Below are 56408 nucleotides of genomic sequence, written 5' to 3'. Positions count from 1 at the left end.
ACGGTCGTCTGCTTTCGGGTCGGGTGCCCTCAGGCGCACCGGGCAGGTTCAGCGGGCGGTCGAGGTCGAGGTCGAGGTCGCGGTCGCGCGGGGCTCGGCCCCGTCGGCGGGCAGGTCGTGCAGCCGACGCAGCGGCGACAGGAGCAGGGGGAGGGGGACGGCGAGGAAGCCGAGGGCGCAGACCCAGAGGGCGGTGCGCGGCCCGGCCGCGTCGGCGACGGCGCCGCCGAGCAGCGCGCCCAGCGGGAGCGTTCCCCAGACCAGGAAGCGCATGGTGGCGTTCATCCGGCCCAGCAGCTCCGGCGGGCAGAGCGCCTGACGCAGGCTCACCTGGGCGACGTTGTAGACCACGGCGCCGAACAGCACCACCGCCGAGCCCACGGCGAACAGCACCGGTGCCGCCGGACCGGCCGAGAGCGGCCAGAGCAGCGCGAACGGCGCGGCCAGCAGCGCGGACAGCCAGATCACCCGGGCCTGGCCGAACCGCGCGGCCAGCCGGCCGGCACAGAGCGCGCCGGCCAGCCCGCCGAGCGCCGAGACCGACAGCAGGACGCCGATCGCACCCGGCGACAGCTCCAACTCCCGGACCCAGAAGACGGTCTGCACGGCCATCAGGACCGCGGCGAAAAGGTTGGACAGCCCGGTCGCGGCCGCGATGGTGCGCAGCAGCGGGTGGCCGAGCACGAACCGCAGGCCCTCGGCGACCTGGGCCCGCAGCGAGCCCACAGCAGCGGGCCGCGGCTCCTCCTCCACGGCGCGGATCCGGCCCAGCAGCAGCGCCGAGGCCAGGTACCCGACGGCGTCGGCGACGATCGCCAGTGGTGCGCCGAGGAGTTGGACCAGCCCGCCGCCCAGGCCCGGGCCGACGATCTGCGCACTGGAGCGGACGGTCTCCAGCGCGCCGTTGCCGGCCACCAGCCGGTCGCGCGGCAGCAGGGAGGGCAGGTACGACTGGTGGGCCACGTCGAAGAAGACCGTCGCCACGCCGGTGACCAGCGCGACGGCGTAGAGCTGGGCCATCGTCAGCACGCCCGCCAGCGCGGCCGGTGGGATCGAGCCGACGGCGAGCAGGCGCACCAGGTCGGCCCGGACCAGCACCGGCAGCTTGCGCATCCGGTCCAGCCAGGCCCCGGCGGGCAGGCCCACCAGGACGAAGGCGGCGGTCTCGGCCGCGGTCAGCAGGCCGACCTGGAAGGCCGAGGCGTGCAACTCCAGCACCGCCGCCAACGGCAGCGCGACCAGGGTGACCTGACTGCCGGCCTGACTGGTGGCGGCGCCGAGCAGCAGGTGCCGGAAGTCGCGGTGGGCGAGCAGGCGGTCCTGGGACGGACGGGGTTCTTCGTTCACCCGAGTGACTGTCGGTCACGGATTCGAATCGGGGCAACCACCTCGATCATTTCCGGCCCCGGGCCGCCGACCGGTACCGGACACCCCCGCGGGGCCGTCCGGCCGGGCCGGTGGTGACCCGGTTCGTCTCACGATCCGGACGCTGCCCGTCCGGCACCAGCGGTGATCCCCGCCGCCGGCCGCCCAGGCGCGCCGTCCGGCGGAGCGTCCGATATCCGGGTCTTCATCTTCCGGTCACCGGACGGACCCTCAGAACATGGCCGGATCAGAGTGCCTGACCGTTCCCGGCCATCGGCACAGAGTGACGGAGGACTGCCCGTTCGGGCAGCTCGGAGGGGGCGAACGGTCCCCGACGGGGTTGCCGTGCCGGGCCGTTCGGCCTGCGGTCGGGTCGTGGTGGGCGGAGAGTGGGGGTATGGCTCTTCCGAACTACGGGGTCGCCATCGGAAGCCTGCACGACTTCTCCCGCGACCCGACCCACGACTTCGGCCAGTGGTACCACGGGCACCTCTTCCTCGAGACGCCCGTCGGCGTCTACCAGGCCGCCCTCGACGTGGACGCCCCCGGCAGCGTCGGCGTCAGCTACCGCGTGGTCGACGACCTGACCGGGGCGGACATCGCCGGCCTGCGCAACCGCCCCGACGGCTTCCACCACCTGGTCTCCTCGGCCACCTCCGGCGCCCTCGACTACGTCCGCAGCCCGCTGCTGCGCAACCGCCTCTGGTTCGAGTGGATCACCGCCGTCTCCGCCCGCCTCCACCACACCCTCGCTCCGCACCCGCCCGGCAGCCCGATGTTCGGCCCGGACCTCTCGGACTCGCTGGCCACCTCGGTGACCAAGCTGCGCCGTCGCATCCTCGGCCTCGGTGGCCTCGACCACTTCCGCCCCTACCTCCGCTTCTTCCCCTGGATCGCCAGCAACGGCGACAACGCGCTCGACGTCCTGCTGCCGCACCTGGAGGCCGCCGCCCGCATCTACGTCTTCGGTCAGGCCTTCACCACCGGCCTCGGCGTCCACGACGTCCACCTCAACCAGGGCGACCCGGTGGGCAGTCAGTGGTACCCGAGCAACGGGCCCTGGCAGGACGGCGCCGTCGTGTGCGAGCGGCCCGGCGGCCAGGTGGTCGTCTGGCAGATCAAGTTCAACACCCAGTCCCTGCACACCGACGCCTCCGGCCACCCGATCTGAGACGGCCCCGGGGCCGGTCGTCCAGCCGGTCGCCCGGTCGCCCGGTCGGCTGCCGCGCCGGCCGCCGCGCCGAAATTCCCGGCGGGGCGGCCGGCCTCCGTGTCAGAGTCCACGGATGGACGCGCGCTTCCTCGCCATCGAAGACCTGACCGGAGTCCCGCCCGTGGCCGTGGTGGTGGACGTCATGCGGGCCTTCACCACCGCCGCCTGGGCCCTGGGCCGCGGAGCCGAGCGGATCGTCCTGGCCGCCACCCTGGACGAGGCCCTGGAGCTGAAGGCCCGTCACCCCGACTGGCTCGCCCTCAAGGACGGCCCGGCCGCCCCCGGCTTCGACGCCGTCAACTCGCCCGGCCTGCTGCGCACGGCCGACCTCGGCGGGCGCACCGTCGTCCAGAAGACCACCGCCGGAACGGTCGGCGCCCTCGCCGTGCGCGACGCGCCGCTGGTGCTCTGCGCGAGCTTCGCGGTGGCCGGGGCCACGGCCGCCGTGCTGCGGGAGCACCGCGCCGAGCAGGTCACCTTCGTGGTCACGGGGGAGCGGGGGCGGGCGGAGGAGGACCTGGCCTGCGCCCAGTACGTCGCCGCGCTGGCCGACGGCGCCGCCGACGCCGAACCGTACCTGCTGCGCGCGGCCGGCTCCCTGGCGGCCGCCGAGCTGGCGCAGGGCGTCCGGGAGGGCGTCCACCCCGACGACGTGGCGCTCTGCCTGGAGCTGGACCGCTTCCCGTTCGCGCTGGTGGCCCGCCGGGAGGGTGCCTCGACGGTGCTGCGGGCGCACCCGGTCGAGGGCTGAGGGAAAACCACTTGCGTCCGCGGGCGGGCCCGCTGTTATGGTGATCGCGCTGTTGTGAGTCCGGAAGTTCCGAGGAGGTGTGTCCGAATGGTTGCCGCCGTGTCGCGGCGCGCTTCTTCGTGCGCGCCATACGCCTACTTCCGTTCCCAGCCCACCGGCTGACGACGCGTCACACCCTTCGACGCACCCCGGTGGGCCGACTCCTCAGGAGCCCCCGCAGTGCGCGAGCGTTTCGCCGACAGTGATTCCTTCTCCCGTATCCGCCCCAAGGGCGGCGCCCGGCGCGGCCGCCGGAACGAGCGGTTCGACGACGTCGAGCCCGAGTACTTCTTCCCCGAGTTCCCCGTCGAATCCGTCGACTCCTTCGACGAGGACGCCGAACCCACCACCCCTCCCGCCGGTGACGGCCCGCCGGAGGGCGACCGCTGGTCCACCTGGGACCAGTCCACCCCGACCGAGAAGGGCCCCGAGCCCCGCCCGGACTGGGTGGTGACCGAGCTCGCCGCCGTCGACACCGAGCTCGGCATCGTCAAGACCGGCAAGGAGGCCGACGTCTTCCTGCTGGAGCGCGCCGTCCCCGGCACCGGCCGCCGCACCCTGATGGCGGCGAAGCGCTACCGCGACGCCCAGCACCGGATGTTCCACCGGGACTCCGGCTACCTGGAGGGCCGCCAGCACAAGGAGTCCCGGATCAGCCGGGCCATGGCCAAGCGGACCTCCTTCGGCAAGGAGGCCATCGCCGGGCAGTGGGCGGCGGCCGAGTTCACCGCCCTGTGCCGCCTCTGGGAGGCCGGGGTCGCCGTGCCGTACCCGGTGCAGATCACCGGCACCGAGATCCTGATGGAGTTCGTCGGCGACGAGCACGGCGTGGCCGCGCGGCGGCTCGCCCAGTACGCCGCCGAGGAGGTGGACGTCCAGGACCTCTGGGACCAGCTCGGCCGCAGCCTCTCCGTGCTGGCCCGCCAGGGGTACGCCCACGGTGACCTCTCCGCGTACAACACCCTGGTCCACGAGGGCCGTCTGGTGATCATCGACGTCCCCCAGATCGTCGACGTCATCGCCAACCCGCGCGGACGCTCCTTCCTGGAGCGCGACGTGCGCAACATCGGCGCCTGGTTCGTCTCCCGAGGCCTCCCCGAAGCCTCGGTCGACGCCCTGGTGGAGGTGCTCGCCTTCGACGCCCGGCTCGACTGACGGCTCGGAGCACGGAGCACGGAGGCCGGGGGCGGCCGGGGTACTCCCCGGCCGCCCCCGGCCTCCTCCGCGTCAGCGCGGGCTCACCTGGTGAAGGCGGCGGTGGCGCTCAGCGAATCCGCACCGCCGGCCGGCTCGGCCCAGGTGTTGACGGTGCCGGTGAGGTGGTTGAGGTCGAGCTCCTTGAGGCGGCCGCCGCTGGTGGCGAAGACGTGCTCGACGCCGTTCGCGGTGGCGCTGGCGATCCGGGTGATGCCGGTGCCGGGCATGACGGTCCAGTTGGTCCAGCGCCCGGCGGCGAAGTCGCCGTCGGTCCGGGCCCAGGTGCCGTTCAGCCCGACCGCGCTGACGTGGACGGTGCGGCCGGAGGCGGAGGCGGCCACGTCCTGGGCGGTGACGGGGCTCGACCCGGCGGTGGTCCAGCCGCTCCACCTGCCCGCGCAGTAGTCGCCGTCCTTCTCCACCACCTGGTTGGTGGCGGCGTCGACGGCGAAGAGGTGGTTGACGCCGTCGGTGGTGGTGGCGCTGGCGACGCGCTTGAACGTGCCGCCGTGGTCGGTCCAGCCGGTCCACCGGCCGGCCTCGTAGTCGGCGTCGGCGTTGTAGAGGTGCCCGTCCTCGCCGACCACGACCAGGTGCAGAGCGTGGTTCAGCGCGGACGCGGAGACGGCGGCCGCGCGGACCGGGAGGGTGCTGCCGAAGGAGGGCTGGAACCAGCCGGACCACTGGCCGGTGGCGTAGTCGCCGTCCTGCTCGTAGACCTTGCCGTCGCGGATCGCGAAGATCCGGTTCACCGAGAAGGTGGCGGCGCTGGTGACCTCGGTGACGCCGTCGGCGCCCATGTCGTTCCAGGAGCTCCACCGTCCGGCCGCGAAGTCGCCCTCGGCGTTGCGCAGCCGGCCGTCGTTGAGGTCGACCAGACGCACCTTGTCCTCGGGGCGCGGCAGCGAGGTGGCGGTCCCGGTGAACCAGCGGGCGCTGAAGGCCTGGTCGAGCGGGGCGAAGAAGCGCTGGGCGAAGGCGGCGTAGCCGGCGTCGTTCGGGTGCAGGCCGTCGTTCATCTGGGACGGCGTCAGATCGGGGGCGGCCACGAAGCGGAAGTGCCGGCCGGCCTGCTGCTGGGCCGACTCCTCCTGCCCGAGGCGGCGGTTGAAGGTGTCGATGTTCCCGGTGATGCCCACGGGCATCGGGTTGTTCATGCCCGTGCTGGTGGGGATGAGGCCCTGCATGATGACGGTGACGCCGGGCTGCTCGGCGAAGATCCTGTTCACCAGGGCGACCGCGGCGTTGGCGGTGTCCGTGCCGTTGGCGCCCTGGTTGAGGTCGTTGATGCCGACGTGCAGCAGCACCACGTCCGGGCGGGCGGCGGCCAGCCAGCCGCCGGCGACGCCGTCGCTGATCTGGCCGACCCTGAACCCGGGGTGGCCCTCGTTCGCGGGGTCGTCCATCGCGCCGTTGCGCTGCGAGCCGAGGAAGTCGATCGCGAACCGGCCGCCGGCGGTGGCGAGGTCCTGGAGCGGGCCCCGGTAGCCGTTGCCGCTGCAGCTGCTGCGGCCGAAGGTGATCGAGTCGCCCAGCGGCAGCACCCGGACCACGGGCGCGTTCGCGGCGGCGCTCGGGGCGGCGGCACCCGCGGTGCCGCCCGCGGCGACGGCTGCGCTGCTGGTGGCGGGTGCGACGGCGGTGCACCCGAGGGCGACCGTCAGGACGGTGGCGGCGGTGAGTGCGCTCTGGCGGGGCATGTCATCTCCAAGTGCGGCACCGCTTCGCGGCGGTGCGGGTTCACGGTCGGTGGGGAGGCCTGCGGGTGTCGACGGTGCGTCAGCCGGTGAAGGCGGCGGTGGCGCTGAGCGAGTCGGCGCCGCCGGCGGCGGGGGCCCAGCCGCTCCAGGTGCCGGTGTTGTAGTCGCCGTCGATCTCCAGGAGGCGGTTGCCGTTGTCGGTGGCGAAGACGTGGTTGACGTTGCCGGCGGCGGCGCTGGTGATGCGCTTGAGGTTGCCGCCGGGCATCTTGAACCAGCCGTTCCACTGGCCGGTGGCGAAGTTGCCGTCGGTGTTGGACCAGCTGCCGTCGGGGGCGACGGCGCTCAGGTGCACCGTGAGGCCGGAGGCGGAGGCGGCGACGTCCCGGGCGGTGAAGGCGGCGGACCCGGCGGTGCTCCAGGAACTCCAGCTGCCGGTGGCGTAGTTGGCGTCCTTCTCCACCACCTGATCGGCGGTGTTGATGGCGAAGATGTGGTTGACGTTGTCGCTGGTGCTCGCGCTGGTGACGCGCTTGAAGCCGCCGCCGTGGTCGGTCCAGCCGTTCCAGCGGCCGGCGTTGTAGTCGGCGTCGGTGTTGTAGAGGTGTCCGTCGGTGCCGACGACCACCAGGTGGACGGTGTTGCCGAAGGAGGAGGCCGAGATCGCGGCGGCGGCGGTGGGCAGGGCGGCGGTGCCGGGCTGGAACCAGCCGGACCACTGGCCGGTCGCGTAGTTGCCGTCCTTCTCGAAGACCTGGCCGTTGCGGATGGCGAAGATGCGGTTGACGGACCCGGTGGCGGCGCTGGTGACCTCGGTGATCTCGGAGGCGCCCAGGTCGCTCCAGCCGGACCACCGGCCGGTGGAGTAGTTGCCCTCGGCGTTCTGCAGGGTGCCGCCCGGCTTCAGGTCCACCAGGCGCACCGTGTTGGCCGGTGCCGGGAACGGGTCCGCGCGGTCGGTGTCCAGGCCGGTGCCGGGCCAGCAGCTCCACGCGCGGTAGCCCTGGTCGGCGAGGATCTTCTCGGCTATCAGGATCTGCTGCGTCTTGGTGGCCTGGTCGGGGCGGGCCGCGTACTGGGTCCCGCCGTAGTACTGCCAGTTGTGCAGGTTGATCTGCAGACCGCCGTAGTAGCCGGCGGGGTTGACGGCGCTCCAGTTGTCGGTGCTCTCGCAGTGGGCCACCTTGTCCCAGGTGGCGACCGAGGCCGCCGAGGCCGTCCCCTGGCCGCCGGCCGTCACCACGGCCGCCAGGACGGAGGCGGCGGCGAGGGCGACGGTGAGGCGCATCGGACGGTTTTCGGACATGGGGGTTCCCCGTTCTGCGAGAGGTGGAGGGGCCGGTGCCGCGGCTCTCCGCGAGCGCCGTCCGGCCGGTGATCACCATCTTGGAGGCCCCCGGAGCCCGGCAGAAGACCGTCCGGATGGACGGAACTGGCCCCGGACGGATCCGTCCACCACCCCGGCGGAGCCCCTCTGACGGGAAGTCACCGCGCCGAAGGTGCAGCGGAACGGGCGGGCCACCGCGTCAGAGGGGTGGGGGACGCAAGCCCCCGATCGGATCGAGGGGGCGCGGGGATGGGTGCGGGCAGCGGTGAGGCCGGATTCGAGGAGTTCGTGGCGGCGCGGTATCCGGCGTTGCGGCGGACGGCCTACCTGCTGTGCGGGGACTGGCACGCGGCGGAGGACCTGGTGCAGGGAGCACTGGTGAAGCTGTACGCGCGCTGGCGACGCCTGCGGGAGCCGGACAAGGCCGGAGCGTACGCGCGCACCGTGATGGTGCGCGACCACATCGACGGGCTGCGGCGCCGGTCCAGCACGGAGCTGAGCCTCCCCGAACCGCCCGAGACCCAGGCCGCCCGAGTGCCGGACAGCGACCGGCAGTTGGCGCTGCGCGCGGCGCTGGCCGAGCTGCGCCCGCAGTACCGCGCGGTGCTGGTGCTCCGCTACTGGGAGGACCAGACCGTGGCCGAGACCGCCCGGGTGCTCGGACTGGCCGAGGGCACCGTGCGCTCGGACGCGCACCGCGCGCTGGGCAAGCTGCGCGAGGTGCTGGGCGATTCGGTCCTCGACCTGGTCGCGGACTGATCCGCCGACCGGGCCGCCGACGGGGCCGCCGACCGGGCAGCCGGGCGGGGCCGTCGGGCCGGGCCCAGGGGCGCCGCACCACCACGACCATGACGACCAGTGAGGAGAAGGACGATGACCGCAGCTGACCCCGGGCCGGAGCAGGAGGGCCGGCTGGCCACTGCCGTGTTCGGCGCCGTGCTGGACCACGAGGAGCCGCCGCTGCCCGCGGTGCTGGCGCCCGTGCGCGAGCGCGGCCGGCGGCTGCGCCGGGCCCGGCGGGCCCGGGCCGGGCTGCTCGGCGCGGCGTGCACGGCCGCCGCCGTGCTGCTGGTGGTGAACGTGACCGCGGCGGGGGGAGGCTCCGCCGGCCTCGGGCCGGGCACCGTCACGCCGGAGACGGCCACGGCCTCGCCGTCGCCCAGTGCCTCGCCGACCGGCCCCGGCCGGGCGATGACCATGGAGGAGGGCTTCCAGCGGCTCAGGGAGGCGGTGCGGGAGGCCGCGCCGCAGCGGCTCTCGGTGCTGCACCTCAGCCCGTCCGGCTTCACGGAGTTCATGCTGACCGAGCCCGGGAGCCCCTCCCCGCGACCGGGGTCGACCGCGGAGGCGGTCCGGCTGGGCATCCGGGGAGGTCAGCCGGTCGCCCCCGGCCAGTCACCGGAGTCGCCGTGCACCCGGACGGGGCCGCAGAAGGCCGCCACCTGCGTGCACCGGGTGCTGGGCGACGGCTCGACCGGCTGGATCTCCTCCTACGGCGGGGCCGACCCGCGCCTGGAGGCCACCTTCGCCTCGCCGGGCGGCACGGTCTTCGGGCTCTCCGTCATCAACCCGGCGGCGGCGGACCGGGCGGCGCTGAGCCTGGACGAGCTGGTGGACCTGGTCGGCCGCGCCCCCGTGTACACCGCGCTGCTCGCCACCCAGGAGACCTCCCCGGGCGGCCCGTCCCCCCAGCCCTCCGCCTTCCGCACCTCCACCCCGTCCTCGGGACGGCCGTCCTCCCCGTCCTCGGCGCCGGGCTCGGGTTCCGCTTCGCCCTCGGGCCTCGGGTGACGCGGAAGGGCCCCGCCGGACGGTGTCCGACGGGGCCCTGACGGGAGGTCAGCCGCGGTTGGCGGCCGGCTTGGTGGTGACCGAGACGTAGTCGACCCGCATCGGGTGGCCTGGCTCGGTGGCCGGGCCGACGGTGCCTCCGTACGCGGCGGGCAGGTTGCCGCCGACGGCCACGTTGAGGATCAGGAACAGCCCCTTGCCGACGGCCCTGTCCCAGCTGGCGCGGTCCATCCGGGAGGCCTCCACGCGGTGGAACTCGCGGCCGTCCAGGTACCAGCGGATCTGCTCCGCCCCGGCGGTCAGGTCGACCTCCACGGCGTAGGCGTGGAAGCCCGACCGGCAGCCGTCGCACGGGACCTCACCCGAACCGAGGCCCTTGGGCTCCTGGCAGGGGCCGCCGTCCAGGACGCCGCAGTGCATGGTGCCGAAGACCGCGTCCCGGCCGTTGACGTTCTCCATCACGTCCAGCTCGCCGATCGCGGGCCAGCCGGTGTAGCCGTTGCGCAGCTCGCCGCCGAGGGTCCAGAAGGCCGGCCAGTAACCGGCCGCGGCCGGGCCGGTGACGTCCGGCAGCGCGATCGAGGCCTCGATCCGCATCACCCCGCCGGGCTGGGGCTTGAGGTCGGCCCGGCGGGACTCGATCCGGCCCGAGGACCAGCTGCCGTCCGCCGCGCGGGTGGGGACGATCTCCAGGGCGCCCCTGCCGTCCAGGCGGACGTTGGCGGTGGAGTCGGTCATGGTCTCGACCTCGCCGGTGCCCCACTGCGGGGCCGGGCAGCCGGGGTAGCAGGTACCGAGGTCGTACTGCCAGTTGGCGGCCGAGGGGCGGCTCCCGGACGGCCCGTCGAAGTCGTCCCGCAGCAGCTGCGTCCAGCCGCCCGCCTGCGGGGTCCCGGCGGTGCCGCCGCGGGCCGGTACCAGCCCGGCCTCGGTGAGCAGCCGCTCCAGGCGCGGGGTGAGCACCACCGCCGCCACGTTGGTGATGTGCGCGTCGTCGCGGTAGAGCAGGATGCGCTCCAGCACCGCCGGGCAGGCCTTCCCGGTGCCGGGGCAGAGCACGGAGTTCACCGAGACGCTGTGCACCCCGGGCATCCGGCCCGCCGCGACGGCCTCGGCCAGCGGGTCCGCCCACTGGGCCTTGGCGCGGTCGAAGGCGCAGGCCGCCGGGTCCGCGGTGTGGCCGGAGACGCAGGCCGGCACGTCGGTGCCGGGGACGGGGGTGTCCTGGAGGTAGACCACCGGCACGCCGAGGGCGCGCAGCGGGGCGAGGGTCTTCTCCCAGCCCCGGAGCAGCAGTTCGGGGTCGTCGGTGTAGCGGTTGAGGGTGGAGACGGCGATCAGCCGGGGCTTGGGGCCCTTCGCGATGCGCTCCAGCGCTGCCGTCCGCCAGGTGTCGCACTCGTGGTAGGTGCGGCCCAACTGGGGGTTCACCACGGTGAGTTCGGGCAGCGGGCAGCCCTGCTTGACCAACTCCTCCAGCGCCCAGCCGCGTTCGGCGGCGATCGCCAGCATCGCGGAGAACCACTGCCCGGCGTGCGAGTCGCCCAGCAGCACCACCCGGTCGGGGCTGGTGGTGTTGCCGAACAGGCAGGCGGGGCTGCTGACCGCGGTCGGGGCCACCTCGCACTCGCCGTCGGGCGGGAAGTCCTGCCGGGCCTGCACCGGATCGGGCACCACCGGACCGCCCTTGGGGGCGCCGGCGGTCTGCACCAGCAGCGAGGTGCCGTCGGGGGAGCCCGGCGGCAGGCCGAGCAGGTCGACGGGCTTGGAGGGGCCGAGCAGGCGCAGCGTCCCGGTGCCGACCACCAGCGCCAGCACCACCGGGACGATGACCGCGGCGAGGCCCAGGGAGAGGCCGCGGCGCGGGAGTTCGGAGAGCGTGCGGTTGTGCCGCAGCGGCGTCTCGATCCAGCGCATGGCGGCCATCGCGGGCAGCGCGGCGGCGGCGGTGAGCGCCACCTTCACCGGCCAGGAGAGCGCGCCGAACTGCGCCTCCGCGAGGATCAGCACCGGCCAGTGCCAGAGGTAGAGGTTGTAGGAGAGCCGGCCGACGGCCCGGGGCGCACGGGTGCCCAGCAGGCGGTTGACGCCCTGGTCGGTGCCCGCGCCGGTCCGGTCGGGGGTGCCGGCCAGGATCACGGCGGCGGTGCCGAGGGTCGGCAGCAGGGCGGCGTAGCCGGGGTAGGGGGTCTTGGAGTCGAAGACCAGCACGGCCGCGACGATGGCGAACAGGCCAGCCCAGCCGCACAGTTGACGCAGCGTCCGGGTGGAGGGCAGCAGGTGCCACGGCAGCAGCGCGAGCAGTGCGCCCACGCCGAACTGCCAGGCCCGGGACGGGGTCGCGAGGTACGCCAGCGAGGCGGAGCCCTGGGTCCAGTACAGCGCGAGGAGGAAGGAGGCGGCGGTCAGCCCGGTGGCGATCACGGTGGTCACCGAGCGCACCGAGCGGCCGCGGCGGGCGGCCCGCCCTGCGAAGAACACCACGGCGGCCAGCAGCGGGCCCCAGAACAGGTAGAACTGCTCCTCCACCGCCAGCGACCAGAAGTGCAGCAGCGGGCTCTCGTCCCGCCCGGCCGCCAGGTAGTCGGTCTGCTGGGCGATGAAGCGCCAGTTCCCGATCGACAGCGCCGCCGCCAGGACGTCGTACTCGAGGTCGGTTCGGCGCAGCGGCACGGTGAGCCAGGCACCGGCCAGCGCGACCACGCCGAGCACCAGCGCGGCCGAGGGCAGCAGGCGGCGGGCCCGGCGGGCGAAGAACTCGCCGAGCCGGATCCGGCCGGTGGTGACGGCCTCGCGGACCAGCAGATGGGTGATCAGGTAGCCGGAGACGACGAAGAAGACGTCCACCCCGACGAAACCGCCGGCCAGGCCGGGCACCGAGGCGTGGAAGGCCAGCACGGCCAGCACGGCGAGCGCGCGCAGGCCCTCGATGTCGGCCCGGAAGCCGCTCGGCCGGCCGGGGGCGGTGGTGCGCGCGGGCGCGGGGCGCTGCGCGGGTATGACGTAGGAGGTGGGACGGAGGTCCGAATCGACGGACGAGGACATCGGTGTGACGACCTTTCAGCCCAGCCAGGGCAGCATGGGGCGGACCCAGCCGGAGGCGAGCAGAGCGACGAGGACGAGGGCGGCGGTGGCGGCGAGCGCCTCCGGCCAGCGGCGGGGCAGCATCGCCCGGCGGGCCCGGGTGGCGTTGCGGGACTCGACCGTCTCCGAGGCGCCCGGCACCAGTTCGATCAGCAGGTCGCGGATCAGCGGCAGGCTGATCTGGAACTGCACCAGCAGGTAGAGCCCGAGGCCCCAGGTGGGCGCGATGCCGTGCTCGGCCGCCGCGAGCGCCAGGCCCACGGCGGCGGCGCCGACCGAGCCGACCAGCCAGATCAGCGAGACCACGGTGACCTGCTGCGCCAGCTTGCCCGACTTGCTCTTGCCGGGGCCGGCCGTGCCGGTCGGCACCCAGGCGGCGCTGCGGCCGCGCAGGGTGTGCCAGAACGCGGCACCGGCGGCGACGCTCATCAGCACGTTGGCGCGGATCACCTCGACCCGCCAGCGGGTGCGGCTGATCCGGGGCAGCAGCACGTGCCAGAGCCAGAGCGGTGCGAGCAGCGGCAGCACGTGCCAGGGCCGGATCTCGTCCGGGTACCAGAACATCATCACCAGTGGCGGCAGCGGCGCGGCGAAGATGTTCACCACGGTGGTCAGGTAGCCGACCACGCCCTCGTAGAAGCACAGCCGCATCCGCCAGGGCGCGCCGATCCGCTTCAGCTCGGGGGTGGCGAGCAGGTGCAGGTTGCCCATCGCCCAGCGGTACTGCTGGTTGACGAAGGAGGCCAGGTTGTCCGGCGAGGTGCCCTTGGCGACCAGCACCGGGACGTAGAGGGTCTTGAAGCCCTGGGCGTACAGCGCCAGGCCGGTGAACAGGTCCTCGCTGTGGTCCAGCTTGGCGAAGCCGCCGGCGGCGTCGATCGCGGTGCGCCGGTAGACCGCGTTGCTGCCGCAGCAGATGGCCGCGTCACTGGCGTCCCGGGAGGGCTGGATCCACCGGAAGAACCACTCCTGGGCGGAGCCGGCGGCGCGCTGGATCCAGCCCATGGTCTCGTCGGTGTCGAAGCACTGCGGGCTCTGCACGATGCCGATGCCGGGATCGGCGAAGTACGGCACCAGGTGGCGCAGGAAGTCCGGCCGGGGCGCGAAGTCGGCGTCCAGGATGGCGACGAACTCGGCCGTGCTGAGCGTCAGCGCGTGGTTGAGGTTGCCCGCCTTCTTGAAGGCGCCGCGGTCCGGGCGGACCACGTACTCGTAGCCGTGCGCGGCGGCCAGCTCGGCCACCTCGGGCCGGTCGGCGTCGTCCAGCACCCAGACGGTGAGCGCCTTCGGCCACTCGACCCGGGCGACCGCGCGGTAGGCGTTGGCCAGCACGTCCAGCGGCTCACCGCAGGTCGGCAGGTAGAGGTCGACGGGGGGCAGCTCGGCCGGGTGCCAGGCGTTCACCAGCACCTCGTGCGACTGCCGGGTGAGGCGGCGCGAGCGCAGGCTGTTGAGCGAGGAGAGCGCCAGGGCGACCAGGTTCACCGCCAGCACCGCGAGGAAGGCCCAGAGGGCGGGGGTGCGCAGCGAGAAGGTCAGCATCGTCACGGCGGTGAAGCTGAACGCCAGCGAGGTGCAGATCAGCACCCAGCGGCGCTGTGGTCCGAAGTACCAGTAGAGCTCCTGGTCGGAAGGTGGTTGAGGAAGGTGATGCACAGTCATGAGGCCCCCACAGCCGCGTGTTTCGACAGCGTCCTGGGCAGCACCGTACCGCAATTGGTATAGACCAATGGACGGGCGACTGGAGGGCGAGACGACCATCGGGTGAACCCTTGCCCCGGAGATCATTCCGGGCTCCGCACGGTGCGGTGGGGCGATCAGTGGGCCACGAACAGGCCAACACTGGCGCAATTCCCGCGTCTTGGGACGGGCGGGCGCGCGCGCCGGGCCGCGAGGGGTGCCCGGGCGGGAAGGTGATCTTGCCCGAAAGGGTCATTGACGAACCTTCAGGCGGCATCCGGGCGTGACGGACTCTTCATCCGCTGTTCACGGCCGCTGCGGCGGCGTTCGGACCCGGCCCCGGGGAACCGCCCACCCCCGTGAGGCGGTTCCCGGGGCCGGGCCTCGGCGTCCACCACGCTACGGCGCCCGAGGCCGCTCCCCGAGGGACCCGGCACGCCAGGCGGGGGACCGTTCGTGCCAAGGGGGCCTATGCTGCCTCCTCGTGATCGAGAACGCGCCCCGGGGGACGACCTCCTCCGCCCTGGCCCGGCTGAACGTCGACGGCGCGCGCCGCCTCGGCGTCCCGGTCGAGGGGTACGCGCGGCTGGTGGGCCTGGACCCGGAGCACCTCCACGACGACCTCTGCCGGCCGCCGACCACCACCAGCATCCGGATCGCCGAGCTGATGACCGTCCGGGCCCCCTGGACCGAGGTCGCCCGGGTGCTGGCCCGGGAGTCCGAGGTCGGGAGCCTCGGCGTCTGGGACTACCTGATCACCTCGGCCCCGACCCCGCTGGAAGGCCTGCGGGATGCGGTCCGCTACCTGGGCGCCGTCCTCGACACCGGTACGGACGGCGTCGAGGTGACCGAGAACGGCAGCCAGGTCACCCTCACCCACGTCAACCGCGCCGACATGTCCCACGAGGGGGCCGCCGCCGTCCGGGCCGGCGCGCTCGCCCTCTTCCAACAGCGGCTGAGCGCCGCCGCCCGCCGCGCGCTGGTGCCGGTGCACGTCACGCTGAGCACCACTGCCCCGGGCCGGCACCGGGAGCTGGCAGAGCTCTACGGGACCCGCTCGATCGAGTTCGAGGCACCGGTCGGCTCGATGACCTTCCTCGCCGCGGACCTGAACTCCCCGACCCCGCACGCCCAGCCCGGACTCTCGGCCGTGCTGCGCCGGCACGCCGAACAGAACATCGCGGGCGCGGTGGCCGTGCACGGCTGGCTGGACCTCTTCCACGCCGCCCTCGGAGCCGTCGCCGCCGACACCGAGGCCGCCCCCACGCTGGCGCTGGTCGCACGCCGGCTCAACCTCAGCCCCCGCACCCTGCAACGCCGGCTGGACGACCACGGCACCACCTGGACCGCCGAGGTGGAGGACCTGCGCCGGGCCGATGTCGTCAGGCTGCTCCGGCGCACCGACCTCGGCGTCGACGCGGTGGCCGCCCGGAGCGGCTACGCCGACGCCCGGGCCCTGAGGCGGGCGGTCCGCCGCTGGTACGGCACGACACCCGCCGCGCTCCGGGCGGCCCCACCCGGTCGGCCCCTCGGGCGGGCACGCTGAGTTGCACCCGGCCGCGCGGGTGCGAAGCATGGGCATGACCGGGCACGCAGTGCCGGCACCGCACCAGGGAGGTGTCTGATGGCGGACTGGGACGATCAGGACCTCCCGGCCGAGGACGACGGAGTGCTCGAACCGGCGGACAGCCTGCTCACCGACCGCCTCGACGACGACCCGCTCGACACCGGCGTCATCCCCGCCGACGGCTACCAGGGCGCCACCGCCTACGGCACCACGGCCGCCGAGGCCCAGGCCGGCGAGTCCCTCGACCAGCACCTCGCCGAGGAGGAGCCGGACGTCGTCCCGGAGGTGGTCGACGACCGCTGGACCGACGGACCGTCCCCCCGGGCCGGCCGCCTGCTCGGCGGCGAGGACGACGTCACCGGCTTCGACGTCGGCCCGGACGCCGGGGCCGCCGGCGCCGAGGAGGCCGCCGTCCACCTGGTCGACGCCGACCAGGACCGCGACGCCGAGTTCGCGGACGGCAGCCGCGACGAGTCGCTGGACGAGGCGATCGCCTTCACCATCGCCGACGACCTGGCCCAGGCCCGGGACGAGTACCGCTGAACCCCCGCCGCCCACCAGGTGACCACCCGTCAGCGGCCGGGCCGCACCCGGAGGGCGGGGTGACGGCGGCCGCCGACCGCGGCCGCCGCTGGAAGGCGCTCGGCGTCTGCCTGCTGGTCGGCTTCATGAGCCTGCTGGACGTCTCGATCGTCAACGTCGCCCTGCCCTCGATCGACCGGGGCCTGGACGCCGGCCCGGCCGAGCTCTCCTGGGTGCTCTCCGGCTACGCGCTCACCTTCGGACTGACCCTGATCCCGGCCGGCGTGCTCGGCGACATGTGGGGGCGCAGGACGGCCTTCCTGACCGGCCTGGCCGCGTTCACCGCCGCCTCGGCCGCCTGCGGCCTGGCCCCGACCGCCCTCGCCCTGGTGGTGTTCCGGCTGCTCCAGGGAGTGGCCTCGGGCTTGGTGGGGCCTCAGATCTCGGGACTCATCCAGGAGATGTTCACCGGCCCCGAACGCAGCCGCGCCTTCGGCTACTTCGGCACCACCGTCGGTCTGGCCACCGCCGTCGGCCCGCTGGCCGGAGGCCTGCTGATCGAGGCGGCCGGACCGGCGGACGGCTGGCGCTGGGTGTTCTTCGTCAACGTGCCGATCGGGATCGTGGCCTTCCTGCTGGCCCTGCGCCTGATCCCGGGCCGGGCCGGCTGCGGCTCCTCGCAGGGCGGCCTGGGGCGGCGGATCGACGGGGTCGGGGTGCTGCTGCTCGGCACCGGCCTGGTCGCCGTGCTGCTCCCGCTGATCCAGGAGCAGCAGTGGAAGGGAGCCGCGAAGTGGTGGCTGATCCCGCTCGGTCTGGCCCTGCTGGCCCTCTTCGCCCTCTGGGAGCGGCGCACCGCCCGGGCCGGGGGCGTACCGCTGGTGGACCTGGCGCTGTTCCGGGCCGGCTCGTACGTCTGGGGCGCGGTGCTCGGGATGCTCTACTTCGCGGGCTTCACCACGATCTTCTTCATCTTCACCCTCTACCTCCAGAACGGGCTCGGCTACAGCGCCCTGGCGGCCGGCCTCGCCGTCACCCCGTTCGCGGCGGGCTCGGCCGTCTCGGCGGCCGTGGGCGGACGGCTGGTGACCCGGCACGGGCGGTCCCTGATCGTGGCCGGCCTGGTCCTGGTGCTCGCCGGCACGGCACTGGCCGCCCTCGCCGTCCACCTGGTGCCGGGGCGGAACGCCGGCTGGGCGACGGCCGGGCCGCTGCTGCTGGCCGGCGTCGGCTCCGGGCTGGTGATCGCCCCCAACCTGGCGCTGGCCCTGGCCGACGTCCCGGTGGTGCGGGCCGGTACGGCGGGCGGCGTGCTGCAGACCGCGCAGCGGCTCGGCACCGCGATCGGCGTCGCCTGCGTCGGGGCCGCCTTCTTCGCCCACCTGGCGGGCGGCCACTCCTGGGCCTCGGCCTTCCAGGTGGGCATCCTGGTGGCGCTCGGCTTCGAGGCGGCGGCGATGGCCAGTGCCCTGGCGGACCTCCGCCGCCGCCGTCGTGCCTCCTCCGGCCGCGCCTCCGCACCGAACTGACTGCCCTTCGTGCGGATTCGTCGCTGGAGCAGGTCTTCGCGATCCACAGCACCGTGCAGCGGGCGGTGTCCCCGGGGGCGGTGTCCCCGGGGGCGGTGGAGCGGGTCCGGTGGGCGTGGGCGCCGTGGCGGGGAATCTCGGCTGCGGTGGGGGGAGGGCGAGGCTAGCGTGGTGCCTCTGTGAGGGAGAGGGGATCGCGGTGCTGGTCATGCCCGGGCGGCGGACGTCGACGATGGAGCTGCTGGCTGCGGAGGCGGCGGGCCGTGGGATGGCGGTCAGGGCCGCCGAGGAGCCCGGACTGGTGGGCCCCGCGTACTGGTACGGCGGGCCGATCGCGGGTGCCGGACTGGCGGGCCGGCTCGGGTTCGCGCTCCTGGAGCCCGGGGACGACTGGCTCGCCGAACTGTCGGAGGAGTTCACCGGCCGGTCGGTCCGGACCGCGACCGTGGCGGATGTGTGGGCGCTCGACCGGCCGACGTTCGTCAAGCCGCCACGTGACAAGTCCTTTCCCCCCGGCATCCACACCGACGGCTCGCGGCTGCCCTCCGACCTGGACCCGGCGACGCCGGTCCTGCTGTCCGAGGTGGTGACCTTCGCCGCGGAGTACCGGCTCTTCCTGCTGGACGGTCAGATCGCTGCGGCGAGCCGGTACGCGGCGTTCGGCCGGCTCGATCCCCGCCCGTTCGATCCCCGCCCGCTCGCCACGGGCCTCGCGGAGCGGGCGATCGCGGCGGAGATCACCGAGTTCGCCGACCGGCTGGTCGCCGAGGCCGGGCACACCTTGCCGAGCGCCGTCGTCGTGGACGTCGGGCAGCTGCTCGACCCGTACCGCCCGGGCCACCGCTGGGCCGTGGTGGAGGCCAACATGGCGTGGTTCTCGCACGCCTACGCCGCCGATCCGGCACGGGTGCTGGACGTGGTCCTGCGGGCGGCGGGCCCGCGCGAGCACGTGCGGCCCCGGGACCTGGCGTTCGATCGGCACTGACCCGCACCACTCGACCCGGGCGCTTGTCCGAGAGCTCACACCGGAGAACGGGGACCGCTCAGACCAACGGGACGGCGGCCTCGGGGGAGTACAGGCTGAAGGTGAGCGCCTGCTGGAGGTAGAGCTCCACCGTGTCGGCGTCGTGCCGCAGGTACCCGATGGAGAGGTCCTGGCCCAGGTGCAGCTCGAAGTCGCCGCCCCGGGTGGAGAGCAGCACTCCGCCGGTCAGCGCCGGGGCCCAGATCAGCGGGCAGTCCAGGGCGCGGGCGATGTGCTGACGGATCGGGTAGCCGTGGTCGGAGGTCTCGTTGACGGCGGTGTACGCGTCCGCGCCCAGCAGCAGCGCGTACGGGCCGCCGACGCCCGCCAGCCGCAGGGTGGAGAGTGCGTGGCTGACGGTGTCGGGGTAGGCGGTGACGTCCTGCGGCAGCGCCACCGGCGGATTGTCGGCGGCGGCCCGCAGCCCGGAGATCCCGGCCTCCGGCCAGCCGTCGAAGACCGCCCGGTCCTCGGCCATCGCCATGGTCCGGGCCGCGTCCTTGACCGGCTGCCAGTCGCTGTCCTTCGACCCGCGCTCCACGTCGTCCACCGCGTCCCGGCTCAGCGTGAAGCGCGTCCTCAACTCCACCACCGGGCGCACCTGGTGGGCCCGGGCCCGCAGGCCCTCGGCGGGCGGCGGCAGCGGGGTCAGGTGCCCGGTGCCGACCGCGGCCAGCGCCGGCCCGGCCGGACCGGAGAGGTCCACCACCCGGCGACCGGCCAGGTGCAGGACGAAGGTCCGGCGGGCCTCCTCCTCGATCTCGGCCCAGGCGGTCTCGCTGATCGGGGCCAGTGCGCGGTGCAGGTTGTCCACGGGTTCACGGTGCTTTCACTGGGGGACGGTTCAATCGGCCCGGACGGGAGCGGGCTTGAGGCTGCCGATCCCCAACGAGCCGTCCTTCTCCGGCTGTTGACGCTCGCTGGTGGAGGCGTCCGGGTCGGCGGCCGGCCCGTCCTCCAGGAAGTCGGCGGTCGGGACGTGGAAGAGGCTTCCGGTGACGGCGGTGGAGAAGTCCAGGATCCGGTCGTGGGAGGCCTCGTCGGTGCCGAGGAACATGTTCCGCAGCATCTGCTCGGTGACCTCCGGCGTGCGGCAGTACCCGGCGAAGTAGGTCCCGTACTCACCCCGCCCGGGCGAGCCGAACGGCATGTTGGCGCGGTAGATCTGGCGCTCCTCGCCGTCCTCGTCCAGCACCTGGTTGACCGCCACGTGCGAGTCCGACGCCTGCACGCCGTCGGGGAGTTCGACGTCGGAGAGCTTGGTCCGGCCGATCACCCGCTCCTGCGCGTCCGAGCCGATCCGGTCCCAACCGTCCAGGTCGTGCAGGTACTTCTGCACGATCAGGTAGCTCCCGCCGGCGAAGTCCGGGTCCTCGTCCCCGATGTGGACCGCCTCCACGGCCGGGTTCCCCTCCGGGTTCTCGGTGCCGTCGACGAAGCCCAGCAGGTCGCGTTGGTCGAAGTAGGTGAAGCCCTGCACCTCGTCCACCACCCGCACCGCACCCGCCATCCGACGGGTGATCAGGGTGCCCAGCTCGAAACAGAGGTCGGCCTGCTGCGCCCGGACGTGGAAGACCACATCGCCCGGGGTCGAGGGGGCGGTGTGCCGCGCGCCGCGCAGCGGCACGAAGGGGTGCAGTCCGGCCGGCCGCGGCCCGCCGAACAGTCGGTCCCAGGCCTGCGAGCCGATCCCCGCCACACAGGTCAGCCGGTCCGCCGGCCGACGGAACCCCACCGACCGCACCAGCCCCGCCAGATCCCCCAACAACTCCCGCACCACCGGCTCGCCGCCGGCCTCCACGGTCATCACCAGGAACAGCGCGGCCCGACTCGGTGCCGCCAGCACCGCCTGCACGTTCGGCGACTTCCCACCCACGTCCGACTCCCCTCCGCGACCGCCCCCTACGGGCGGCCCCACCCAGCTTGACCGGGCCCGTGCCCGATCCCACGACGGCAGGCGGACAGGTACCCCGAACGGCCCAGTCCCCGCCCCACCCTGACGAATTCTCAGCCGCCCCTCCCGGCACCTCCGGCCCCCGACGGCGCTCCGTCAACTGCCCCGCCCGCACTCCGTGACCTCGGCGGCGTGTCCTCCCGGGGGTGCGGCGCCCGACGTGGTCAGCTGGGCCCACCACCCACCCGCCGGGCCCCGACCGTTCACCAGGAGCACGTGATGACCACCGAACCCGGGACCTCCTACGCCGACCTGCGCGCGATCGTGCTCAACTGCACGCTCAAGCGCTCCCCGGAGCGCAGCCACACCCAGGGGCTGATCGACATCAGCACCGGCATCATGCAGCGCCAGGGCGTGGCCGTCGATGTGCTGCGGCCGGTCGACCTGGACATCGCCACCGGGGTCTGGCCGGACATGACCGAGCACGGCTGGGAGACCGACGAGTGGCCGGTGGTCTACAGCCAGGTGATGTCCGCCGACATCCTGATCCTGGCGGGGCCGGTCTGGCTCGGGGACAACTCCTCGGTGATGAAGCAGACCATCGAGCGGCTCTACGCCTGCTCCTCCATCCTCAACTCCCAGGGCCAGTACGCCTACTACGGCCGCGTCGGTGGCTGCCTGATCACCGGCAACGAGGACGGCGCCAAGCACTGCGCCATGAACGTCCTCTACAGCCTCCAGCACCTCGGCTACACCATCCCGCCCCAGGCCGACGCCGGCTGGGTCGGCCCGGCCGGCCCCGGCCCGTCCTACCTCGACGAGGGATCGGGTGGCCCGGAGAACGACTTCACCAACCGCAACACCACCTTCATGACCTGGAACCTCCTCCACCTCGCCCGCCTCCTCAAGGACGCCGGCGGCATCCCCGCCCACGGCAACCAGCGCTCCGGCTGGGACGCCGGCTGCCGCTACGACTTCGAGAACCCCGAGCACCGCTGAGACTCGTCCGGGAGGCCACCCCGGCACCGAAAACGCAACTTCGACATGATCGGGGAAGGCGACTAGCCTCACCCGCTCGTGGGTGACCGCCCACGCGTGCAAGGGGGTCCCGTACCCGGACCCCCGGAACCGGGGAGGGACGCATGCCGCAGCTGGCGCTGTACACGTTCGGAGTTCTGAAGTTGCCGTTGGCCGATCCGGGGACGCTCACCCGTGAGCTGTACGAGAGCGGGGAGTCGGTCTACCGCGAGATCAGCCGGCAGCCCGGGTACCTGGCCCACGCCGAACCGGTGGCCGGGGGACCGGGAGAGCTCTTCGGGGCGGACTGGGGGGTGTGGGGGGAGTTCGCGGTGCCGGGCTGGTACCGGAAGGGGCGGACGGCGGAGAGTACGGCGTTGGCGGCGACGCTGTCGCTCTGGACGGATGAGGACGCGGCCTTCGAGGCGGTGTACGGCGGGCTGCACCGCGAGGCGCTGAGTCGGCGTCACGACTGGTTCGAGAGGTCGGGCCACCCGACCCACGTCATGTGGTGGGTTCCTGACGGTGCGGTGCCCACCTGGGGCGACGGGGCCTCGAGGATGGAACGCCTCCACGAGCACGGCGTCACGGCGGACGGCTTCACCTTCCGGCACCCGTTCGCCCCGGAGGGAACTCGGTCCGAGCGTTAGAGGGGGAGTTCGACCACCAGGGGGAGGTGGTCGGAGATCGGCGGCCGAGCCACCCGTACCGGCCGGTGGGGGCCGGGGCCGGTGGTGAGGACGTGGTCGAGTTGGAGCCGCGGGTGGTGGGCGGGGAAGGTCCGGGCGCGGGCGGTGGGGTGCCAGCCGCGGCCCAGGACGGTCGTCGGGACGGCGCCCGGGAGGTTCAAGTCGCCGAGCAGGACGTGTGGTTGGGGCAGGTCGGCGATCCACCTCCGGACGGCGAGGAGCTGGCGGACGTTCCAGCCCGGGACGAAGGACAGGTGGAGCGCCACCGCCGTGAAGGGTCCTCGCCGGCCTTCCAGGACCGCCGCCAGCGCCACCCGGGGATGGTCCCGCACCACCCGGAGGCCGCGCGAGGAGGGGGAGGGGAGCAGCGCCGCGACCGGCGGCTCCGCGAAACGCCGTGCCCGCCAGTGGTGGACGGGCAGCCGCGACAGCAGTGCGATGCCGTGCGAGGGAGCCGTCCCGTCGTGCCCGGTCCCGGGCGGGCCGTAGACCCGCAGGCCCGGCTCCGAGCGCTCGCGGACCCAGCTGCGCCCTTCCCTGGCCCGGGCGTGGAACGCGGAAGCGTACCGCCACTCCACCGGCCCGAGCGCCTCCGCGACGGCGCGGGCCTGGTCGACCCGGCCGGAGCGTTCCTGGAAGCGGTCCAGCTCCTGAAGCACCGTCACCTCGGCGTCGAGGGCGGCCACGGCCTCCACCAGCGCCCCGACGGCCACCGGGCCGGGGTCGCCGACCGTCCGCCCGTGCAGGACGTTGAAGGTGGCGAGCCGTACGGGAGTCGAGGCGGTCATTCCCTGACGCTACCTCAGGGCGTTGTGGCCGTTCGCCGGACAGGCGTGACCGTGGACGGGCAAGCTGTTCGCCGACGGAACGGGGGAGACGAGGGTGATCGAGACGATCGTCGCCGTGGTGGGGGCGTTCAGCACCCTGGCGGGCGTCGGGATCGGTGTGGCCGGATACCGGAGCCAGGCGGCGCTGGTGAAGCTGCAGGGCGAGCAGCTCCGGCGCCAGATCGAGGACTCCGAGCGGGCCCGGCGGTCGGCGGAGTCGGCCGAGCGGCGTGCCGAGGAGGCCGAGCGCCGCGCCGAGCTGGCCGGCAGGCAGCGGGCCGAGCAGGAGGAGCAGGCCGAGCGGCGGCGGGAGCGGCAACAACTCCTGATGTCTGCACGGGACTTCACCGTCGAGCCGGTCGGGAACGCGGTGCGGGCCGCTTACCGGGGCCGGCATCCCGTGACGGAGGTACGGCTGTACTGGCGGGACACGGAGATCACCCCGGGTGGCCGGGCTCTGGACCTGTACCTGTCCTCCGACACCCCCTCGACGGGGGAGGCCGTCGTCCCCGTTCCGGGGATGCCGGAAGGTACGCGGGCGCAGTTGGCGGAGATCCACGCGGAGTACACCGACGTCCAGGGGCGGCGCTGGCGCCGCCGAGGGGACGGGGGCCTCCTGCTGCGCGGCGCGGACGGGCGCTGGAGCGCCGAGCCCACCGTCTGGCTGGACCTCGTCCTGGACGAGCCGTTCCCGGTGGTGACGGGGCAGGGGTCGCAGACCAACCCGTGGGGCCTGCCGCAACCGCAGGGCTTCCCGCCGCAGCAGCCGCCGTTCGGGTACCCGGCGGTGGGGGACTGGGGGACGGCCGAGCCGAGCTCCATGAGGGTGGCGTCACACGTCGTCCACGGTGCGTCGGCCCCTTCGGTCGGTCCCAAGGGCGTTGAGGGAGGGGCACGGTGGCCGCTCGTCCTCGCTCTTGCGGGCATCGGGGCTGGCGTCGCCGCCCTCTCCTTCCTCGCCCTGTGGAGATGAGCGGGCCGACCGGTCAGCCGTCCGCCGCCGGTTGTCCCAGGTGGCGCCTATGGTTCCGGTCATGAGCGTTCCCGAGGTCATCCCGATCAGGCACGAACCCGACTACCGCACGAGCACCATCGGACGATGCCGGGGCGGCCAGTTCTTCGCCTCGGTCACCGCGACGCTGCCCCAGGACTGGAGCGACGGCGACTGGCAGTCCCGGAAGCGCTGGTACAGCGTGCTGCACCGGTTCGACGAGGCCGGCCGTCACCTGGACTCGCGTATCCAGTTCACCGGCACCACGGCCGACGGCGAGCGGAAGGCGGTCGACGCGGCAGGGCTGCTGCTCGCCGAGTGGCTGGACGCCCTTCCGGACCGGCAGTACCAGGACATCGCGATCGCGCCCTTCGAAGTCCGGTTCGAGGAAGCCGTGTTCGGCCTGGTCGTCGAGGAGGACGAGGACGGAGAGCCGGGCGAGGACGGGGAGGAGGAGGGCGAGGGCCGCGGCGTGTGGGTCGAGCTCTACCCCGACGGCCTGGGTTTCACCGCGCCCTGGGACGGTTGCTACGACACCTGAGCCGAGGCGCTGAGCTGCCGTGGTGGGGCCGGGTGCCGCGCTCGGGTGCGTGCCGCACAAGAAGGTCGGTCGGCCGAGACCCCCAGGAGTCCGAACACGCATGGCTTCTGATGCCCCTTTGGACCGACGGCGAGACCGACGGACACCGTAGTCCGTCCCTGCCCAGTCGGTCACGCACATGATCGAAACCGCCCAGCCCTCTGGCCGGCCGACCATCCTGCCGCGCAGCATGCACCCCTCGAGCGCAACGCCGTGTGAGCCCCGGTCGCACTGAGCGGCGCGTGTCGCGTGAACAGGACGTAGGCGTCGTCAAGAGCGGGCGGCGAATTTCTGCCTCTGCCGGTGGCATGTACGCAAAGCCACCACCTGACGCTGATCAGACGGCTACGTTCGGCTCGGTCGTGATCATCTATCAGGGAGTGCCGCATGGTGGACGAAGTTCAGCAGCAGGATGACCAGAACCTGTGGCGGGCGGTGTACACCGCCGAGCACGGATGGAGCCAGGACACGGCCTTCGCGGACCATCTCAGCGTCGCCGCGCCCGCCTTGGTCGAGGCGAACGGCGCGCTGTACTGCGCACACCGTGGCGCCAGGGAAGGAACGCACAAGCAGCTCCCCCTCAAGTGGACCTCCTTCACCCCCTCCGCGCTGCTCCCGCTGATCGCCGCGCTGGAGCAGGCCGGTGCGCCGTTGCCCGAGGGTGCGAGCGACGAGGACAAGCGCAAGCAGCAGGAGAGCGTCGCTGCCGCCGCCGAAGCCCTGGACAGGGCCCGCAGGTGGACCCCCGACGCGGATGCGGACGCGATCGCGAGTGCCGAGACCCCGGCCCTGGTCAACGACAACGGCACCGTACGCATGGTCTTCACCCGCATCGAGTCGACGAGTGACGGCGGCTCTTCGTCCGACGGTCAGCGAATCCGGTCGACGTCGCTGTGGGAGACCCAGCTGGACATGGTCGACGGGAGCCCGACGTGGGCTGAACCCCGCCAGATCCCGGTGACCGCCTACCTGCCCCTGGCTCCGGGGCTGGCCGTGTTCAACGGGGCCGTGCACCTGGTCTTCGTGGACCCCCAGACCAGGTACCTCCAGCACTGGGTCCGTGGCGTCGACGGCGGGTGGACGTCGGCCGTCGATCCCGACGGTTCCGTCGCCACCGCGGACCGTGAAGCGGCGTTGGAGGCGCTCCGCACGTCGGGTGACGTCACGGCCCTGGAAAGCATCCTCGGCAAGCTCCTGCCGCACCGGGGCGCCGTCATGGACCTGCTCAACCAGCGAGCCTTCGACCAGCACGGGTGGCCGGGCAACGTGGCCCTGGCGGTGCACGACGGCAAGCTGCACGCGCTCGCGCGCCAGAGCCTGCGCTTCGACTTCGGCACCGGGCCGTTGGATGCGGCGAAGCAGGGGGGCGAGCTGGTGCACGCCGTGTTCGACGGCACCGCATGGAGCGAGGACAACGGTTTCCCGGACGTCTTCGACGAGGAGGGAGGGGAGCTGTGGATGTCTCGGCGTGGCGCCGCGCTGGCCTCCTTCGACGGCAAGCTCCACGCCGTCTACCCGGCCGTCTCCAGTGACCATCTGATCCACACCACCTGGACCGGTGAGAGCGACTGGACCAGCCCGGTCAAGCTGGAGGGCCACGACTCCAACAACACCCCGGCCCTGCTGCCGTTCACGGAGGGCCCGGCCGGTGACGAGCGGCGGGCCCTGCTGCTGGTCCACCGGGGCGTCGACCGCTACGTGCCGCCCACCCCGCCCGCACCTCCCGCTCCGCCGACCCTGGCGGACGTGGCCAGCCGGGGCGAGACGGTCTCGGGCAAGCTCCTGCGGGCCTACGGCAGCCAGGACTGGTCCCGCCTGGAGCACCGGTTCCTCCTCACCCCCGTCACGCTCAACAACGGTGAGCAGGCGCTGGTCGTCCACTTCGAGGCGTGGGCCCAGTACTACTTTTTCTGGGCCTGGTACCGGGAGAACTACGGTGGCATGTACACACCGCACCTCGCGGTCGACTTCTACCTGAAGGAGGGCGGCGATCGGGGCACCGTAGTAGGCCATGCCCAGTTCTCCGAGAGCTCGAAGACCGGCTACTGGCGCTTCCAGAAGGTCTTCACCGGGGTGAAGCCAGGGGCCGAGTACGAGGCGCGTCTGTTCACCGCCAATACGGAGAAGACGCGCGGCTACTGGTGGAACGAGAAGTCCCCCTTGGAGAGCTCGGACGCCAAGCGGAACCAGGAGCAGTACGCCCGCGTCTCCAACTTCCGCAGCAGCACCGCCTCGATCATCCTGCCCAGCTGACCCCACCGGTCGCGGGGCCGGCAACAACAGGCCCTGATCCGGCGGGGCGCCGGCCAGGACCCTCCGGTCGTGACTGAGCGTCGCGCTTGGCGAGTTGAGCGCCGGCGGTCGAGAGCAGCCTCCAGCCGTTCAGGTGCCGACGCCTGAACAGTGCCCATCGCGGCCAGGCCCATCGGGTACCCGTACCCGTCCTGAGCCGTGGCCGCGATGGCGCTGTGGGCGGTGGCTACTGCCGATCCGCGAGCGGCCGGCCTTGCTCCCGCCGCCGAACCGGCTCGCGCAGGGGTGGCGTCAGGCCTGGTCGGCGATGGTGAGGACGACGGGCTCGGAGGGCGCGCTCTCGTTCCCAGCCCGGTCGGTGACGCTGTAGGTGAAGTGGACGGGGCCGTCGCCGAGCGCTTCGAGCGCGGAGCGCGGGATGTCGATGGAGATCGGCTGGTCGCCCTCGCCCTCGGGGACGGTGATGGGGTCAGTGGCGCTGGTGCCGTCCCGGAAGAGCCGGATCTGGTCGCCCGCCGAGAAGTCGGCGTAGGCGGGAATGGTGACGTTCAGGCCGTTCTGGACATCGGCGAGGTCCACGACGTTGCTGTCGGCGATGGTCGGGGCGGGCAGGGCGGGGGTGGTCTCACTCACGGGGATCCTCCAGGGTTCGGCGGGCGCCGCTCGACGCCCCAGTTGATCTTCCCAAGTCACGGCCAGCAGGGGGGAAGAATCGCCCAACTCGCCAACCAGAACGCACAGTCACAGTTTCAGAAGGTGATCCGGCTCGATGCCAGGCTCCTCGCATGGGGCGTGGGGATCTGTCGGACGACCAGTGGGCCACAACGCGGGGGGAGCCCGACGGGACGGCGCCGGTCACAAGGCGCCGCCGGGCCGCATCGACGGCGAGCCCGCGGGCCACGGGCCGCGTCGGTCGTGGGGCGGTTCCACGGCTCGCCGGGCTTACCCGTAGGAGCCCGGGAGCCTGGGCCACGTCGTCGGATGAGTGAACTCCGGCCATCCGCACCGCGTTCAAGCCGTGTGCGGTGCGAGTAGCTCCGGAACCGACTCTTCACTTCGAACGCACCTGCCAGACTCGCTGACGCTCCATCAGGACTGATTCGCACACTCGCCGCCGGCCCCGGACCGCACGGCCCCGGGTCGGTGTTCCACGCGCCTGGAAGGGGAACGGTGGCAGTTCAGGACTCCCTGCTCAAGACGTACGGGGACCGGTCGTACCGGCACGTGACGATGGCCCGGCACCAGGGCACGACGATCGCCTTCGCGATGGACGCCGCCCGCCGGCTCGTCTACACGGTGCTGGACCTGTCCGGCCCGGCGGCCAAGGGGGAGGTGGACTCGGCGTACTGGAGCGACAACCCGGCCGAGGTGGCCTTCCCCCGGGAGATCGCCGAGGTGGGGTACGCGGCGGTCGGTGCGACGGCGATGCCAACGGTCAAGCGGGGCGGGGCGGAGGCCGGTGCCGACGAGCGGCCGGCCGCCGCGGAGATCGACCCGTTCCTGTCCAGCACCGCCCGGCTGACGGCGGACGCCCCGTTCCACGTGATGTCCGACGGCACGTACGTGGTGATCCTGCGTCAGTCGGTCGGCGGGACGCACCCGGACGCGGTGTACAAGCTGTCCGGCGGCGGCAGCTCGGGGGATCCGTCCCGCACCGACTACGTGCCCAGCGCCGCGAAGAAGGTGCCGCTGGTGCGCGACACCCTGCTCGTCGACCGGTTCGTGCTGGTGGACGGCAGGCTGAAGCCGGTGCTGGAGGTGCGGTTCAAGCGCTCCCGGCACGCGACCCGCCCGGAGTCGGCCAAGGACAGTCTGGGCACCGAGGACATGGAGGGCCGCCCGTTCCACGAGCCGACCCAGGAGCTGTCCTTCGTCAAGAACCTCACCCAGGGCCGGTTCGCCGTCGTGCTGGTGCCGACCGCCGTCGCCAACGTGCAGCGCTGGCAGCTGTTCGCGCACAACGACGCTACCGGACGGGTCGACAGCTTCAACATCGAGCAGGGCGCCCAGGGGCTGTTCAACACCCAGGGCACCCGATTCTGGACCAGCCCCGACCCGGCCTACCGGGACTCGGTGTTCGAACGCAGCCCTGGCACCTGCCCCTTCACCGGCCGCGAACTCGTGCCGGTGACCGGCAGCGAGGGGCACGCGGAGACCGCGCTGCGCCTGGACGGCGTCGACGCCCACCTCGACCTGGGCGACCGGACACCGCTGCACTTCGGCGGGAAGCCCTACTCGATCGAGGCGTGGGTCAAGCCCGCCGCCCTCGAGGGCCCGGTGCTGGCCCGCGGCGGGGAGTACCTGCTCGGGGTGGACGCCAACGGCGCGGTGTTCCTCACCCACGACGGCGCGCCGGCCACGCTCACCTCCACCGAGACGCTCACGGCGGACACCTGGGCCCACGTCGCCGCCACCTTCGACGGCACCACGGCGAAGCTGTACGTCAACGGCAGGCCGGCCGGCAGCGCGGCGCTGCCGTTCACGCCCGCAGCCGGCGCGACCACCCTGGTCGGCAAGCAGAGCTCCGGCGGCGCCGACAGCTTCTTCGACGGCGACCTCGACGAGCTGCGGATCTGGAACCGGGTGCGCTCGGCGGCCGAACTCACCGCGGACCTGAACAACCGGCTGATCGGCAACGAGCCGGGCCTGGTGGCCTACTACCGCTTCGACGAGGGCACCGGCACCACCGCCCACGACCAGAGCGACCACGCCGGGCACGCCACGCTCAAGGGCAACGCGCAGTGGACCGGCTCGGACGCCCCGGTCGGCGAGCACCCCGGGGTGCGGCGCGACAGCTTCACCCTCAAGGGCCGCTCGGTGGTCTCCGGCATGTCGGCCCTTCTCTACCACCAGCAGGAGAACGTCGTCGCGGGCTACCGCGCCGACCCCAAGCCCGCCAAGCGCCAGGCCCGGGTGATGCTGGCCTTCGCCGCCAAGTACGGCCAGGAGCCCGCCGTGGCCACCCTGGACTTCGCGGTGGGCCGCGACGGCCGGCTGGCCCAGGTGCCGGACGTGCTGGACCCGCAGGTGCTCAAGCGCCCGACCAAGGGCCAGGACTCGGAGCAGGCCAGCACCCTGCAGCAGCTCATCAAGCGGCTGGAGCCGGAGGTCGCCGCCGTCGAGGCGGACATCAACAGGCTGAAGGGCGCGGCCGGACGGCTGGCCGAGTGCCAGGCGGAGCACGACCGGCTCAAGCCCGGGTTCGATCTCCTGGAGCAGCAGTACCTCGCCGAGAAGGACCTGGTGACCTCCTGGATCTACAACATCGAGCTCAAGACCCCGCGGGTGGTGCCCGGCGGCACGCTGCAGTGGCTCGGCGGCGCTGACAACCAGGCGGAGAGCGGCGCTGTGTTCGTCCTCGACAGCGTCTTCACGTCCTGGCGGTTCGACGCCGTCGGCGAGAGCCAGGACGGCAGGCCCTGCTACTGGCTGGTCTCCCACCGGTTCAACAAGGACGTCCGTGTCGTGGGCAACTCGACGGCGGAGAACGCCCAGTTGTACCTGCGCCCCCGAGACCCGGGCAACCGGGCCGCGCAGTTCCAGCTGGTCACCGAGGGCGACTGCGTCCGCTTGGTCAACCGGGCGAGCCGGCTCGCGTTCGGATCCCCCTCCACCACCCAGTTGGCCCTGGTGCTCCAGTCGAGCGAGTGCCTCAAGGCGGAGTCGGGCCTGTTCCGGATGACCCAGGTGGCCATGCGGTCGGGGGTCGACCAGCGCTACTTCGCGGCCAAGGCGCAGATGGACACCGCACGCGCGCTCCTCCAGGAGGCGCTCAAGGCCCAGCAGCGGATCGCGGAGCTGCAGCTCAACCTGACCGCCAAGCAGGCCGAACTCGCCGACGCCCGGACCCAGTTGGCGAAGCTCTCGGGTGCGCTCCAGGGCGACGACGACCTCACGGTCGCGATGCCGCTGCTCGCGGTGGACAGCACCGGCCTGAGCCTGAGCGGTGGCCTGCTGGAGTTCGCCCGGGGCACCGACCGGCCCGCGCTGCTGGACAGCGGCACCGGCAACCTCGTGCTGTACTTCCGCGGTGCCGACGACCAGTTCTTCGCCGCGTACTACGACACCGCCGTCCTGCGCGGCACCCGGACCCTCACCGCCGACAGCGGCACGCTCGTCTTCCTCGCCCGGGACCCGGCCGTCCCCCTGGACAGCGCCACGATCACCGTCACCGACGGCGACGCCCCCGGCCGCTGCGACCTGACGATCACCGTCGGCGCGGACACCGAGACCTGGCGCTCCCTGCCGCGCAGGGCCGAGCAGATGGCCGCCGCGCTGGTCGGCAGCCCCGGCCGCCCGGTGACGCTCGGCGCCGTCGCCCGGGTGACGGGCAGCACCGTGGAACTCACCGCGCCCACCACCGTCGCCGTCCCGGCCAAGACCCACCTGCAGATCGGCGGCACCGGCTACGCCGTGGCCGCCGACGCCCCGATCGGCGCCAAGTCGCTGGAACTGACGGCGAAGAGCGTGACGGCCAAGCCCGGCGACAAGCTGAGCCTGGTCGGCTACGACTGGGCCCGGGCGCGGTCCACCCGCCCCGGGGTGCTGCTCTCCGTCGGCTCCCGCCTGGTCACGCTGAGCACGGGCGGAGTCGAGTCCGTGCCCAACGGCACGGCCAAGGCCGCGGTCACCGGGCGCGGCTGCCGCTGGCGGGCCGAGCTGCCCGGCCGGGCCTTCCTGTTCGACGGCAAGGAGCAGTACCTGACCCTGCCCGCCGGCAAGCAGCAGAACATCGCCCCGACCGGCGACCTGAGCCTGGAGGCCTGGGTCAATCCCGAGGCCGGAGGGGGCCGGATCGTCCACGCCAGGACGGACGGATCGGGCTACTCCCTGGCGCTCGCCCCGGCCGCGCTGCCGGCCTGGCAGTTCGTCAACGGGACCAAGGCCCAGCTCACTCCCTCGCTCGACCTGTCGAACCGTGACTTCACCATCGAGCTGTGGGCCAAGCGCAACCAGTCCCGCGGCCGGGTCGAGCCGCTGCTGTTCCACGGCGCGACGGACGGCCGGGTCGACCAGTCCCTGCACCTGTGGATCCACCCCGACGAGACCCTCTACTTCTCGCTGTACGGCGACGACCTGAAAACCGCCCAGGCATACCCGGATCTGGAGTGGCACCACTGGGCCGCGGTGTACAAGAACGCCACCCGCGAGCAGATCCTCTACCGGGACGGCGTCGAGGTCGGCCGCCGCACCACCACCGGGGCCTACACCGGCAACGGCCCGCTGATCCTGGGTCACTTCCCCTTCACCGGCGACCACTTGGACGGCCAGGTCGACGAGGTCCGCGTCTTCGGCCGGGCCCGCACCAAGCAGGAGATCTCCGCCGAGCGCCACCGGCGCCTCTCCGGCCGGGAACCCGGCCTGCTGGGGTACTGGACCTTCCCCGGCACGAGCGGCCCGGCCTCCCCGATCAAGGGCTACCAGGTGACCGCCCGGGTCGGCGACCGGGTGCTGAAGTCGGCCGAGCGCTTCCCCTGCAACGAATGGGCGCACCTCGCCGCCACCTTCACCCAGTCCTGGGCGCTGAGCCTGGACGGCGGCGAGGGCCTGGCGGTGGCCGCGCAGCCCGCGCTGGACGTACTGGAGAACCTCACCGTCGAGGCGTTCGTCCGCATCGACAAGCTGGGAACGCCCCTCGGCCTGCTCTCCAAGGGCACGGTCGTCGACGGCGGCCGCGACGGCGTCCCGTACCAGCTCGGCGTCCGGCCTGACGGCCTGGTGGAGTTCGCCTTCGCCGAGGCCGACGGGAAACCCGTCCGCTACACCTCCGACCGGGCCGTCACACCCGGCGCGTTCCACCGCATCACCGTCGTGCGGGAGCGCCGCAAGCCCGCGGTCTCCACCACCACCGGGACGACCGCCAACGCGGTCCAGCCGGAGCAGGAGATCCGCTTCTACCTCGACGGCGGTGCGGTCGGCAGCCATGTGTACACCGGCCCCGGCGCGCAGTCCAACACCAGCGAGGTGGTGATCGGCCGCGGCCTGACCGGTGTGCTGTGCGAGCTGCGGCTGTGGAACTCCGCCCGGCCGCAGGCCCGGCTCGGACTGCCGGTCACCTCACGCGAGAAGGGGCTGCTGGCCCGCTGGGCGTTCAACGAGAACGCCGGCAACGTCACCCTCGACGTCTCCGGCACCTTCCCGGCGAAGCTGCGCGGCGCCCGCTGGACCCGTGACGTCGACCCCCTGGCCAGCCCGCTGCGGCTGTACCGCAACGGTGAGCAGCTGGCCGAGGGCGCCGTCACCGCACAGGACACCGCCGCGGCCTGGGGAGAGGCCCAACTCACCCTGGGCGCACGGCTGGAGGGCGGCCGACTGGCCGACCCGCTCACCGGCACGCTGGAGGAGGTCCGCATCTGGCGCACCGTCCGCACCCAGGAGCAGATCCAGGACAACCTCTTCACCCGCCTGCGCGGGGAGAAGCAGGACCTGCTCGGCTACTGGCCCTTCGACCGGGACTCCACCGAACCCGGCACCACGTCGGTGCGCGACGAGGGCCTGCGCGGCAACAACCTGGGCTTCTCCGCCAAGCGACCGCGCGTCCTGCTCTCCACCGCGCCCGTCTCCACCGACACCGCCCAGGTCCGCTCGGCCCTCGCCGACGTCCGCACCCCCTTCCACGACACCATCGCCGGCGCACCCGCCGTCACCGAGTACGCCGACCTCCAGTTCGACGCCAAGGGCGAGGCGCTCGGCGTGCTCAAGCGCTGCTACGCCTTCGTCCGGGACGGCCGCTGGCACCTGGTCACCGGCTACAAGGTCGGCGGCCTGACCACCGAGTGGGTCGGCCAGGCCCAGTTCGCCCCACAGCTCGTCGGCTTCGTCGAGGGCGCCCCACCGGTGCCCTCCGAGAACCTCACCGACAAGGCCGACGGCTGGGCGGGCGCCTCCTCGGTGGAGTTCACCGAGGCCGACCAGGTGGTGCGCAGCCTCTCCTCCAGCAAGACCCGCAGCGTCAACGCCGCCTTCAACTTCTCCCTCGGCGTCGAGACCGACGCCAGCGTCCTGACGATCACCGCCCCGCTCGGCTTCGGCACCGCGCAGCCACTGGCCGAGGGCCAGATGAAGATCGGTGTGAAGGGCGGCCTGGAGTTCGCCAACACCTGGAGCACCGACACCAAGGTCAGCCAGGGCCACACCACCACCCGCAGGACGAAGCTGGCCCTGACCGGGTACACCGAGGACGCGGCCAAGGTGCTGAACACCGCCGTCGGCCCCCGGTACGTGCCCGCCAACACCGGTACCGCCCTGGTCCAGTCCCAGACCGCCGACGTCTTCGCGCTGCGCCTGGCGCACACCGGCGCCCTGGTCGCCTACCGGATGCTGCCCAACCCCGACATCCCGCTGGACTGGAACGTCATCCACTTCCCGATCAACCCCCGCTACACCAAGCAGGGCACCCTGGACGGCGCGGTCGGCTTCGACGACCGCGGCAAGGTCCTCGACCCCGACTACCCCACCGCCACCGCCTACGGCGAGTACAGCTACTTCAAACCGCGCGACGCCTACGCGCTCAAGCGCCGCATCACCCGCGACCAGCAGCGCCTGGAAGCCTTCTACGAGTCGGTCTCCACCGAGACCGACCACGCGGACCCGACCGAGGGCCGGGCGCAGTCGGTGCTGCGCTCGATGGGAGTCTCCGGCGGGCAGCAGGACACCGGCCGCAGCACCTCCGGCAGCGCGGCCGCGACCGGCTTCTCGCACCGCGACCTGGTCAACACCTACGTCTGGACGGCCCAGGGCGGCTTCTTCGCCGAGAGCACCGAGGCCACCGACGCCGTCAGCGAGACCACCTCCGGCTCGTACAGCTTCAGCGGCTCGTTCGGGGGGACCTTCGAAGGCAGCTTCGGCGCCTTCGGCCTCGGGTGGTTCGGCAGCCTCGACGCCTCCGTGGGCGGCGGCTTCAGCGTCACCCGGGCCAAGGGCAAGGACGCGTCGCGCTCCTTCGGCCTGGACGTCCAGTGCGCCCCGTCCGGTGACCTCCAGCGCCGCGACAGCAACGGCAAGCCGGTCTACGACGCCGCCGGCAAACCCGTGCTGGTGCCCGGCAAGGTCGACGCCTACCGCTTCCTCACCTTCTACCTCGGCGAGACCAGCGCCAACTTCGACGACTTCTACCACAAGGTCGTCGACCCGACCTGGCTGCAGGGCAGCGACGCACCCGACGCCGCCGCCCTCCGTCAGGCCCGGCAGAACTCCGCCAAGCCCCCGTGCTGGCGCATCCTGCACCGGGTCACCTACGTCAGCCGCGTCCTCGCCCCCGTCCCGCCGCCCGGCGCACCGCCGCTGGAGAAGGCGATGCGCGCCGAGAACATCGACAGCAACTACGAACTGATCAAGCGCCTCGAACCGTACGTCCGCCCCGCAGCCACCACCACCGGCGGCCTGGCCATCGCCACCCGGGAGGTCCTCGCGACTCAGCTGCCCGAACTCCTGCCGCACGCCACCGAGATCATCGACTACCTCACCCGCTACTTCGGCATGGAGAACTGAACCAAGCCCGGCCCTCCGCCAGCGCGGAGGGCCGGGCCTCCTCGTCCGCACCGCCCGGCCGCGAGCAGAGCTGACCGATCACCAGGCCCTCACCGCACGGTGCCGGAGATCCGTGTGAACGCCCTGGCCACCGCCTGGCCTTCCGGGTCAGGGCCGGTGGAAGGTGACCTCCGGGAAGGTCGGGGACGGGGCGTCGAGGAGGGGGGTGGTGGCTCCGCGCAGGTGGTGGTCGAAGAAGGCGCCGACGTAGCTGCGCACGATGCGGGAGGAGCGGGCGCCCGGGAGCGGGGTCTCGGGGTGGGTGTAGCCGGAGGCGTCGCCGAGGACGGGCCAGTCGGTGAAGCCGGGGTGGCCGAGGCCGGTGACGACGAGCCAGCGCTTCCAGCCGTCGAGGCGGGTCCAGGCCTCGTTCCAGGATGGGTCGTCGAAGTCCGGCGGGAGGAGGGTCGGGTCGCCGGAGAGCATCAGGAAGGGCCGGCCGCCGAGGCCGGTCTCGGGGATGGGGGTGAAGAAGGTGCCGTCGAGGTTGGCGCCGGCGTCGACGCGGGGGTCGGTAGTCATGACGGCGGAGGCGGCGTTGCCGCCGATGGAGTGGCCGGCGGCGCCGATCCGGGTGCTGTCGATCAGCCAGGAGTACCGCCAGGCGGGGTGCGGGCCGGTGATCCGGTCCAGGACGAAGGAGAGGTCGCGGGCGCGGCCGTCCGAGACGCGCTTCAACTCGCCGGTGGGGAAGACCTGTTCGCAGGCCTTGCAGGTGAGCAGGCGGTCGCCGGGGAAGAGCGTGCCGTCCGATTCGTAGGCGTGGTCGACGGCGGCGACCACGTAGCCGCGGCTGGCGAGGTCCTCGGCGAGGCCGGTGAGGGAGGCCCGGGGGAGGGAGAAGCCGGGGGAGAGGACGATCAGCGGGTAGCGGCGGGGGGTGGGGCGGGGGAGGGCGTCGGTGCGGGCGTGGGTGCGGGCGGCCGCGACGCGCTCCGGGGTGGTGTGGTCGGCGAGTTGGCCACGGTCGGTGAGCAGGGCCTTGGCTTCGGAGGTGGTCAAGTAGGGGGCCGGGCTGCCGGTGCGCGGGACTGCCGGGTAGAAGAGCGAGAGCAGCAACTCCCGGTCCTCGGTGGGGACCCAGGGGTCCTTGCGGCTGTGGTCGACGAGGGCGAGGGTGTCCCGGCCGACGGCGAAGTCGCCGGTGGGTGGCGGGAGTTCGATGCCGTGTGGGGCTCCGGTGGTGGCGGAGGCGGGGCTCGCGAGGACGGCCGTGACGGCGAGGGCGGCGGTGGCCGCGACCGTTGCCACGGCGTGGATGATCTTCTGCATGGCCGCATGATAGGCAGATAAGGTTAGGCTTACCTAATGTCGCTGGTGGGAGGTGCTGCCGGGCCTGGGCGAGGACTTGACGGTGGGTCAGGCGTGCGAAAACGAGTGGAAGTGCGGACGCTCCCGCTGGGACGATCGCCGGATGGGTGCATTGGACGCGGTGGCGGCCCGGGTGGCCGCCGGGGCCGTGGTGGAGTTCCGGCCGAGCGGCAACTCGATGGTCCCGCTGATCCGCAGCAGGCAACTGGTGACCGTGGCCCCGGTCGACCCGGCCAAGGTCGAGGTGGGCGACATCGTGCTGGCCCGGGTCGCGGGGACGGTGTACGTGCACCTGGTCTCGGCCCTCGACCGGACCAGGAAGCGCGTCCAGATCAGCAACAACCGCGGCCGGGTGAACGGCTGGACCGGCCACGACCGCGTCTTCGGCATCTGTACGGCGGTCGAAGGGATCCCGCGGGCCGGGGCGGCGGCGAAGGTCAGGGGCCTTCCGTCCGACGCCACGCGTTGAGCGGAGACGGCTGGAGGACGAGTGCGTCCGCGAGGTTGAGCACGCGGATGGAGCCGGTGGGGAAGCGGACGGTGATGCCGTCGGCGAAGTCCTCGGCGCCGAACTGGTGACGGACCCTGCGGACGGAGCGGATGGGTTCGCCGACGAACGGGGTCATGGGGAAGCCGGGCGGGTCGTCCTGCACCGGTGCGTCGGCGGCGTCGGGCGGGGTGAGGTCCAGGGTCAGGCCGCCGTCCGGGGTGGTGAAGCGGACGGGGCCGAGGTCCTCCAGGTGCCACCACATGTGGAGGAGGGACGGTTCGGCTGCCTCGGGTTGCTGCCAGGCGGCGGTCACGCGCACCAGGCGGCGTCCGACGAGGTCCTCGGTGGAGATCATCCGGTGATGCTCTCACGGTGTTCGGCCACCCGGTCCGCCTGGGCGCGGCGGGAGGTGTGCCAGAAGGAGTACAGGCTGCCCGCGCAGAGGAGGGCGACGGCGGAGGCGGAGACGAGGAAGGCGGGGGAGGTCGGGTCGGAGGCGCTGGCGCCGGCGGTGACGTAGGCGGCGGTGCCCGGGATGACGCCGAGCGCGGTGGCGGCGGTGAAGGGGAGCGCGCGGACGCCGGAGAAGGCGGCGGCGTAGTTGGCGCCCTGGAAGGGGATGCCGGGGATCAGGCGCAGCAGTAGGACGGAGCGGAAGCCCCGGTCGCTGAGGTGGCGGTCCAGGGCGGTGAGGACGCGGCCGCGCAGCAGGGGCCGGACGGCGTCGCGGCCGAGGGTGCGGCCGAGGGCGAAGGCCAGCAGGGCGCCGAGGGTGGTGGCGGCGACCGCGACGGGGATGCCCTGGGCGGCGCCGAGGAAGAGGCCGGCGGCGGCGTTGAGGGCGGGCTTGGGGACGAAGGCGACGGTCGCCGCGGCGTAGACCAGCAGGAAGAGCGGGGCCGGGACCCCGCCCTCCAGCAGTTCGGTCGGGCTCCAGAGCAGCAGGGAGCCGGCCGCGGCCGCGAGCACGCAGAGCAGCGCCCCGAGCCGGAGCCACGGGGAGCGGGCGGAGCGGGCAAGACGTGCGAGGACTGTCACCCGGTGAGCGTAACCCGGAGGGGAGGCGGGGGAGGTCAGGCCTTGGGCCGGGGGAGGGCGTCGAGCAGGCGGGAGAGTTCGTCCTCGGTGTTGTAGTAGTGGACGGAGGCCCGGACCACCGTCGGCAGGCCGCGGGCGCCGAGGTCCCACTGGGCGCTGGTGGCCCAGGAGACGGAGACGTTGACGTCGCGGGAGCGGAGCAGGGCGGCGACGTCCGGGGAGTCGTGGCCGTCGACGGTGAAGCTGACGATGGCCGAGCGGCGCAGCCCCTGGTCGTGGACGTGGACGCCGGGCAGCGCCGCCAGGCCTTCGCGGAGGCGGGCGGCGAGTGCGGTGACGCGGCGTTCGATGGCGTCCAGGCCGAGCTCCAGGGCGGCGTCCACGGCGACGCCGAGGCCGATCTTGCCGGCGTAGAAGGTCTCCCAGGTCTCGAAGCGGCGGGCGTCCGGGCGGACCTCGTACGACTCGGGGCCGGTCCAGGTGGCCGCGTGCAGGTCCAGGAAGGGCGGCTCCAGACGCTCCGTCAGGCGGCGGGAGGAGTAGAGGAAACCGGTGCCGCGCGGGCCGCGCAGGAACTTGCGGCCGGTCGCGGTGAGCAGGTCGCAGCCGATCTCGGCGACGTCCACCGGGAGCTGGCCGACCGACTGGCAGGCGTCGAGGAGGTAGGTGACGTCGAACTCGCGGGCCACCTTCCCGATCTCGGCGGCCGGGTTGACCAGGCCGCCCTGGGTGGGCACGTGGGTGACGGCGATCAGGCGCACCCGCTCGTCCATCATCGAGCGCAGCGCCTCGACCGAGAGCTGCCCGTGCTCGTCGTCCGGGACGGTCTCGACGCTGACCCCGTACCGGCGGGCGGTCTGCAGGAAGGCGATCGCGTTGGAGGCGTACTCGGCCCGGGCGGTGAGGATGCGGTCGCCGGGGGCGAAGCGCAGGGCGTAGAAGGCCATGTCCCAGGCGCGGGTGGCGTTCTCCGTGACGGCGATCTCGTCGCGGTCGGCGCCGAGCAGGCGGGCCAGCGCGTCGTAGGTGTGCTCGATCCGGTCCTGGGCGGCGGCCGCGGCCTCGTAGCCGCCGATGGTGGCCTCCAGCTCCAGGTGGGAGGTGACGGCGTCCAGGGTCCGCCGGGACATCAGGGCGGCACCGGCGTTGTTGAGGTGCGCCTTGTGGGCGCAGCCCGGGGTGTCCCGGCGGAGCGACTCGATGTCCATGTCCGTGCTGCCTCTTCCGGTAGGGGACGTGCGTGCCGCACACCACCATCCCAGACCGGGGGCGCGGGAGGGAGGGGAGGCCGAACGGTGGCAGGACGGCGGGCGGACGGGTGAAAGGAGCGAGTGGGCCGAGCCGGTGACCTATGGTCAGCTCTTTCGCGGACCGGCTGCTCCGTTGGGACGGGGGCGTTGCCCTGGGTGGCCGGAGTGTGGGGTGGCGAAGGAGGGATGGTCCGGCGGGGTCACGGGCGGGGCGGTCATCTCTTCGGGTGGCGGGCGATTTGTGCCGAATTCTCCCCGGGCGGAGAGTGGGCGGCCGTCCCCACCCCAGGCCACCGCCTGGGGCCCTTCCCGAGAGCGAGGCGATCCGCATGTCCGTGCCACCCGTCCCCTTCGCACCGGGGAGACTCCCCGGACTCGGCCACGCGCCGGCCCTGCTCCGCGACCCGCTCGGCTTCCTCGGCTCGCTCTCCCGCACCGGGGAGGTGGTCCGGATCGGCCTCGGCCCGCGCACCGTCCACGTGGTCACCAGCCCCGCCCTGGTGCACGCCCTGCTCACCCCGCTGGCCCGCACCTGCCCGCGCGGCGCCGTGCAGCAGACCCTGCGGGACGCCTTCGGCGACGGCCTGCTGATGAGCGAGGGCACCGCCCACCGCGACCGCCGGCGCTCGCTCCAACCCGCCTTCACCGCCGAGCGGGTGGCCGGGTACGTCCCGCTGGTGGAACGCCTGGCCCGGGATCGGATCGGCGCCTGGCAGCCCGGCCGCACCGTGGACGTGGCCCGGGAGATGAACCACCTCGCGCTGGAGATCGTCACCGGTGCCCTCTTCGGTGCCCGGCTGCGCCCCGCCCACACCGGCGCCTTCCACCGGGCCCTGCCCGAACTGGTGAAGGGTCAGATCATCCAGTCGCTCTGGCCGCACCCGGCGCTGGCCCGCCTCCCGCTGCCGGTCAACCGCCGGTTCGCCGCCGCCGTCCGGGTGCTCAACCGGGTGGTCGACCAGGCCGTCCGCACCCCGTCCGACGACGAGGCCGGACCGCTGCTCGCCCTCCTGCGCACCGTCACCGACCCGGCCACCGGCCGCCCGCTCGACGAGCACGCCGTCCGCTCCGAGGCCATCGCCATGTTCGGCGCCGGCACCGAGACGGTCTCCACCACCCTCAGCTGGCTCTGCCAGGAGCTGCTCGACCATCCCGAGGTGCACCGCGAGCTGCTCGCCGAGATCGACCAACAGCTGCGACCCGGGGAGGAGTTGAGCATCGAGGCGATCGAACGGCTGCCCTACCTGCGCCGGGTGCTGCGCGAGGTGCTCCGGCTGCACGCCCCCAACGCCTTCCTGATGCGCACCGCCGCCGAACAGGTCCGGCTCGGCCCGTACACCGTCCCCGCCGGGGCCGAACTCCTGTACAGCCTCACCGCCCTGCACCGCGACCCCGCCCGCCACACCGACCCGCTGCTCTTCGACCCGGACCGCCCGCTCTCCACCGAACGGCACGCCTTCCTGCCCTTCGGCGCCGGCAAGCACCGCTGCATCGGCGAGGCCTTCGCCTGGATGGAGCTGGCGGTGGTCGCGGTCACCCTGCTGCGGACCTGGCGGCTGCGGCCGGTGGCCGGGGCCAGGGCCCGCGAGGTGGTGTGGACGACGGTGCAGGCCCAGGGGGTCCGGCTCAAGCCCGAACGGCTGACGGCCCGTCTGCTGCCCGCACCCGCGAGCGCTCCCGCCGCCGAGAATCCCGCCCCTCAGAAGCTCGGCGCCGCGAGGCCCGCCGCAGAGGAGCCCTCCGCCGAGGCGCCCGCCCTCGAGAGACCGGTCCGGCGCGGCGCCCCGGCGGGACGCCGGTGAACTCCGCACTGGAGGCCCGCAGCCAGGAGGAGCTCCGGCACCAGGACTGGCTGCTCCGGCACGGACTGATCCGCGGGCACGGGCTGGAGCGCTACCGGGCCTACGGCCTGCCGGAGCTGATCGACCTCAGCTACCCCGGAGCCCCCGTGCGGGAGCGCCGGCTGCTGCTGGACGTGCTCGGCTGGTTCACCCTGCTGGACGACCACTTCGACGGACCGATCGGCCACCACCCGCCCAGCGCGGGCGAGTTCACCGGCCGCCTGATCGCCGTCACCAGGGCCGCGGGCCGGCCGAGGGTGCCGCTGCTACCCCCGGCGGACCGGGGCGACGCCCTGCTCGGGGCGTGGACGGAGCTCTGGTACCGCCAGTGCCTGGGGCGCAGCCGCCGCTGGCGCAGGCGCGCGGCCCGGGACTGGGCGGACTGTCTGCGCACCTTCGTCACGGAGACCGAGCACCGCAGCCGGGGCACCCTGCCCGGCGGGCTGCCGGCCGTGCTGATGCGCCGGCACGCCAGCTGCCTCTACCCGTTCATGAACCTGCTGGAGCGGGTGGCCGACCGCGAACTGCCCCGCGGGCTCTGCCTGCGGGCGGACTGGCGGCGGCTGCGCGCGCAGACCGCCGACGCGGCCACGCTGATCAACGACCTGTTCTCGCTGGAGCGGGAGGAGAGGCAGGGCAACGGCTTCAACACCGTCACGCTGCTGCGCCGGGAGTTCGGGCTGAGCCGGGAGACGGCCCGGCGGGTGGTGGCGGACCGGACCGCGGGGCTGCGGGCCGAGAGCGAGCTGCTGCGCAGCGGGCTGGTGCTGCGTCACCCGGGCGCCCGCTGGTACCTGGAGGGGACCAGGCAGCTGGTGGACGGGGTGTACGCCTGGACGAGTGCGAGCCGGCGCTACCGCTCGTCCTGAGACGGGTGCGGTTCCGGCGGCCGCGCCGTGGTGGTGGTGCCCCCCGCTCCACCACCACGGCGCGGCGGGGCGTCAGCGCAGCGGGCCGAACAGCCAGTTCCCCGGGGTGTCGGCCTCCTCGCTGGTGTAGTACTCCTCGACTGCGTGGCAGACCTGGTTGAGGCTGATCGCGCCGTCCCCGTCGGTGTCGAGCATGGTGAAGGCGACCTCGAGCTTCTCCTGCTTCAGGCCCAGCGTGCGGCCGTACATGGTGATGAACTGCTCGCGGCTGAGCCACCCGTCGTCGTCGGTGTCGCACAGCTCCAGCCAGGCCCGGAGCATGGTGTTCATCCGCCCGAGGAAGCCGGCCCGGTCGGTGGCGACGGCCTTGCGGACCCCGGCCCGCCACTCCTCGCGGTCGATGGAGCCCTTGTGGGCGGTGTCCATCGGGATCAGGTCGATGTCCCAGAGGGCGGCGAAGGCGCCCTCCAGGCGGGCCACCACGCTGAGCGAGTGGCTGTCGAAGGCCGAACTCAGGCGCGAGGCCAGCGAGATCAGGTCCTCTTCGCGGATGTGCCCGTCCCGGTCGGTGTCCAACATGTCGAAGGAACGGTCGAGCTTCTGGTCGAGCACGGTGCGCGTGGTCATTCGGGTTCCCCTCCCCGGCCCCTCCGGGCCGTCGGTCGCCCGGGACCTACCCCGGCGGCGGGGGCCGAGTCTCACTCGTTGGAGTGGTTTGACTGATCGTCAGACTGCTTCTCTCCGAGGGGATTTGTGTTCCGCAGGGATTTGAGCAGAGCGATGTCGGCGGCGTGCCGAACGCCCTCCACCCGGTCCGGGTCGTGGCGTCCGTCCGGGGTCTCGATCACGAACGGGACGCCCTCGGTGGCGGGGTGGGCGAGCAGCGCCGCGAAGGCGGCCGCGCCGATGTGTCCGGCGCCGATGTTCTGGTGGCGGTCCTTGCGGGCTCCGACCACGTCCATCGAGTCGTTGGCGTGCACCAGCCGCAGGCGGCCGGGACCGGCTGCGGCGGTGAGCGCGTCCAGCGTCTTGGCCACGCCCTCGGGGTCCGCCAGGTCGTGCCCGGCGGCGAAGGCGTGGCAGGTGTCGAGGCACACCCCCACCTTGGGGTGGTGGTCCAGTGCCTCGACGTAGGCGGCCAGGTCCTCCATCCGGGAGCAGAGCGAGCTGCCCTGCCCGGCGGTGGGCTCCAGCAGCAGCCAGGGCGCGTCCTCGCCGAGGGCGTCGAGCTCGTCCAGCAGGGGACGGACGTCCTCGCGCACCTGGCGCATCGCGGCAGCGTACCGGGAGCCGCCGCCCGGCTCCTGCCCGACGGCGGAGCCGGTGTGCACCACCACGCCGAGGGCACCGATCCGGTGACCCCGGCTCAGCGAGTGGCGCAGGGAGTCGGCCGAGCGCTCCCGGGTCGCGGTGCTGTCCGAGCCGAAGTTGATCAGGTAGGGCGCGTGCACGTAGGCCGGGATGCCGGACTCCGCGCACGCCGCCCTGAACTCCTCGTCGCGGGCCGGGTCGCCGGACGGCGTGGCCCAGCCGCGCGGGTTGGCGACGAAGACCTGCACGGCCTCGGCGCCGACCCGCTCCGCGTACGCCAGCCCGGTGCCGACCAGTCCGCGGCCGGCCACCGGTACGTGGGCGCCGACGGGGTTGCGGAGGGCGGGTGGGGCGGGCGGAGCTGCGTGGTTCATGGCCCCGAGGGTAGCCGGGCCGTCGTCCGGATCGACGGCCAGGACCCGGGGGCGGGTCGGTGTGGGGGGTGGGGCTCAGGCCTGGACCGGACCTCGAAGGGTCCCGATCAGACCCCGAAGGGCCTGGATCAGACCTCGAAGCCCGCGGCCCAGGTGGCGAACGCGGCCCAAGCTGCGGTGCCGAACTCCAGGTGCGGGCCCTGCGGGTCCTTGGAGTCGCGGACCGGGACGACGCCGTGCGCAGCGGAGAGGTTGAGGGCCGGCTGCACGCAGTTGCCGCCGGACGCCCCGCTGTAGCTCGACGACTGCCAGTCAGCTCGGTTCAGCTCGCTGTTCGTCAGCATGGTTCTGGTGCTCCTTAGCTACCTTTTCAACGAGGTTCAGCGACGCTTCGGGTGAGAGTGCGTCGGCCCGAGCCAGGTCGTAGGAGAGTCTCAACTCCCTTACCCGGTCGGGGTTTTCGACCAGCACACCGGTATGCGGCGCCTCGACGTACCCCGTGTCCGGGGTGCCGTCGGTGAAGGACATTAGCGTCATCGAACCCTCCAGCAACGCATGCGCCCCACGGGACGTCTCCAGTACCTGGATCACCACCATTCTTGACCGGACCAGGCCAAGCAGCTTCGTCAACTGATCAGCCATCGTGTCAAAACCGCCCACCGGTCGACGAATGGCATTTTCCGAAAGAAGCCACCACAACAGCGGACGTGTTGGACCGGTGAGCAGTTGTTGTCGTCCCAGGCGCGCTGCGACCTTCTCCTCGATCAGTTCCGGTCGGGCCAAGGGCAATCCGGCTTCGAATACTGCACGCATGTACCCCTCGGTCTGACCGAGCCCGGGGATCAGGTCTCCGCCGTACTCCAGCATCTGGCAGGCCCGGGGCTCGAGTTCGGCGTACGACTTGAAGAAACTGGGGAACTGGCCGCGGGTCACGTGCGGCCAGAGCTTCGAGAAGATCCCGGCCGCGTCGAGGGTGGCGTCGACCCGCTCGGCGAACTCCCGGGTCGGCGTGCGCCGGCCGGTCTCGATCTGGCCGATCAACGACCCGGTGTAGCCGAGGAGATCACCGAGGCCCTCCTGGCTGAGCCGGGCCTTGGTGCGGTGGTCGCGCAGCTCCGAACCGAAGAGCGCCAGCATGGATTCGGACGGGTCGAGCTCACGCGGACTGGGCATCGGTGCAGGGTCCCCCGGTCTGTCGGATCGGTTGTTGGATCGTCACCTCTGGCCTTGGTAGCTCTCCGTGTCGATCCTGTTACCAAGCTAGTCGATCGACTTCCCGGTCGGCAGGACAACGAGGCAGTGCGCGACAACGGAGGTCGGCGATGGGTGAGTTGACGGAGCGGGTGGCCGAGCGGATGCAGGTCCGGGGTGAGTACGGCAGCCGCCGGGACTTCGACCGGGCCGAGTACGTCTCCGGCGCCGCACTGTCCTTCGGCGAGTGCGGGTGTCCGATGCCGGACTGCCCGATCCGGGCGGGCGACGGCGAGCGCCTGCGCCTGGACCGTCGGATGCCCTAGGGGCTGTCTCCTTGATGGGCCCGGAAACTGCTTGTGCCGGCCGTGGTGGAGCGGTGATCATCGCCCGATGGATGACGAACCGACAGAACTGCCCGCGTCCCTGGCCGCGTTGCGGGAGGCCGCCCGTCGGGCCGGGTTCACCATGTCGAGCGAGGCGCGGACCGGGGCGCTGCTCGCGACGCTGGCCGCCGCCCACCCGGGCGGCCGCCTGCTGGAGCTCGGCACCGGGGTCGGAGAAGGCACCGCCTGGCTGCTGGACGGGATGGACGAGAAGGCGTCACTGGTAACGGTGGAGCTGGACGAGGAGCTGCAGGCGGTGGCCCGCGAGCAGTTCGCGGCGGACGGCCGGGTCTCCTTCGTCCGGGCCGACGGCGGCGCCTGGCTGACGGAGTACCGGGGGCCGCTCTTCGACCTGGTCTTCGCGGACACCTGGCCGGGCAAGTTCACCCACCTCGACCGGGCCCTGGAACTGGTCGCCCCCGGCGGCTGCTACCTGATCGACGACCTGCTGCCGCAGCCCGGCTGGCCGGCCGGACACCAGGAGGCCGTGGACGCGCTGCTCGCGGAGCTCGCGGTGCGCCCCGACTTCCGCAGCGTCCGGCTCGACTGGGCCGGCGGACTGCTGCTCGCCGTCCGCCGCTGACCCGGCGTCAGCCGGACGCAGGACCGGTGCCCGCTCCCCGGAGCGCGGCCCAGAAGCCGTCGGCCCCTCCTGGCTGCATCCGGGAGGGGCCGACTCGTGTCCGCGCACGGGAAGGGGGTCAGCGAGTGGTGACGCTGTCGTTCGGGACGGTGCCGGCCACCTTGTCGGACGGGCGGTTCTGGCGCAGGGCCCCCGCGCCGAGCACCATCGCGGCGGTGAGTGCGGTGACCACGGTGAAGGAGACGGTCAGTGAGCTGGCCTGGGCGATGCCGCCGACGATCGCCGGGGCGACCAGGCCGGAGGTGTAGGTGATGGTGGCGACGCCAGCGATGGAGCGGCTCGGGTCACCGCCGGCGCGGCCGGCCGCGGCGAAGGCGAGCGGGACCACCACCGCGATGCCGATGCCGATCAGCGCGAAGCCCGGGATGGCGGCCCATGCCGAGTCGGTGGCGATCACCAGCAGCCCGCCGGCCGTGGCCAGCGAACCGCCGACGCGGACGGAGCGGACCGCGCCGAGGCGCTGCACCAGCAGGTCCCCGAGCAGCCGGGCCACCGTCATGGTCGCGGCGAAGGCGGTGTAGCAGGCGGCCGCCACGCTGGGGGAGGCGCCCGTGACGTCCCGCAGGTAGACGCCGCTCCAGTCCATCGAGGCGCCCTCGGCGAAGACCGCGCAGAAGCCGACCAGCCCGATCGCCAGGGCCGAACGCGGCGGCAGCGCGAAGCGCGGCGGCTCCTCGGCGCCGGGGGCGGGGCGGACGTCCAGCAGTCCGCCGCAGACCGCGTAGCCGGCGGCCGCCAGCACCAGCGCGGTGAGCGCCAGCTGGATCCGGGCGTCGAACTGCTGGTGCGCGGCGAGCACGCCGAAACCGGAGGCCAGCAGGCCGCCGGCGCTCCACATGCCGTGCAGACCGGACATGATGGAGCGTCCGTAGCGCTGCTCCACCTCGACGCCCTGGGCGTTCATCGCCACGTCCGACATGCCGGAGGTGCCGCCGTAGACCAGCAGGGCGAGGAAGAGCGTCGGCAGGTTGACGGCCGTCGCGGGCAGCGCCAGCGACAGGCACCAGAGCACCAGCAGCCAGCGGACGGCCGCCAGGGCGCCGTACCGGTGGACGATCCGGCCGGCCAGCGGCATGGCGAGCGAGGCGCCGACCGCCGGGGCGACCAGGGCCAGCCCGAGCTGACCGGGGCTCAGGTCGAGGTGGTCCTGGAGCCACGGGATGCGGCTGACGAAGCTGCCGGTGACGGCACCGTGCACGGCGAAGACCAGGGCGATCCGCACCCTGGCGCGGCGGACCTGCTGACCGGACTCCATGGTCTCCATGGTGAGGCGTCCCCCTTAGGACTGACGGAACGAGCGGGTGGTGGCAGGGCGATAACCTATCAGGAAGGGAACCTGATAGATAGCTCTGGAAGGATGCCGTCCCATGAGCATCGCGCGCACGGCCACGCCGAGCACCGCCCGCGCCATCAACGACCGCCTGGCGCTCGACCTGCTGCTGGCCCAGGGGTCGCTCACCGCCACCGAGCTGCGCGGTCTGACCGGCCTCTCCCGGCCGACCGTCGCCGACCTGCTGGAGCGGCTCCAGCGCGGCGGTCTGGTCACGGTGGTGGGGGAGAGCGGCGAGCAGCGCCGCGGGCCGAACGCCCGGCTGTACGCCCTGGTCGCCGACCGGGCCCACCTGGCCGGGATCGACGTCCGGGCCACCGGGGTCACCCTGGTGGTGGCGGATCTGACGGGCCGTACGGTGGCCACCGCCGAGGTGCCGGCCGGGCCGGAGCACGGGGCGGACCTGACGGGCCGTACGTTGGAGGCGCTGGCGGAGGCCTGCGCCGGGGCCGGGGTGCGGCGGCTGCACACCGTCGCGGTCGGTGCCCCCGGGGTGGTGGACCCGGCCACCGGGGAGCTGCACAACTCCGGCCAACTGCCGCGCTGGCACGCCGAACTGCTGGCCGGTCTGCGGGCCCAGCCGGAGACCGAGGTGCTGCTGGAGAACGAGGTCAACCTGGCCGGGATCGCCGAGCACCGGATCGGCGCCGCCCAGGGGCGCGAGGACTTCGTGCTGTTCTGGCTCGGCCACGGCACCGGTGCCTCGGTGGTGCTCGGCGGCCGGCTGCGCCGAGGTGCCTCCGGCGGCACCGGGGAGATCGGCTTCCTGCCCGTGCCCGGCACCGGCGGGCTGCCCACCGCGGACGGCTGCGACAACGGCTTCGACTCCACGGTCAGCAGCCGCGCGGTCTGCGAACTGGCCCGGGAGCACGGGCTGACCGTGCCGTCGGGCGGCCCGGTGGAACAGGCTGAGGGCGTGCTGCGGTCCGCCGTGGAGGCGGGCGGAGCCGCGGGGGCCGGCGGGTCCGCGGAGGCGGCCTTCCTGACGGAGCTGGCCGAACGGATCGCGATCGGGGTGGCGGCGGTCTGCGTGGTGCTCGACCCGGGCTGCGTGGTGCTCGGCGGGGAGCTCGGCCGGGCCGGCGGGGCCGAGCTGGCGGCGCTGGTGGAACGCCGGCTGGCGGGCCTGTGCCCGTTCACCACCGAGGTGCGGCCCGGTGCGGCCGGGGGCGGCGCCGTCCTCGCGGGTGCGGTGCTCACCGCCGGCGACGCGGTCCGCCGCGACTTCTTCGGCGAGCCGTGAGCGGAGCCCGGGCCTGACGCGCGTTCAGGGGGCGGTCGGCGGTCGGCGGTCGGCGGGCGGCGGGCGCGGGCCGGAGGTCAGGCGGCGGGGGAGCGCAGGGCCGGCATCCCCAGTGCGACGGCGGCGAGCAGACCCGCGACCACCACGACCGTCACCAGCAGCCCGCCCAGCACCCGGCGGACCGAGCGCGGCTCGGGCTCCGGCGGGGTGACGTTGCTCTGGTAGCGCTCCGCCTCGGCTATGAAGGCGAACGGGACGGGCTCGGGTGCCATGCTCTGCTGCTCCTGGATCGTTCGGGTTCCACTGACCGTTCTGTCCAGTTTAAGCCCGGTAAAACCCTGACTGGCCGTTACCTGACGCCGCCCCGGATGCGGCAGGATGATCCCGGTACTGCCCACCCTCGTGTCAGGAGCCCCACATGGCCGACCGGCCGGTCCACCCCTACCGCATCGGCGAGGCCGCCGCGCTGCTCGGCGTCAGCACCGACACGGTGCGCCGCTGGGTGGATGCCGGGCGGGTGGCGGCGGAGCGGGACGAGCACGGTCACCGGATCATCGGCGGCGCCGAACTGGCGTCCTTCGCCCGCGAGTTGGCCAAGCCGGAGAACGCCGAGGCGGAGGGCCGCCCGTCCTCCGCGCGCAACCGCTTCCCCGGCATCGTGACCGAGGTGCTGCTCGGCGACGTTGCCGCCCAGGTGGAGATCCAGGCCGGGCCGTTCCGGGTGGTCTCGCTGATCAGCCGGGAGTCCGCCGAGGAACTGCAGCTGGTGCCCGGGGCCCGGGCCACCGCGGTGATCAAGTCCACCAACGTCGTGGTGGAGCGCGGCTGATGCCCCGAGCCGGTGCCCGTGCCCTCGCCGTCGCCCACCGGGGCGACCCGTACCGCTTCCGCGAGAACACCCTGCCCTCGGTCGAGTCGGCCTTCGCCGCTGGGGCCGACGCGGTGGAGGTCGACGTCCAGCTCACCCGCGACGGCGTCCCGGTGCTGCTGCACGACCTGACGCTGAGCCGGCTCTGGGAGGACCAGCGCCCGATCGGCTCCGTCACCCTCGCCCAGCTGGAGGAGATCGGTGCGCCGGGGATGCGGGTCCCGACCCTGGCCGAGGCACTGAAGGCCGCCGCGGCGTACCCCGACGCCCGGATGCTGCTCGACCTGGACGGCCCGGGCCCGGCCGCCGCCGCGCACGCGGTGGTGCGCGGGCTGGGAGCCGAGCGCTCCACCGGCTGGTGCGGGCCGGCGTCCGCGATGCTGGCCGTCCGCGCGCTGGACCCGGCGGCCGAGCTGGCGCTGACCTGGAAGCTCCCGCAGCAGCCTGCCGCCACCCTGCTGGCCGACCTGCGCCCGCGCTACCTCAACCCGCCGTTCGGCCTGCTGGACGCCGACTACGTCCGGGCCGCCGCGGACAGCGGACTGGCCGTCAGCACCTGGACCGCCGACCGCCGCCGCACCATGGTCCGGCTGCTGGCCCTCGGGGTGGCCTCCGTGACCAGCAACCGCATCGGGCTGTTGCGCAGGGTGGTGGACGGCGCGCGGTAGCCGGCCGCCGATCCGGACATTCCGTCAGATCCTGTGATCAGATGGACGGATCAGGCACGGGTGGCGGGAGGCGGCGGCATGGCAGTGGAGCCCGGTACCGAGGCGGAGCGGCCGCCCGAGGACCTCCGGCCGCCCCATCTGATGCTCCCGTCGACCGTCCGGGCGGCCGCCGCCTGGTCGGTGGCGGTGGTCCTGTTCATCACCGTGGCCGCCCTGGTCGTCTACGCCCTGGTGGCCCTGCGGGCCGCCACCATCCCGGTGATCCTCTCGCTGCTGGCCACCGCACTGCTCTACCCCGTGATGCCCTGGCTGGTCCGACGCGGCGTCAAGCGCGGCCTGGCCGCCGCCCTGACCTGCGCGGTGCTGGTGCTGGCGGTCGCCGCCGTGCTCACCCTGCTCACCAACTCCCTGGTGCACAGCGCCCCGCAGATCGCCGCCTCGCTGCGCGAGACCGGCCAGCGGATCGCGGACTGGCTGGGCCCGGCCGGGGAGAAGATCCAGTCCGGCCTCTCCTCGGCGGCCGGCACCGGCAGCACGGTGGTGGGACAGCTGGCCAACGGAGTGCTCTCCGGCATCGGCGTGCTCACCCAGCTGGTCACCGGCGGGGTGCTGGCGCTCGCCCTGGTCTTCTTCTTCCTCCGGGACGGGCACCGCACCGGGGACGCGGTGCGCGGCGTGCTGCCGGAGCGTCAGGCCGAGCTGGTGATCGCCTGCGGACAGCAGGCCTTCAGCGCGATGGCCGGCTTCATGCGCGGCACCACCCTGATCGCCCTGATCGACGCCACCTTCATCACCATCGGCCTGCTGATCCTCGACGTCCCCGGTGCCCCCGGCCTCGGCGCGCTGGTCTTCATGGGCGCCTACATCCCCTTCGTCGGCGCCTTCCTGTCCGGCACCGTGGCCGTCCTGGTCGCCCTGGCCGACGGCGGGCTGGGCACCGCGATCTGGACCCTCGGCGTGGTGCTCGCGGTCCAGATGATCGAGGGCAACGTCCTCCAGCCGATCATCCAGAGCCGCACCGTCGAACTCCACCCCGCCACCATCATGATCGCGGTGGTGGCCGGCTCCGGGATCGCCGGCATCCTCGGCGCCCTGCTCGCCGTCCCGGTCTGCGCCGCCGGCCTCGGCATCGTGTCGGTCCTCCGGGGCACCGTCGGCCGGCGCCACCGGGGCGCTAAGGTCGACGACGAGTAGAACCGACGGCCGATCAGGAGCGGGTACGACGTGGAGTTCCGGACCGACACCTTGCTGGGTGCCCCCTACGAGGCGGCCGAGCTGCCGCTGGCCGCCGACGAGGAGGGCGCCGTCAGCGCCACCCTGGTCCGCCGGCTGCTGCCCGGCTCGCGGCGCGCGGTGCTGTACGTGCACGGCTACGTGGACTACTTCTTCCAGACCCACCTGGCCGACCACTTCGCCGAGCTCGGGTACTCCTTCTACGCACTCGACCTGCGCAAGTACGGCCGCTCCCTGAGGCCCCATCAGTCGCCGAACTTCATCACCGACCTGGCGGCCTACGACGAGGAGCTGGACGAAGCGGTCCAGATCGTCCGGGAGCAGGACGGCCACACGCGGCTGCTGGTCAACGGCCACTCCACCGGCGGCCTGATCACCGCCCTCTGGGCCTCCCGGCGGGCCGGGCGCGGAGTCGTGGACGGGCTCTTCCTCAACAGCCCCTTCCTCTCCATGCCCGCCGCCCCCGCCGTGCGCACCCTCGGCGCCCCCCTGATCGACGCCGTCGGCCGGGCCTCCGCCACCCGCAAGCTCCCCAGCTCGCTCAACCCGCACTACGTGCACAGCCTGCACCGCGACCACCGCGGCAGCTGGGACTTCGACCTCACCCTCAAGCCCGCCGAGGGCTTCCCGCTCTACGCCGGCTGGCTGGCCGCGATCCAGCGAGGCCACCGCGCCGTCCGGGCCGGGCTCCGGGTCGACTGCCCGGTGCTGCTGATGGCCTCCACCGCCTCCATCAGCACCACCCGCTGGGACCCGGCGCTGCACCGCAGCGACGCCGTGCTGCGCGCCGACGACATCTCCGCGCTCGCCCCCCGCCTCGGACGGCACGTCACCACCGTGCGGATCCCGGACGGCATGCACGACCTGGTGCTCTCCGGCGAGTCCGCCCGCGAGCGGGTCTTCGCCGAGCTGGACCGCTGGCTGGCCGCGTACCTCCCGGCCGACGACGCGGTGCAGGCGTGAGCCTGGTGACCGGGGAAGAGCGGCTGCCGGTCGAGCGGGTCACGGACCTCGGCCGGGCCAAGCTGATGCCCGACCTGGACCACGAGCAGGGCTGGCTGCTCACCCTGGACGGCACCCCGCAGTCGTACGTCGACCTGGCCGACCCGGGCCACCTCGAGTTCGAGTACACCCAGCGGATCGCCCACCTGCTGGACGCCCTCGCCCCCGCCGGTGAGCCCCTCACCGCCCTGCACCTGGGCGGCGGAGCCCTCACCCTGCCCCGCTACCTGGACGCCACCCGGCCCGGTTCGGCGCAGCGGGTGGTGGAGGTGGACGGCCCGCTGGTCGAGCTGATCGGCAGTCAGCTGCCCTGGCCCGCCTCGATCGAGGTGACCGTCGGCGACGCCCGCGAGGGGCTCGCCGCGGCCGCCCCGGGCGCCGCCGACGTGGTGGTGGCGGACGTCTTCCACGGCTCCCGCACCCCAGCCCGGCTCACCTCGGTCGAGTTCGTCCGGCTGGCCGCCGCCGCCCTGGCCCCCGGCGGCTGCTACGCCGCCAACCTCGCCGACGGCCCGCCGCTGGCCTTCGCCAAGGCCCAGGCCGCGACGCTGCGCGCGGTCTTCCCGCACGTCTGCCTGGCCGCCGAGCCCTCCGTGCTGCGCGGGCGCCGCTACGGCAACGTCCTGCTGATCGGCTCCGACCGGCCGCTGCCCGAGGCCGAGCTGACGCGGCGGCTGGCCGCCGACGTCTTCCCGGCCCGGCTCTGCCCCCAGGACGAACTGGCCCGCCTGGTCGGCCGCACCGCCCCGGTCACGGACGCGGACGCCACCGACTCGCCGCCCCCGCCCGAGGGGGCCTTCAGCATCGGCTGACGGGCCGGCCGGCCGGCTGGCCCGGCTCGCCCTGACGGACCGTCGGGCGGACGGGTCGGAGGTGGCGGCAGGGGCCGGTGCAGCCGCGTGAGGTCGGCGGGTCGGCTCGCTCGGGGGCGCGCCGGTGGGCGGTCGGAAGGACGGGCCCGAAGGAGGCGGCTTCCTCCGGCGGAGCCGTGCCGGGTCCGCTGACCGGCCGTCAGCCGCCCGTGGTGTCGGCCCGTCGGTGCGGGCCGGATGCGGCACCCTGAGGAGATGGAACAGCTCTCCGCGATCCCGGAGACCGCGCTGTGGACCCTCCACCACCGCGCGGTGGCGGCCCGTCAGCCCGGCACCGCCTTCCACGACCCCAAGGCCGTGGAACTCACCGAGCGGCTGGACTTCCCCTTCGCCGAGCGCTTCGGCAGCGGCCAGGGCCTGGGCAGCCGGATGCAGCGGCGCCGGGTCGAGCTGGTCGACGGCGAGGTCGCCGACTTCCTGCGGCGCAGTCCGCGCGGCACCGTGGTCTGCCTCGGCGACGGCCTGGAGACCCAGTACTGGCGGGTCGACAACGGCCGGGCCCGCTGGCTCTCGGTCGACCTGCCGGAGGCGGTCGAGCTGCGCGCCCGGCTGCTCCCGCCCGGGCCCCGCCAGCGGCTGCTGCCCTGCTCGGCCACCGACCCGGCCTGGCTGGACGAGGTGGACCCCGAACACGGGGTGATGGTCGTCGCCCAGGGCCTGCTGATGTACCTGCGGCCCGGCGAGGTGGGCGAGCTCTTCGACCGCTGCGCCGAGCGCTTCCCGGGCGGGACGCTGGTCTTCGACTCGATCCCGCACTGGTTCAGCCGGGCCACCCTGCGGGGCGTCTCCCGGCGGGCCGGGTACCGGGTGCCGCCGATGCCCTGGTCGGTCGGCGGCCGTGAGCTGCTGCGCGATCCGCGGACGGTGCCGCTGGCCGCCCGGCACGCCTGGCTGTTCCGGGTGCTGGCGCTGGACCTGCCGGACCGGCGGGCCCGGATCGTCGGCTCGGTCGGCCTGCCGGAGCTGCTCGGCCGGGGCTGACGGCCCGTCCGGGCGGAGGGTCGGCGAGGGCGGGAACCGCCGGGGGCTCCCGTACGTGGGAGTACCCGGGGGACGGGCCGGGTTAGGCTGCCCACGACTTTCTTCGGCACCGCCCACCGGGTGCTGCCCGCCCACGGAGGGATACCGACCTTGCACCTTGACGTATGGCTGGAGAGCGTGCCGCCCAACGCGGTCTACGCCCTGGTCGGAGTGATCATCCTGTTGGAGAGCCTGGGCATCCCGCTGCCCGGCGAGATCGCCCTGGTGACCGCCTCGGTGCTGGCCGCCAGTGGTGTGGTCAACCCCTGGGGCGTGGCGATCTGCGCGATCGTCGGCGCGATCGTCGGCGACTCGATCGGGTACTCGATCGGGCGCAAGGGCGGCAAGCCGCTGTTCGAGAAGGTCGGGAGGAAGTTCCCCAAGCACTTCGGGCCCGACCACCTGGCCACCGCCGAGCGCTCGTTCCAGAAGTGGGGCATGTGGGCGGTCTTCTTCGGCCGCTTCATCGCCCTGCTGCGGATCTTCGCCGGCCCGCTGGCCGGCGCCCTGAAGATGCCGTACTGGAGGTTCCTGATCGCCAACGTGCTCGGCGGCATCGTCTGGGCCGGCGGCACCACCTGGCTGATCTACACGGTCGGCAAGGTCGCGGAGCACTGGCTGAAGTCCTTCTCCTGGGTCGGCCTGATCGTGGCCGCCCTGTTCGGGGCCGGCTCGGCACTGGTCCTCAAGCGCCGCGCCGCCAAGCACCGCGCCGCCCACCCCGAGACCAGCGGCGGAACGCCCGCCCCGGAGCCGGTGGCCAGCGCCGACTGACCGTCAGCCCCTCCCCGACCGCCGGGTCCCGTTCGTCGGGCCCGGCGGTCGGCGTTCCCGGCGGTACTAGGCTGACGATCAGTCGACGACCTAGGAGGACCCGGTGGGCCAGGACCAGTGGACCAGGGTGGACGAGTACTTCAGCGAGACGCTGATCGGTGACGACCCGGAGCTGACGGCGGCCCAGGCGGCCGCCGACGCGGCCGGGCTGCCGCAGATCGCGGTGGCGCCCAACCAGGGGCGGATGCTGCAGCTGTTCGCCCGCTCGATCGGGGCGAAGCGGATCCTGGAGGTCGGCACCCTGGGCGGCTACAGCGCCATCTGGCTGGGCCGGGCGCTGCCCGAGGACGGGCGGATGCTCACCCTGGAGCTCGACCCCGCGCACGCCGAGGTGGCCCGGGGCAACCTCGAACGGGCCGGGCTGGCGAAGCGGGTGGAGGTCCGGCTCGGCCGGGCCGCCGACACCCTGGCCGAGCTGGCGGCGGAGGGCGTCGAGCCCTTCGACTTCTTCTTCATCGACGCCGACAAGGTGAGCAACCCCGACTACGTCGCCTGGGCCGTCGACCACTCCCGCCCCGGCACCCTGATCGTGGTCGACAACGTGGTGCGCGGCGGCGCGGTCGTCGACGCGGACTCCACCGACCCGGCCGTGCTCGGCACCCGCCGCCTGCACGAGCAGCTGGCCGCCGAACCCCGGGTCACCGCCACCTCCGTGCAGACCGTCGGCGTCAAGGGCTACGACGGCTTCACCCTGATCCGGGTCGAGCGGTGACCGCCGTGCGGATAGGACTGCTGGGCACCGGCCCCTGGGCGCAGCGGGTGCACGCCCCGGCCCTGGCCGGGCACCCCGAGGTGGAGTTCGCCGGTGTCTGGGGTCGGCGCCCCGCGGCGGCGGCCGAGCTGGCGCAGCCGTACGGCGTGCCGGTCTTCGAGGACGTGGACGAGCTGCTCGCCTCGGTGGACGCGGTCTCCATCGCGCTGCCGCCGGCCGTCCAGGCCGAGTACGCGGTGCGGGCCGCCGAGGCCGGCAAGCACCTGCTGCTCGACAAGCCCGTCGCCCTGACGGTGGACCAGGCGCGGGCGGTGGTCGGGGCCGCCGAGCGCGCCAAGGTCGCCTCCGTGGTC

Annotated in this window: 50 protein-coding genes (2 of these 50 cut by a window edge); 30 read left to right on the top strand and 20 right to left on the bottom strand. The window is 73.4% G+C overall.

Annotated elements, in window-relative coordinates:
- Positions 1-2: a 2-nt sliver of a condensation domain-containing protein gene (locus ACWEPF_RS03100; protein ID WP_452171165.1), read on the bottom strand. Its footprint begins 1279 nt before the window's first position; a 2-nt sliver of its 1281-nt coding sequence is all that appears in the window; only part of the start codon is in view: it crosses the left edge, with 2 bases visible at positions 1-2; its stop codon lies beyond the left edge, outside the window.
- A 46-nt stretch (positions 3-48) separates the two neighbouring features.
- The gene (locus ACWEPF_RS03095) at positions 49-1347 is read right to left on the bottom strand and encodes an MFS transporter (RefSeq protein WP_452171164.1); all 1299 of its coding nucleotides are present in this window, start codon (positions 1345-1347) and stop codon (positions 49-51) included.
- Between the two features lie 415 nt (positions 1348-1762).
- Between ACWEPF_RS03095 and ACWEPF_RS03090 the strand changes: the two genes are divergently transcribed.
- From ACWEPF_RS03090 to ACWEPF_RS03080, 3 genes are all read left to right on the top strand, one after another.
- Positions 1763-2536 carry a DUF2278 family protein gene (locus ACWEPF_RS03090; RefSeq protein ID WP_452171163.1) on the top strand — a complete coding sequence of 258 codons (774 nt, stop codon included), beginning with the start codon at positions 1763-1765 and terminating at the stop codon, positions 2534-2536.
- 115 nt (positions 2537-2651) lie between these two features.
- Positions 2652-3329, top strand: a complete 678-nt coding sequence (locus ACWEPF_RS03085; protein WP_452171162.1) for a 2-phosphosulfolactate phosphatase — start codon at positions 2652-2654, stop codon at positions 3327-3329.
- Positions 3330-3548: 219 nt separating this feature from the next.
- Positions 3549-4523, top strand: a complete 975-nt coding sequence (locus ACWEPF_RS03080; protein WP_452171161.1) for a serine protein kinase RIO — start codon at positions 3549-3551, stop codon at positions 4521-4523.
- Between the two features lie 83 nt (positions 4524-4606).
- Here the strand turns inward: ACWEPF_RS03080 and ACWEPF_RS03075 are convergent, their stop codons facing one another.
- Both ACWEPF_RS03075 and ACWEPF_RS03070 read right to left on the bottom strand, forming a co-directional pair.
- Positions 4607-6265, bottom strand: a complete 1659-nt coding sequence (locus tag ACWEPF_RS03075) for a GDSL-type esterase/lipase family protein (RefSeq protein ID WP_452171160.1) — start codon at positions 6263-6265, stop codon at positions 4607-4609.
- A gap of 79 nt (positions 6266-6344) precedes the next feature.
- Positions 6345-7571 (bottom strand): transglycosylase family protein, encoded by a 1227-nt coding sequence (locus ACWEPF_RS03070; protein ID WP_452171159.1) that lies wholly within the window; start codon positions 7569-7571, stop codon positions 6345-6347.
- Between the two features lie 270 nt (positions 7572-7841).
- Between ACWEPF_RS03070 and ACWEPF_RS03065 the strand changes: the two genes are divergently transcribed.
- Positions 7842-8351 carry a SigE family RNA polymerase sigma factor gene (locus ACWEPF_RS03065; RefSeq protein WP_345285362.1) on the top strand — a complete coding sequence of 170 codons (510 nt, stop codon included), beginning with the start codon at positions 7842-7844 and terminating at the stop codon, positions 8349-8351.
- A gap of 114 nt (positions 8352-8465) precedes the next feature.
- Positions 8466-9383 carry a hypothetical protein gene (locus ACWEPF_RS03060; RefSeq protein ID WP_452171158.1) on the top strand — a complete coding sequence of 306 codons (918 nt, stop codon included), beginning with the start codon at positions 8466-8468 and terminating at the stop codon, positions 9381-9383.
- 48 nt (positions 9384-9431) lie between these two features.
- On the opposite strand, the gene ACWEPF_RS03055 is transcribed toward ACWEPF_RS03060, so the two are convergent.
- Together ACWEPF_RS03055 and ACWEPF_RS03050 are read right to left on the bottom strand one after the other, a co-directional pair.
- Positions 9432-12428 carry an SGNH hydrolase domain-containing protein gene (locus ACWEPF_RS03055; protein ID WP_452171157.1) on the bottom strand — a complete coding sequence of 999 codons (2997 nt, stop codon included), beginning with the start codon at positions 12426-12428 and terminating at the stop codon, positions 9432-9434.
- A 15-nt stretch (positions 12429-12443) separates the two neighbouring features.
- Complete coding sequence (locus tag ACWEPF_RS03050; RefSeq protein ID WP_452171156.1) at positions 12444-14129, bottom strand: glycosyltransferase family 2 protein; 1686 nt, start codon at positions 14127-14129, stop codon at positions 12444-12446.
- A gap of 502 nt (positions 14130-14631) precedes the next feature.
- Between ACWEPF_RS03050 and ACWEPF_RS03045 the strand changes: the two genes are divergently transcribed.
- From ACWEPF_RS03045 to ACWEPF_RS03030, 4 genes are all read left to right on the top strand, one after another.
- Positions 14632-15693: a helix-turn-helix domain-containing protein gene (locus tag ACWEPF_RS03045; RefSeq protein ID WP_452171155.1), complete on the top strand. Its 1062-nt coding sequence runs from the start codon at positions 14632-14634 to the stop codon at positions 15691-15693.
- Positions 15694-15771: 78 nt separating this feature from the next.
- Positions 15772-16257: a DUF5709 domain-containing protein gene (locus ACWEPF_RS03040; RefSeq protein ID WP_452171154.1), complete on the top strand. Its 486-nt coding sequence runs from the start codon at positions 15772-15774 to the stop codon at positions 16255-16257.
- Between the two features lie 59 nt (positions 16258-16316).
- Positions 16317-17765 (top strand): MFS transporter, encoded by a 1449-nt coding sequence (locus tag ACWEPF_RS03035; protein ID WP_452171153.1) that lies wholly within the window; start codon positions 16317-16319, stop codon positions 17763-17765.
- 232 nt (positions 17766-17997) lie between these two features.
- Positions 17998-18750 carry an ATP-grasp domain-containing protein gene (locus ACWEPF_RS03030; protein ID WP_452171246.1) on the top strand — a complete coding sequence of 251 codons (753 nt, stop codon included), beginning with the start codon at positions 17998-18000 and terminating at the stop codon, positions 18748-18750.
- Positions 18751-18808: 58 nt separating this feature from the next.
- Here the strand turns inward: ACWEPF_RS03030 and ACWEPF_RS03025 are convergent, their stop codons facing one another.
- Both ACWEPF_RS03025 and ACWEPF_RS03020 read right to left on the bottom strand, forming a co-directional pair.
- Positions 18809-19603 carry a family 1 encapsulin nanocompartment shell protein gene (locus ACWEPF_RS03025; RefSeq protein ID WP_452171152.1) on the bottom strand — a complete coding sequence of 265 codons (795 nt, stop codon included), beginning with the start codon at positions 19601-19603 and terminating at the stop codon, positions 18809-18811.
- A 30-nt stretch (positions 19604-19633) separates the two neighbouring features.
- Positions 19634-20665 carry a Dyp-type peroxidase gene (locus tag ACWEPF_RS03020; RefSeq protein WP_452171151.1) on the bottom strand — a complete coding sequence of 344 codons (1032 nt, stop codon included), beginning with the start codon at positions 20663-20665 and terminating at the stop codon, positions 19634-19636.
- Between the two features lie 297 nt (positions 20666-20962).
- Here ACWEPF_RS03020 and ACWEPF_RS03015 point away from each other — a divergent pair, with 297 nt between their 5' ends.
- Both ACWEPF_RS03015 and ACWEPF_RS03010 read left to right on the top strand, forming a co-directional pair.
- The gene (locus ACWEPF_RS03015; RefSeq protein WP_452171150.1) at positions 20963-21682 is read left to right on the top strand and encodes a flavodoxin family protein; all 720 of its coding nucleotides are present in this window, start codon (positions 20963-20965) and stop codon (positions 21680-21682) included.
- A gap of 143 nt (positions 21683-21825) precedes the next feature.
- Positions 21826-22350 (top strand): DUF3291 domain-containing protein, encoded by a 525-nt coding sequence (locus ACWEPF_RS03010; RefSeq protein ID WP_452171149.1) that lies wholly within the window; start codon positions 21826-21828, stop codon positions 22348-22350.
- Here the strand turns inward: ACWEPF_RS03010 and ACWEPF_RS03005 are convergent.
- A complete protein-coding gene (locus ACWEPF_RS03005; RefSeq protein ID WP_452171148.1) occupies positions 22347-23177 on the bottom strand; it encodes an endonuclease/exonuclease/phosphatase family protein in 831 nt (276 codons plus the stop codon). The genes ACWEPF_RS03010 and ACWEPF_RS03005 overlap by 4 nt on opposite strands.
- A 94-nt stretch (positions 23178-23271) precedes the next feature.
- Between ACWEPF_RS03005 and ACWEPF_RS03000 the strand changes: the two genes are divergently transcribed.
- From ACWEPF_RS03000 to ACWEPF_RS02990, 3 genes are all read left to right on the top strand, one after another.
- On the top strand, positions 23272-24189 hold the full coding sequence (locus tag ACWEPF_RS03000; protein WP_452171147.1) for a hypothetical protein: 918 nt from the start codon (positions 23272-23274) through the stop codon (positions 24187-24189).
- 61 nt (positions 24190-24250) lie between these two features.
- Complete coding sequence (locus tag ACWEPF_RS02995; protein ID WP_452171146.1) at positions 24251-24748, top strand: hypothetical protein; 498 nt, start codon at positions 24251-24253, stop codon at positions 24746-24748.
- Positions 24749-25174: 426 nt separating this feature from the next.
- Entirely contained in the window at positions 25175-27040 is a 1866-nt protein-coding gene (locus tag ACWEPF_RS02990; RefSeq protein ID WP_452171145.1) for a hypothetical protein, read from the top strand.
- A 291-nt stretch (positions 27041-27331) separates the two neighbouring features.
- On the opposite strand, the gene ACWEPF_RS02985 is transcribed toward ACWEPF_RS02990, so the two are convergent.
- Entirely contained in the window at positions 27332-27673 is a 342-nt protein-coding gene (locus ACWEPF_RS02985; protein ID WP_452171144.1) for a hypothetical protein, read from the bottom strand.
- A 537-nt stretch (positions 27674-28210) separates the two neighbouring features.
- Between ACWEPF_RS02985 and ACWEPF_RS02980 the strand changes: the two genes are divergently transcribed.
- Complete coding sequence (locus ACWEPF_RS02980; protein ID WP_452171143.1) at positions 28211-35530, top strand: LamG-like jellyroll fold domain-containing protein; 7320 nt, start codon at positions 28211-28213, stop codon at positions 35528-35530.
- Positions 35531-35677: 147 nt separating this feature from the next.
- Here ACWEPF_RS02980 and ACWEPF_RS02975 read toward each other — a convergent pair whose 3' ends face one another.
- The gene (locus ACWEPF_RS02975; protein ID WP_452171142.1) at positions 35678-36841 is read right to left on the bottom strand and encodes an alpha/beta hydrolase family protein; all 1164 of its coding nucleotides are present in this window, start codon (positions 36839-36841) and stop codon (positions 35678-35680) included.
- A 142-nt stretch (positions 36842-36983) separates the two neighbouring features.
- Between ACWEPF_RS02975 and ACWEPF_RS02970 the strand changes: the two genes are divergently transcribed.
- Entirely contained in the window at positions 36984-37349 is a 366-nt protein-coding gene (locus tag ACWEPF_RS02970; RefSeq protein WP_452171141.1) for a S24 family peptidase, read from the top strand.
- Here the strand turns inward: ACWEPF_RS02970 and ACWEPF_RS02965 are convergent.
- From ACWEPF_RS02965 to ACWEPF_RS02955, 3 genes are read right to left on the bottom strand one after another with little or no spacing between them, the layout of a single operon-like run.
- Positions 37318-37725, bottom strand: coding sequence for a hypothetical protein (locus ACWEPF_RS02965; RefSeq protein WP_452171140.1), 408 nt, complete (start codon positions 37723-37725; stop codon positions 37318-37320). The genes ACWEPF_RS02970 and ACWEPF_RS02965 overlap by 32 nt on opposite strands.
- Positions 37722-38408: a TVP38/TMEM64 family protein gene (locus ACWEPF_RS02960; protein WP_452171139.1), complete on the bottom strand. Its 687-nt coding sequence runs from the start codon at positions 38406-38408 to the stop codon at positions 37722-37724. The genes ACWEPF_RS02965 and ACWEPF_RS02960 overlap by 4 nt, the downstream gene beginning before the upstream one ends.
- A 35-nt stretch (positions 38409-38443) precedes the next feature.
- The gene (locus ACWEPF_RS02955; protein ID WP_449798110.1) at positions 38444-39616 is read right to left on the bottom strand and encodes an aminotransferase class V-fold PLP-dependent enzyme; all 1173 of its coding nucleotides are present in this window, start codon (positions 39614-39616) and stop codon (positions 38444-38446) included.
- 371 nt (positions 39617-39987) lie between these two features.
- On the opposite strand from ACWEPF_RS02955, the gene ACWEPF_RS02950 reads away from it, so the two are divergent.
- Together ACWEPF_RS02950 and ACWEPF_RS02945 are read left to right on the top strand one after the other, a co-directional pair.
- Entirely contained in the window at positions 39988-41460 is a 1473-nt protein-coding gene (locus ACWEPF_RS02950; RefSeq protein WP_452171138.1) for a cytochrome P450, read from the top strand.
- Positions 41457-42368 (top strand): terpene synthase family protein, encoded by a 912-nt coding sequence (locus tag ACWEPF_RS02945; RefSeq protein ID WP_452171137.1) that lies wholly within the window; start codon positions 41457-41459, stop codon positions 42366-42368. Before ACWEPF_RS02950 ends, ACWEPF_RS02945 begins: the two co-directional genes overlap by 4 nt.
- A gap of 72 nt (positions 42369-42440) precedes the next feature.
- Here ACWEPF_RS02945 and ACWEPF_RS02940 read toward each other — a convergent pair whose 3' ends face one another.
- The 4 genes from ACWEPF_RS02940 to ACWEPF_RS02925 form a co-directional block, all read right to left on the bottom strand.
- Positions 42441-42995: an EF-hand domain-containing protein gene (locus ACWEPF_RS02940; protein WP_345285405.1), complete on the bottom strand. Its 555-nt coding sequence runs from the start codon at positions 42993-42995 to the stop codon at positions 42441-42443.
- Positions 42996-43066: 71 nt separating this feature from the next.
- Positions 43067-44053 carry a deoxyribonuclease IV gene (locus ACWEPF_RS02935; protein ID WP_452171136.1) on the bottom strand — a complete coding sequence of 329 codons (987 nt, stop codon included), beginning with the start codon at positions 44051-44053 and terminating at the stop codon, positions 43067-43069.
- A 128-nt stretch (positions 44054-44181) separates the two neighbouring features.
- Entirely contained in the window at positions 44182-44397 is a 216-nt protein-coding gene (locus ACWEPF_RS02930; protein ID WP_345285409.1) for a DUF397 domain-containing protein, read from the bottom strand.
- The gene (locus ACWEPF_RS02925) at positions 44366-45226 is read right to left on the bottom strand and encodes a helix-turn-helix domain-containing protein (RefSeq protein ID WP_345285411.1); all 861 of its coding nucleotides are present in this window, start codon (positions 45224-45226) and stop codon (positions 44366-44368) included. Before ACWEPF_RS02925 ends, ACWEPF_RS02930 begins: the two co-directional genes overlap by 32 nt.
- A gap of 149 nt (positions 45227-45375) precedes the next feature.
- Between ACWEPF_RS02925 and ACWEPF_RS02920 the strand changes: the two genes are divergently transcribed.
- Positions 45376-45570 carry a hypothetical protein gene (locus ACWEPF_RS02920; protein ID WP_345285413.1) on the top strand — a complete coding sequence of 65 codons (195 nt, stop codon included), beginning with the start codon at positions 45376-45378 and terminating at the stop codon, positions 45568-45570.
- A 67-nt stretch (positions 45571-45637) separates the two neighbouring features.
- Positions 45638-46213 (top strand): O-methyltransferase, encoded by a 576-nt coding sequence (locus tag ACWEPF_RS02915; RefSeq protein WP_452171135.1) that lies wholly within the window; start codon positions 45638-45640, stop codon positions 46211-46213.
- Positions 46214-46331: 118 nt separating this feature from the next.
- Here ACWEPF_RS02915 and ACWEPF_RS02910 read toward each other — a convergent pair whose 3' ends face one another.
- The gene (locus ACWEPF_RS02910) at positions 46332-47537 is read right to left on the bottom strand and encodes an MFS transporter (protein WP_449798115.1); all 1206 of its coding nucleotides are present in this window, start codon (positions 47535-47537) and stop codon (positions 46332-46334) included.
- Between the two features lie 103 nt (positions 47538-47640).
- Here ACWEPF_RS02910 and ACWEPF_RS02905 point away from each other — a divergent pair, with 103 nt between their 5' ends.
- Complete coding sequence (locus ACWEPF_RS02905) at positions 47641-48846, top strand: ROK family transcriptional regulator (RefSeq protein ID WP_452171134.1); 1206 nt, start codon at positions 47641-47643, stop codon at positions 48844-48846.
- A 77-nt stretch (positions 48847-48923) separates the two neighbouring features.
- Here the strand turns inward: ACWEPF_RS02905 and ACWEPF_RS02900 are convergent, their stop codons facing one another.
- Positions 48924-49118, bottom strand: coding sequence for a hypothetical protein (locus ACWEPF_RS02900; protein ID WP_345285418.1), 195 nt, complete (start codon positions 49116-49118; stop codon positions 48924-48926).
- A 146-nt stretch (positions 49119-49264) separates the two neighbouring features.
- On the opposite strand from ACWEPF_RS02900, the gene ACWEPF_RS02895 reads away from it, so the two are divergent.
- From ACWEPF_RS02895 to ACWEPF_RS02855, 9 genes are all read left to right on the top strand, one after another.
- Positions 49265-49675: a TOBE domain-containing protein gene (locus tag ACWEPF_RS02895; RefSeq protein ID WP_452171133.1), complete on the top strand. Its 411-nt coding sequence runs from the start codon at positions 49265-49267 to the stop codon at positions 49673-49675.
- Positions 49675-50382, top strand: a complete 708-nt coding sequence (locus ACWEPF_RS02890; RefSeq protein WP_452171132.1) for a glycerophosphodiester phosphodiesterase — start codon at positions 49675-49677, stop codon at positions 50380-50382. The genes ACWEPF_RS02895 and ACWEPF_RS02890 overlap by 1 nt, the downstream gene beginning before the upstream one ends.
- Before the next feature lie 78 nt (positions 50383-50460).
- Positions 50461-51576 (top strand): AI-2E family transporter, encoded by a 1116-nt coding sequence (locus ACWEPF_RS02885; protein ID WP_452171131.1) that lies wholly within the window; start codon positions 50461-50463, stop codon positions 51574-51576.
- Between the two features lie 30 nt (positions 51577-51606).
- On the top strand, positions 51607-52578 hold the full coding sequence (locus ACWEPF_RS02880; protein ID WP_452171130.1) for an alpha/beta hydrolase: 972 nt from the start codon (positions 51607-51609) through the stop codon (positions 52576-52578).
- A 65-nt stretch (positions 52579-52643) separates the two neighbouring features.
- The gene (locus tag ACWEPF_RS02875) at positions 52644-53429 is read left to right on the top strand and encodes a spermidine synthase (RefSeq protein WP_452171245.1); all 786 of its coding nucleotides are present in this window, start codon (positions 52644-52646) and stop codon (positions 53427-53429) included.
- A 255-nt stretch (positions 53430-53684) separates the two neighbouring features.
- A complete protein-coding gene (locus ACWEPF_RS02870; protein ID WP_345285429.1) occupies positions 53685-54470 on the top strand; it encodes a class I SAM-dependent methyltransferase in 786 nt (261 codons plus the stop codon).
- 150 nt (positions 54471-54620) lie between these two features.
- Positions 54621-55283 carry a DedA family protein gene (locus tag ACWEPF_RS02865; protein WP_452171129.1) on the top strand — a complete coding sequence of 221 codons (663 nt, stop codon included), beginning with the start codon at positions 54621-54623 and terminating at the stop codon, positions 55281-55283.
- 103 nt (positions 55284-55386) lie between these two features.
- The gene (locus tag ACWEPF_RS02860; protein WP_452171128.1) at positions 55387-56055 is read left to right on the top strand and encodes an O-methyltransferase; all 669 of its coding nucleotides are present in this window, start codon (positions 55387-55389) and stop codon (positions 56053-56055) included.
- Between the two features lie 5 nt (positions 56056-56060).
- Positions 56061-56408, top strand: the 5' end (the start) of a protein-coding gene (locus ACWEPF_RS02855; RefSeq protein ID WP_452171127.1) for a Gfo/Idh/MocA family protein. Its footprint extends 537 nt past the window's final position; 348 of the gene's 885 nt are visible here — the first part of the coding sequence; its start codon is at positions 56061-56063; its stop codon lies beyond the right edge, outside the window.

The sequence above is a fragment of the Kitasatospora sp. NPDC004289 genome, from assembly GCF_053602875.1.
This window is presented reverse-complemented; position numbering and strand designations above follow the sequence as displayed.

Bases quoted from the DNA above. Each gene is read 5' to 3' on its own strand.
- ACWEPF_RS03060 (WP_452171158.1), top strand. From the start codon at position 8,466: ATGACCGCAGCTGACCCCGGGCCGGAGCAGGAGGGCCGGCTGGCCACT.
- ACWEPF_RS02895 (WP_452171133.1), top strand. From the start codon at position 49,265: ATGGCCGACCGGCCGGTCCACCCCTACCGCATCGGCGAGGCCGCCGCG.
- ACWEPF_RS03010 (WP_452171149.1), top strand. From the start codon at position 21,826: ATGCCGCAGCTGGCGCTGTACACGTTCGGAGTTCTGAAGTTGCCGTTG.
- ACWEPF_RS03015 (WP_452171150.1), top strand. From the start codon at position 20,963: ATGACCACCGAACCCGGGACCTCCTACGCCGACCTGCGCGCGATCGTG.
- ACWEPF_RS02990 (WP_452171145.1), top strand. From the start codon at position 25,175: ATGGTGGACGAAGTTCAGCAGCAGGATGACCAGAACCTGTGGCGGGCG.
- ACWEPF_RS03090 (WP_452171163.1), top strand. From the start codon at position 1,763: ATGGCTCTTCCGAACTACGGGGTCGCCATCGGAAGCCTGCACGACTTC.
- ACWEPF_RS02935 (WP_452171136.1), bottom strand. From the start codon at position 44,053: ATGAACCACGCAGCTCCGCCCGCCCCACCCGCCCTCCGCAACCCCGTC.
- ACWEPF_RS02870 (WP_345285429.1), top strand. From the start codon at position 53,685: ATGGAACAGCTCTCCGCGATCCCGGAGACCGCGCTGTGGACCCTCCAC.
- ACWEPF_RS02940 (WP_345285405.1), bottom strand. From the start codon at position 42,995: ATGACCACGCGCACCGTGCTCGACCAGAAGCTCGACCGTTCCTTCGAC.
- ACWEPF_RS03030 (WP_452171246.1), top strand. From the start codon at position 17,998: ATGGAGCTGCTGGCTGCGGAGGCGGCGGGCCGTGGGATGGCGGTCAGG.
- ACWEPF_RS03070 (WP_452171159.1), bottom strand. From the start codon at position 7,571: ATGTCCGAAAACCGTCCGATGCGCCTCACCGTCGCCCTCGCCGCCGCC.
- ACWEPF_RS02995 (WP_452171146.1), top strand. From the start codon at position 24,251: ATGAGCGTTCCCGAGGTCATCCCGATCAGGCACGAACCCGACTACCGC.
- ACWEPF_RS02975 (WP_452171142.1), bottom strand. From the start codon at position 36,841: ATGCAGAAGATCATCCACGCCGTGGCAACGGTCGCGGCCACCGCCGCC.
- ACWEPF_RS02920 (WP_345285413.1), top strand. From the start codon at position 45,376: ATGGGTGAGTTGACGGAGCGGGTGGCCGAGCGGATGCAGGTCCGGGGT.
- ACWEPF_RS02965 (WP_452171140.1), bottom strand. From the start codon at position 37,725: ATGATCTCCACCGAGGACCTCGTCGGACGCCGCCTGGTGCGCGTGACC.
- ACWEPF_RS02930 (WP_345285409.1), bottom strand. From the start codon at position 44,397: ATGCTGACGAACAGCGAGCTGAACCGAGCTGACTGGCAGTCGTCGAGC.
- ACWEPF_RS02890 (WP_452171132.1), top strand. From the start codon at position 49,675: ATGCCCCGAGCCGGTGCCCGTGCCCTCGCCGTCGCCCACCGGGGCGAC.
- ACWEPF_RS02970 (WP_452171141.1), top strand. From the start codon at position 36,984: ATGGGTGCATTGGACGCGGTGGCGGCCCGGGTGGCCGCCGGGGCCGTG.
- ACWEPF_RS02905 (WP_452171134.1), top strand. From the start codon at position 47,641: ATGAGCATCGCGCGCACGGCCACGCCGAGCACCGCCCGCGCCATCAAC.
- ACWEPF_RS02925 (WP_345285411.1), bottom strand. From the start codon at position 45,226: ATGCCCAGTCCGCGTGAGCTCGACCCGTCCGAATCCATGCTGGCGCTC.
- ACWEPF_RS02950 (WP_452171138.1), top strand. From the start codon at position 39,988: ATGTCCGTGCCACCCGTCCCCTTCGCACCGGGGAGACTCCCCGGACTC.
- ACWEPF_RS03050 (WP_452171156.1), bottom strand. From the start codon at position 14,129: ATGACTGTGCATCACCTTCCTCAACCACCTTCCGACCAGGAGCTCTAC.
- ACWEPF_RS02915 (WP_452171135.1), top strand. From the start codon at position 45,638: ATGGATGACGAACCGACAGAACTGCCCGCGTCCCTGGCCGCGTTGCGG.
- ACWEPF_RS02885 (WP_452171131.1), top strand. From the start codon at position 50,461: ATGGCAGTGGAGCCCGGTACCGAGGCGGAGCGGCCGCCCGAGGACCTC.
- ACWEPF_RS02875 (WP_452171245.1), top strand. From the start codon at position 52,644: ATGCCCGACCTGGACCACGAGCAGGGCTGGCTGCTCACCCTGGACGGC.
- ACWEPF_RS03055 (WP_452171157.1), bottom strand. From the start codon at position 12,428: ATGTCCTCGTCCGTCGATTCGGACCTCCGTCCCACCTCCTACGTCATA.
- ACWEPF_RS03065 (WP_345285362.1), top strand. From the start codon at position 7,842: ATGGGTGCGGGCAGCGGTGAGGCCGGATTCGAGGAGTTCGTGGCGGCG.
- ACWEPF_RS03040 (WP_452171154.1), top strand. From the start codon at position 15,772: ATGGCGGACTGGGACGATCAGGACCTCCCGGCCGAGGACGACGGAGTG.
- ACWEPF_RS02900 (WP_345285418.1), bottom strand. From the start codon at position 49,118: ATGGCACCCGAGCCCGTCCCGTTCGCCTTCATAGCCGAGGCGGAGCGC.
- ACWEPF_RS02910 (WP_449798115.1), bottom strand. From the start codon at position 47,537: ATGGAGACCATGGAGTCCGGTCAGCAGGTCCGCCGCGCCAGGGTGCGG.
- ACWEPF_RS03085 (WP_452171162.1), top strand. From the start codon at position 2,652: ATGGACGCGCGCTTCCTCGCCATCGAAGACCTGACCGGAGTCCCGCCC.
- ACWEPF_RS03075 (WP_452171160.1), bottom strand. From the start codon at position 6,265: ATGCCCCGCCAGAGCGCACTCACCGCCGCCACCGTCCTGACGGTCGCC.
- ACWEPF_RS02955 (WP_449798110.1), bottom strand. From the start codon at position 39,616: ATGGACATCGAGTCGCTCCGCCGGGACACCCCGGGCTGCGCCCACAAG.
- ACWEPF_RS03005 (WP_452171148.1), bottom strand. From the start codon at position 23,177: ATGACCGCCTCGACTCCCGTACGGCTCGCCACCTTCAACGTCCTGCAC.